This window comes from Paenibacillus turicensis, from assembly GCF_017873435.1.
Taxonomy (GTDB): Bacteria; Bacillota; Bacilli; order Paenibacillales; family Paenibacillaceae; genus Fontibacillus; species Fontibacillus turicensis.
Genome location: NZ_JAGGKG010000001.1, coordinates 346,029 through 403,699, shown reverse-complemented (window position 1 = coordinate 403,699; position 57,671 = coordinate 346,029). Strand labels below are relative to the sequence as shown.

Annotated in this window: 46 protein-coding genes (2 of these 46 cut by a window edge); 35 read left to right on the top strand and 11 right to left on the bottom strand. The window is 39.3% G+C overall.

Annotated features, from left to right (window positions below; genetic code table 11):
• From J2Z32_RS01620 to J2Z32_RS01520, 21 genes are all read left to right on the top strand, one after another.
• Positions 1-943 carry the 3' portion of an ABC transporter permease gene (locus tag J2Z32_RS01620; protein ID WP_210087379.1) on the top strand. 29 nt of this gene lie to the left of the window's left edge, so the window shows 943 of its 972 coding nt (coding positions 30-972); its start codon lies off the left edge, out of view; it ends in the stop codon at positions 941-943.
• Positions 944-1,027: 84 nt separating this feature from the next.
• Positions 1,028-3,652 (top strand): helix-turn-helix transcriptional regulator, encoded by a 2,625-nt coding sequence (locus J2Z32_RS22475; protein ID WP_210087378.1) that lies wholly within the window; start codon positions 1,028-1,030, stop codon positions 3,650-3,652.
• Positions 3,653-3,847: 195 nt separating this feature from the next.
• Positions 3,848-5,590, top strand: a complete 1,743-nt coding sequence (locus J2Z32_RS01610; RefSeq protein ID WP_210087377.1) for an ABC transporter substrate-binding protein — start codon at positions 3,848-3,850, stop codon at positions 5,588-5,590.
• A gap of 21 nt (positions 5,591-5,611) precedes the next feature.
• Positions 5,612-6,565, top strand: a complete 954-nt coding sequence (locus J2Z32_RS01605; RefSeq protein WP_210087376.1) for an ABC transporter permease — start codon at positions 5,612-5,614, stop codon at positions 6,563-6,565.
• 42 nt (positions 6,566-6,607) lie between these two features.
• Positions 6,608-7,537, top strand: coding sequence for an oligopeptide ABC transporter permease (gene opp4C / locus J2Z32_RS01600; protein ID WP_210087554.1), 930 nt, complete (start codon positions 6,608-6,610; stop codon positions 7,535-7,537).
• 11 nt (positions 7,538-7,548) lie between these two features.
• Positions 7,549-8,556, top strand: a complete 1,008-nt coding sequence (locus tag J2Z32_RS01595) for an ABC transporter ATP-binding protein (protein WP_210087375.1) — start codon at positions 7,549-7,551, stop codon at positions 8,554-8,556.
• A 121-nt stretch (positions 8,557-8,677) separates the two neighbouring features.
• On the top strand, positions 8,678-9,658 hold the full coding sequence (locus J2Z32_RS01590) for an ABC transporter ATP-binding protein (protein WP_210087553.1): 981 nt from the start codon (positions 8,678-8,680) through the stop codon (positions 9,656-9,658).
• 568 nt (positions 9,659-10,226) lie between these two features.
• Complete coding sequence (locus tag J2Z32_RS01585; RefSeq protein WP_210087374.1) at positions 10,227-11,675, top strand: S-layer homology domain-containing protein; 1,449 nt, start codon at positions 10,227-10,229, stop codon at positions 11,673-11,675.
• 33 nt (positions 11,676-11,708) lie between these two features.
• Entirely contained in the window at positions 11,709-15,062 is a 3,354-nt protein-coding gene (locus J2Z32_RS01580) for a DUF5704 domain-containing protein (RefSeq protein ID WP_210087373.1), read from the top strand.
• A 314-nt stretch (positions 15,063-15,376) separates the two neighbouring features.
• Positions 15,377-20,437, top strand: a complete 5,061-nt coding sequence (locus tag J2Z32_RS01575; protein ID WP_210087372.1) for a pre-toxin TG domain-containing protein — start codon at positions 15,377-15,379, stop codon at positions 20,435-20,437.
• Between the two features lie 14 nt (positions 20,438-20,451).
• A complete protein-coding gene (locus J2Z32_RS01570; RefSeq protein ID WP_210087371.1) occupies positions 20,452-21,000 on the top strand; it encodes a hypothetical protein in 549 nt (182 codons plus the stop codon).
• Positions 21,001-21,339: 339 nt separating this feature from the next.
• A complete protein-coding gene (locus J2Z32_RS01565) occupies positions 21,340-21,795 on the top strand; it encodes a hypothetical protein (protein ID WP_245251039.1) in 456 nt (151 codons plus the stop codon).
• Positions 21,796-21,997: 202 nt separating this feature from the next.
• Positions 21,998-22,384: a hypothetical protein gene (locus J2Z32_RS01560; protein WP_210087370.1), complete on the top strand. Its 387-nt coding sequence runs from the start codon at positions 21,998-22,000 to the stop codon at positions 22,382-22,384.
• Positions 22,385-22,492: 108 nt separating this feature from the next.
• Complete coding sequence (locus J2Z32_RS01555; protein ID WP_210087369.1) at positions 22,493-22,984, top strand: hypothetical protein; 492 nt, start codon at positions 22,493-22,495, stop codon at positions 22,982-22,984.
• Between the two features lie 153 nt (positions 22,985-23,137).
• Complete coding sequence (locus J2Z32_RS01550) at positions 23,138-23,491, top strand: hypothetical protein (protein ID WP_210087368.1); 354 nt, start codon at positions 23,138-23,140, stop codon at positions 23,489-23,491.
• Between the two features lie 69 nt (positions 23,492-23,560).
• Positions 23,561-23,866, top strand: coding sequence for a barstar family protein (locus J2Z32_RS01545; RefSeq protein WP_210087367.1), 306 nt, complete (start codon positions 23,561-23,563; stop codon positions 23,864-23,866).
• A gap of 73 nt (positions 23,867-23,939) precedes the next feature.
• Positions 23,940-24,137 carry a hypothetical protein gene (locus tag J2Z32_RS01540; RefSeq protein ID WP_210087366.1) on the top strand — a complete coding sequence of 66 codons (198 nt, stop codon included), beginning with the start codon at positions 23,940-23,942 and terminating at the stop codon, positions 24,135-24,137.
• 188 nt (positions 24,138-24,325) lie between these two features.
• On the top strand, positions 24,326-24,832 hold the full coding sequence (locus J2Z32_RS01535) for a DUF2247 family protein (protein ID WP_210087365.1): 507 nt from the start codon (positions 24,326-24,328) through the stop codon (positions 24,830-24,832).
• A 171-nt stretch (positions 24,833-25,003) separates the two neighbouring features.
• Complete coding sequence (locus J2Z32_RS01530) at positions 25,004-25,408, top strand: DUF6508 domain-containing protein (protein WP_210087364.1); 405 nt, start codon at positions 25,004-25,006, stop codon at positions 25,406-25,408.
• A 429-nt stretch (positions 25,409-25,837) separates the two neighbouring features.
• Positions 25,838-27,172 (top strand): FxLYD domain-containing protein, encoded by a 1,335-nt coding sequence (locus J2Z32_RS01525; RefSeq protein ID WP_210087363.1) that lies wholly within the window; start codon positions 25,838-25,840, stop codon positions 27,170-27,172.
• Positions 27,173-27,207: 35 nt separating this feature from the next.
• Positions 27,208-28,419 (top strand): S1C family serine protease, encoded by a 1,212-nt coding sequence (locus J2Z32_RS01520; protein WP_210087362.1) that lies wholly within the window; start codon positions 27,208-27,210, stop codon positions 28,417-28,419.
• Between the two features lie 64 nt (positions 28,420-28,483).
• Here J2Z32_RS01520 and J2Z32_RS01515 read toward each other — a convergent pair whose 3' ends face one another.
• Positions 28,484-29,149 carry a GntR family transcriptional regulator gene (locus J2Z32_RS01515; RefSeq protein WP_210087361.1) on the bottom strand — a complete coding sequence of 222 codons (666 nt, stop codon included), beginning with the start codon at positions 29,147-29,149 and terminating at the stop codon, positions 28,484-28,486.
• Between the two features lie 279 nt (positions 29,150-29,428).
• On the opposite strand from J2Z32_RS01515, the gene uxuA reads away from it, so the two are divergent.
• Complete coding sequence (uxuA, locus tag J2Z32_RS01510) at positions 29,429-30,505, top strand: mannonate dehydratase (protein WP_210087360.1); 1,077 nt, start codon at positions 29,429-29,431, stop codon at positions 30,503-30,505.
• Entirely contained in the window at positions 30,506-32,113 is a 1,608-nt protein-coding gene (locus J2Z32_RS01505) for a mannitol dehydrogenase family protein (protein ID WP_210087359.1), read from the top strand.
• 381 nt (positions 32,114-32,494) lie between these two features.
• Here the strand turns inward: J2Z32_RS01505 and J2Z32_RS01500 are convergent, their stop codons facing one another.
• Together J2Z32_RS01500 and J2Z32_RS01495 are read right to left on the bottom strand one after the other, a co-directional pair.
• A complete protein-coding gene (locus tag J2Z32_RS01500; RefSeq protein WP_342453904.1) occupies positions 32,495-33,850 on the bottom strand; it encodes a PFL family protein in 1,356 nt (451 codons plus the stop codon).
• 29 nt (positions 33,851-33,879) lie between these two features.
• On the bottom strand, positions 33,880-34,149 hold the full coding sequence (locus tag J2Z32_RS01495; protein ID WP_210087357.1) for an ACT domain-containing protein: 270 nt from the start codon (positions 34,147-34,149) through the stop codon (positions 33,880-33,882).
• Between the two features lie 171 nt (positions 34,150-34,320).
• On the opposite strand from J2Z32_RS01495, the gene J2Z32_RS01490 reads away from it, so the two are divergent.
• From J2Z32_RS01490 to J2Z32_RS01480, 3 genes are all read left to right on the top strand, one after another.
• The gene (locus tag J2Z32_RS01490) at positions 34,321-34,968 is read left to right on the top strand and encodes an SMI1/KNR4 family protein (protein WP_210087356.1); all 648 of its coding nucleotides are present in this window, start codon (positions 34,321-34,323) and stop codon (positions 34,966-34,968) included.
• Positions 34,969-34,988: 20 nt separating this feature from the next.
• Positions 34,989-35,804, top strand: coding sequence for a MerR family transcriptional regulator (locus tag J2Z32_RS01485; protein ID WP_210087355.1), 816 nt, complete (start codon positions 34,989-34,991; stop codon positions 35,802-35,804).
• A gap of 209 nt (positions 35,805-36,013) precedes the next feature.
• Positions 36,014-37,945, top strand: coding sequence for an FAD-dependent oxidoreductase (locus tag J2Z32_RS01480; RefSeq protein WP_210087354.1), 1,932 nt, complete (start codon positions 36,014-36,016; stop codon positions 37,943-37,945).
• 260 nt (positions 37,946-38,205) lie between these two features.
• On the opposite strand, the gene J2Z32_RS01475 is transcribed toward J2Z32_RS01480, so the two are convergent.
• From J2Z32_RS01475 to J2Z32_RS01465, 3 genes are all read right to left on the bottom strand, one after another.
• On the bottom strand, positions 38,206-39,633 hold the full coding sequence (locus tag J2Z32_RS01475) for an NTTRR-F1 domain (RefSeq protein WP_342453897.1): 1,428 nt from the start codon (positions 39,631-39,633) through the stop codon (positions 38,206-38,208).
• Between the two features lie 358 nt (positions 39,634-39,991).
• Entirely contained in the window at positions 39,992-41,584 is a 1,593-nt protein-coding gene (gene mbcS / locus J2Z32_RS01470; RefSeq protein ID WP_210087352.1) for an acyl-CoA synthetase MbcS, read from the bottom strand.
• 132 nt (positions 41,585-41,716) lie between these two features.
• Positions 41,717-42,604 (bottom strand): LysR family transcriptional regulator, encoded by an 888-nt coding sequence (locus tag J2Z32_RS01465; RefSeq protein ID WP_210087351.1) that lies wholly within the window; start codon positions 42,602-42,604, stop codon positions 41,717-41,719.
• A gap of 221 nt (positions 42,605-42,825) precedes the next feature.
• Between J2Z32_RS01465 and J2Z32_RS01460 the strand changes: the two genes are divergently transcribed.
• The 5 genes from J2Z32_RS01460 (at position 42,826) to J2Z32_RS01440 (ending at position 49,300) form a co-directional block, all read left to right on the top strand.
• On the top strand, positions 42,826-44,574 hold the full coding sequence (locus tag J2Z32_RS01460; RefSeq protein WP_210087350.1) for an ABC transporter ATP-binding protein: 1,749 nt from the start codon (positions 42,826-42,828) through the stop codon (positions 44,572-44,574).
• Positions 44,571-46,316 (top strand): ABC transporter ATP-binding protein, encoded by a 1,746-nt coding sequence (locus J2Z32_RS01455; protein WP_210087349.1) that lies wholly within the window; start codon positions 44,571-44,573, stop codon positions 46,314-46,316. Before J2Z32_RS01460 ends, J2Z32_RS01455 begins: the two co-directional genes overlap by 4 nt.
• Before the next feature lie 84 nt (positions 46,317-46,400).
• The gene (aroD, locus tag J2Z32_RS01450; protein WP_210087348.1) at positions 46,401-47,171 is read left to right on the top strand and encodes a type I 3-dehydroquinate dehydratase; all 771 of its coding nucleotides are present in this window, start codon (positions 46,401-46,403) and stop codon (positions 47,169-47,171) included.
• 106 nt (positions 47,172-47,277) lie between these two features.
• Positions 47,278-48,300: an NADH:flavin oxidoreductase/NADH oxidase gene (locus tag J2Z32_RS01445; RefSeq protein ID WP_210087347.1), complete on the top strand. Its 1,023-nt coding sequence runs from the start codon at positions 47,278-47,280 to the stop codon at positions 48,298-48,300.
• An 85-nt stretch (positions 48,301-48,385) separates the two neighbouring features.
• Positions 48,386-49,300 (top strand): phosphotransferase, encoded by a 915-nt coding sequence (locus tag J2Z32_RS01440; protein ID WP_210087346.1) that lies wholly within the window; start codon positions 48,386-48,388, stop codon positions 49,298-49,300.
• 111 nt (positions 49,301-49,411) lie between these two features.
• Here the strand turns inward: J2Z32_RS01440 and J2Z32_RS01435 are convergent, their stop codons facing one another.
• From J2Z32_RS01435 to J2Z32_RS01425, 3 genes are read right to left on the bottom strand one after another with little or no spacing between them, the layout of a single operon-like run.
• Positions 49,412-49,963, bottom strand: a complete 552-nt coding sequence (locus J2Z32_RS01435; protein WP_210087345.1) for a GNAT family N-acetyltransferase — start codon at positions 49,961-49,963, stop codon at positions 49,412-49,414.
• A gap of 16 nt (positions 49,964-49,979) precedes the next feature.
• Positions 49,980-50,513 (bottom strand): shikimate kinase, encoded by a 534-nt coding sequence (locus J2Z32_RS01430; RefSeq protein WP_210087344.1) that lies wholly within the window; start codon positions 50,511-50,513, stop codon positions 49,980-49,982.
• 11 nt (positions 50,514-50,524) lie between these two features.
• On the bottom strand, positions 50,525-51,292 hold the full coding sequence (locus J2Z32_RS01425; protein WP_210087343.1) for an SGNH/GDSL hydrolase family protein: 768 nt from the start codon (positions 51,290-51,292) through the stop codon (positions 50,525-50,527).
• A gap of 172 nt (positions 51,293-51,464) precedes the next feature.
• Between J2Z32_RS01425 and J2Z32_RS01420 the strand changes: the two genes are divergently transcribed.
• Positions 51,465-52,451, top strand: a complete 987-nt coding sequence (locus J2Z32_RS01420) for a Gfo/Idh/MocA family oxidoreductase (protein ID WP_342453903.1) — start codon at positions 51,465-51,467, stop codon at positions 52,449-52,451.
• Positions 52,451-53,188: an AAA family ATPase gene (locus J2Z32_RS01415; RefSeq protein ID WP_210087341.1), complete on the top strand. Its 738-nt coding sequence runs from the start codon at positions 52,451-52,453 to the stop codon at positions 53,186-53,188. Before J2Z32_RS01420 ends, J2Z32_RS01415 begins: the two co-directional genes overlap by 1 nt.
• Positions 53,189-53,280: 92 nt before the next feature.
• On the opposite strand, the gene J2Z32_RS01410 is transcribed toward J2Z32_RS01415, so the two are convergent.
• Complete coding sequence (locus J2Z32_RS01410; RefSeq protein WP_210087340.1) at positions 53,281-53,607, bottom strand: winged helix-turn-helix transcriptional regulator; 327 nt, start codon at positions 53,605-53,607, stop codon at positions 53,281-53,283.
• Between the two features lie 315 nt (positions 53,608-53,922).
• On the opposite strand from J2Z32_RS01410, the gene J2Z32_RS01405 reads away from it, so the two are divergent.
• Positions 53,923-54,381 (top strand): hypothetical protein, encoded by a 459-nt coding sequence (locus J2Z32_RS01405; protein ID WP_210087339.1) that lies wholly within the window; start codon positions 53,923-53,925, stop codon positions 54,379-54,381.
• A 153-nt stretch (positions 54,382-54,534) separates the two neighbouring features.
• Positions 54,535-55,800, top strand: a complete 1,266-nt coding sequence (locus J2Z32_RS01400) for a DUF445 domain-containing protein (protein ID WP_210087338.1) — start codon at positions 54,535-54,537, stop codon at positions 55,798-55,800.
• 298 nt (positions 55,801-56,098) lie between these two features.
• On the opposite strand, the gene glgP is transcribed toward J2Z32_RS01400, so the two are convergent.
• Positions 56,099-57,671, bottom strand: partial view of an alpha-glucan family phosphorylase gene (gene glgP, locus J2Z32_RS01395; protein WP_210087337.1) — the 3' portion only. The gene runs 47 nt beyond the window's last position; only the last 1,573 of its 1,620 coding nucleotides appear in the window; the start codon falls outside the window, past its right edge — the gene reads right to left on this strand; it ends in the stop codon at positions 56,099-56,101.

Genomic DNA, 57,671 nt, shown 5'->3' with positions numbered 1-57,671 from the left:
TCGTATGCTTGAAAGAAAAGGCAGCATTATAATCATGGCAGTCTTAATGATTTTATCGATTATACTTGCTGTTTATATGACAGGCTTACAGGAAACAAAGGGGCATATCGTATTTGTTACAAGTGAAACAAAAGCACCTGTACAATCCCCGTATTTAAAAATAGACGTAATGAAGGAGAAGCCACCTTATTCAGAACTGATGAAGCATAAGTATGATGCTTATGTGTGGCAGAACCAGGACAAAACCTTTGAGATTGAAAGTATAAAAAACGCCGAATTTAAATCTTTGCTTATACGCTTATTAAGTGAAAAAAATTTAGACCGCTCCTCAGTTTCTGTATCGTCAGATCGCGGAATAGGTGCCAATATTATCGGTTTTTTAATGATGTTTTTGCTTATGGCTTCAAGCTTGTTTTTGTTTACATTTTCAGAAGATAAAGAACAAGGTATGCTGAAACGTATTGCTTGTTCACCAATCTCCGTTATGAAATATGTATTGGCACATATAGTAACCTGCTTAACCATGTATACACCTGCATTTCTTTGCTTAATCATTATGAAGCTGATCGGGTATGATATTGGATTTACTCTTTTGCAATATGCAGGTTTTATTCTTATCATTGGTTTGTTAGGGATCTCGGTAATGTTAGTGATGTTTACGCTATTTCATAAACCCGATAATGCAACGATGCTTGCCAATAGTATCATGATTTTAACCACTATTTTAGCAGGGAGCTTTTATTCCTTTGATCAGCACAATAAAGGCATTGCATGGGTTGTCTCCATTTTGCCTCAAAAGCATCTGTTATCGTTTGCAGGTTATGTTGAGCATGGTACAGCGTTAGCTCATATTGCGTCATTGATCTATGCTATTATTTTAGTAGGTGGACTGCTGTTGTTTGCGACTTGGTATTTAAAACAGCGGTATGTTAAACAAAAATAACATCGAAGATGATCTTGTCAATTGCTACAGATCAACCTACAATCAGAAGTAATAATAAGTAAATCTATAATAAAGAAGGTAACTATGAGCGATCAAAACCATCGTAGTGTTGTGTTGTTGTCTACAAAATTAAAAATTCCTGCACCACGCAAAAACTATATCGTAAGGAAGCATTTGTTCCAGCAATTGCTTGCTTGCTCAGAGATGCGGGTTATATATATTATGGGCGCAGCTGGGATGGGGAAAACCACCTTGCTGTCTTCCTTTATTAAGGAACATGAATTAGGCAATGTCGCGTGGTTATCTTTGGATGAAAGTAATAATCAACTTTTTTCCTTTTGGCATTATTTTATTGCGGCCATTTCTAAGTTTATGGGAGATGAGGAATCGTCACGATTGATCTCTATCTTACATGCTAATTTTGATACAGCAAACGTAGAAAATTTGTTAGCGATGGTCATCAATCAATTGTGTGGTGAACAACATTATTATGTGGTGCTAGATGATGTACATGAGTTAAGCAACCCCCTGCTTATTGCCTCATTAGATTTTTTTATTAAATCAATGCCAGACAATGTGCATCTGTTTATGTTATCTCGACAGCAGCCTGTCGTGTATTTAGGTGAGCTTGCTGCTTCAGGGGAGTTATTGCTTATAAATGGAGATGAGCTACGTTTTTCGGCTGAAGAAGGGCAGGATTTTCTCACAAATACGTTGCAATTAAATGTTAGTGATGATGATATTTCGCAAATGAATCAGTTTGCAGAGGGTTGGATCGGTGGACTTCAGCTTGTAGCTGCTGCAGGGCATGAAAGTAGAAGCCTGCTCTCCATGACTGATCATGGTGTGACAGCAGCTTATTTAACCCGCGAAGTTTTTAGAAAACTGACGGATAAAGAACAACATTTCCTCGTGACCACCTGTATTTTAACTTATTTTGATGAAGAATTGAGTAGGGTACTCACAGGTGAAGAAAATTTTCTGGTTATGGTTAATGGCTTAATTGCTAAAAATTTATTCGTTACGTGTGTCGATGAAGAAGGTGGGATTTATCGCTATCATCACATGTTGCGAGAGTACCTATTGATACAATTTGCTGCCTTGCCAAAGGATGAACAAATTAGACTACATAAGCTAGCATCACATCTACTTGCATCAAGAGGTGATTATGGTGAAGCATTAAAGCATTTATTTGTGATTGAAGATTATAGTACAGCGATGTCTCTACTGGGGCTGATGGACGAAACAGTGGAGACATGGGCTTACATTAACCAAATCCCACTTGAACCTTTGACTGGGAATATTAATCTTTCTTTGCAATGTATTATTTATAATTTAACATGCTTAAATACTGAGCGCTGTATACAGCTTTGTGATGCGCTTGAGGCACGTTATGGAGATGAGGAGGTTTTGTTAGGACTAGAATATTTTCTCCCTTTTTTGGGAAAAAGCAAACCTAACTATCAACCCCCTACCATGTTATCTCTGGCGCAAATCAATCGATTTGAGCTTAGTCCTGTAACTAAATCGTTATTCTTAATCATGAGTGCAAATATTTTATTAAGCAAAAATCAATATAAAATGTGTTTAGAGTTTGTGGATTATGCAGTGAATAATAACAAGGGAGCCAATGTTTTTTTGGACTACTATAGTTTATCTGCAAAAACACAGTTATTAGAGGAAACGGGGCAACTTGAACAAAGCTTAATGATGTATGGACAAATCCAAGAGTTGCTATATTCTGCAGGGATTATGGATACACTTGGCTATAATTATTTTATCGGGTTAATCGGTGTATACTTTAAACGGATGGATAAGGAGCAAGCAACAATTGCACTAGAGGGAATTAAGCAACATATAAGAGGACAGATTATTGTCCCTAGTGTTGTAGAGTTAAGCTATCGGTTCCATTTAGTTGAATATGAGCTGCTTTTTGGAGATGAAGAGAATGGGGGGCGTCTTGCCAATCAAATTATTAATGACGCTGGAATTGGAAATTTCAATCAATTTGATCGATTATTAAATCATCTGTATAGCATTGGAAAGCTTGACTCCAAATATAGTGCGTTGTTTACCGAACAATATAGACAACAGCCTGAGGGAGAAATTTCTTTATCCTCACAGTTATTTTATATTCGATTGCTTCATAACCAAGGGGAACATGATCATGCTTTGCAACGTGTAGATCACATCCTCGCCTTTTCAAGGGAAAATCAAAATTATTTAAGACTTGTGGAGGCAGCAATACTAAAAATCACAATGCTTGTTCGGCAAGGCGAAAATGTAAAAAGGTTAATTCATAACTGCTTGCTGGAAGCCTTACACTATGCAAGGGTAAATAAAATATTACAGCCTTTTTTTACGGATCGAGCCACGCTTTACCCGCTGTTGGTTGCCTATAACGCAGATAGTTCAGTAAATATCACCTTGGAGGAAAGACAGTTCCTTCAGCTTGTGATGGGGATATGCATGACAGAGGATATCGAGCAAAACTCCGATATACAGATGAGTAAAGAGCTTTTAACGAATCGAGAGCTTGAAGTGTTAATCGAGTTAGCTAAAGGAGGTACGAATGCCGAAATTGCTTCACATTTATTTATCTCAGTGGCTACCGTTAAAACACATATGATGAATATTTTTGGGAAGCTAGAGGTATCTACACGTCTGGGTGCGGTTGAAGAAGGACGGCGTAGAGGCTTAATTAAATAGCAAAAAGGTTCAAGGTTTAATACACTCACGCAGTAAGCATGCGAGGGTGTATTTTTATTTATGTGGACTATTAAGGATAATTAATTTCATATTTATTCCTTTACATAACTTTATTTCCTTTCTATAATATTCCTTAACAAAACAATTCTTAGTTATTCTGTCGGAATATTAAGGGTATGGATAGGAGAGGGAGAGATGATTTTGAAAAAAAGAAAGTCGTGGATGATGGCTGTTTTAGTTGTAGGAGCGGTATTAGTAACAGCTTGCTCAAGTAACAATGCAACAGATTCTGGTGCAGGACAAGGCGGTAATCGTGCATCTGGCACAGGGGGAAGCAACGGAGAAAGTACTACAGCAGTAACGATTAATGAGCCGATTCAAGCTTCAGATCTCTCTAAGCTTCCTGCTATCGCTAAAAATCGTACAGATACAATTATTGTTGGGTTGGTTGACCCTAGTGGTGCATTTACGCCTTATTTTCATCAAAGTGGTTATGATGGCAACGTATCAAGTTTGCTGTATACTCCACTTGTTACTGTAGATAAGCAGGGGGTTCCAGTAGGTGCAACTGCTGAAAAGTGGGAAATTAGTGATGACCAATTAACGTATACATTTCATATCCGTCCTGACTCTAAATTTAGTGATGGTTCGCAGCTTACCGCAGAGGATGTGGCCTTTACTTGGACCTTAATTAACGATAAAGCCTATGATGGCGATTCTACTTTAAATACGATTGGGATCAAAGGGGCTAAAGCCTACAAGGAAGGCACAGCCACTTCAATTGAGGGGATTAAAATTGTGGATCCGTTGACGATTTCCGTCACGATTGAAAAACCTAATGCGATTGCCTTATTAACCTTAGGCTCCGAAATTTTATCGAAAGCACATTATGGTGCGGACTATAAACCAGGTCATGTGGAATTCATTAAAAAATTACATGATCAACCACTTGGAAATGGACCTTATAAGCTAGAGAAGTTTATTCCAGGTCAAGAAGTCCGTTTTGTAGCCAATGAAAACTTTTATTTAGGGAAACCAAAAACGGAGAAGTTTATTTATAAAACATCAGAAGGAGACACTTGGCAGTATTTAGAAACCGGTGAAGTGGATTATGCCTCTTTTAGTGCCACGACAGAAAACTTAGAAAAGCTAAAAAGCCTAGGCTATGTCAATATTACGCCGTATACACCAAGTAATTATGGTTACCTTCAAGTCAATCTGGAGCACGAGGCCTTACAAGATAAATTAGTGCGCCAAGCGATTACCTATGGACTAGATCGTCAAAGTATTTACGTCGATGCCAATCAGGGTGCGGGGCAAGTTGCTAATATTCCATCCTCTTTGATTTCTTGGGCATATACGGATGAAGGCATCAATCCTTACAAATATGATCCTAAAAAAGCGAAGGAATTGTTAGACGAAGCGGGCTGGAAGGAAGGCTCAGATGGAATTCGCACAAAGGATGGGAAAAAACTAACGCTTCATTATTTAGGCAGAAAAAGCCCTGATACAGATACCTTTATCGCCTTAGCTGGAGAAAATTATAAAGAGCTTGGGATTGATTTTCAGCCGGAGGTTTTTGCGGATTTTAATGCGTTAATTTCTAAAGTAGAAAGTGGAGACTACGATCTTGCCGCTTTCTCTACGCCTATTTTATCCGATCCAAGTGACGGCGTAACACAGTTTGTGAATGGTGAGGTTAAAGGATACAACAACCCAGAGTTTAAAAAGTTATATGATGAAGCTTTGGCAACAAGCGATATGGAGCAACGCAAAAAAATATATGGAGATTTGTTTAAAATTGCTAATGAGGATTTACCCGTTATTTTTACCAGCTATAGAAAAGCGGTCATTGCCTATAACGGTAGAATTCAAAATGTCGAATACAATCCTGTCGCTGGCTTAGCACAAACGATTCCGAATTGGACGTTAAAATAAGTAGAAAGTAAGGAGTTTGTTATGAGTAGTTATTTAATTAAGCGCATCTCGTATATGCTTCTTATTTTTCTAGCCGCATCTTTGCTGATTTTTAGTCTGTACGCTTTAACTCCAGGGGATTTTGTTAGTGGAAATATGAAGCTTAGTCCTGAGCGTAAAGCAGAGCTAAGAGAGATCTATGGGCTGAATAAGCCCTTGATCGAACGTTATTTTACGTGGATGAAAAGTGCATTTCAAGGTAACTTTGGTTATTCCTTAGCACAGCAAAAGCCAGTGCTACAGCTATTCAACGAATATATTTGGAACTCATTTTTACTTGCCGTAGTTGCCACCTTTTTGACATGGGTGATTGCGGTTGTGGTTGGGGTCATTGTGGCGTATAAGCAATACTCTTGGTTTGACACGTTAGTTATGATTTTAATTTTTGCGGCGATGTCAATTCCTTCATTTTTCATCGGACTTTTTCTCATTAAAATGCTAGCTGTGGATTTAAAGTGGCTACCGCCGGGGGGCATGTTAACAACAGGTAGCAACGCGACTGGCATGTTATATGTAAAGGAAATCATTCAGCATATGACGATCCCAGTGATCGTTATGGTTCTTCTAGGTGTCGGCTCCTTAACGCGTTATTTTCGCAGTAATATGATTGATGTAATGAAGCAGGATTACATTCGGACTGCAAGAGCGAAGGGGTTAAAGGAAAAAAAGGTGCTGTTTACCCATGCCTTGCGTAATGCTTTATTGCCTGCAATTACGTTAGTGGGATTTGAATTGCCTAGCTTGTTTGGGGGCTCCTTAATTATCGAAAAAATTTTTAATTGGCCGGGGATTGGTCAGCTTTATATGTCTTCTTTTTCACTACGAGATTATCCCTTGTTAATGGGCTTTACGATGTTTATTGCGATTTTAACTGTAATTGGTACATTGTTATCAGATGTTTTATATCATATCGCTGATCCACGGGTGAAACTGTAAGGGGGAAGGGAGAACATGTCAAATTTAAATACAAAAGCCACTATGATCCCTTCATATGCTACACCTACTCCAGAAGCTCACGTACCTGAAGGTCATAAGGCGAAATCATCCCTATGGCGTGTTGCTTTTCGTCGCTTATTAAAAAATAAGTTAGCCATGTCTGGGTTAGCAGTTGTGTTATTTATGTTTCTAGCATGCTTTGTTGGACCTTTATTTTCTCCTTATACCAATGGCAAAACAAATCTAGCGATCATGAATCAAGCACCAAGTCTACGTCATTGGTTAGGGACGGATAAGCTTGGTAGGGATGTTCTGACGCGGGTGCTACAAGCAGGCAGGATTTCTCTGACGGTGGGGCTTGCTTCGATGGTGTTAAGTGTATTTATCGGATCAATCTTAGGCGCAATCGCAGGTTATTATCGGGGAATTGTAGATCAAGTCATTATGAGAGTGGCGGATTTACTCATGACGATTCCAAGCTTACCTTTGTTATTTATTATTGGCGCTTTACTGTCCGATTGGAAGGTACCTACAGATTATCGGATGTATATTGTGATGGTGATGCTTAGTATTGTAGGTTGGCCAGCGCTTGCTCGAATGGTAAGAGGTCAAATATTAAGCATACGTGAACAAGAGTTTATGCAAGCAACGGTCGTGTTAGGATTGCGAGATCGAAGAAAGCTATTTCATCATTTATTACCTAATATTGTCCCGTTGTTGATCGTCATTGCCACGTTAAATATTGGCGGTTCTATATTGATGGAATCTGTCCTCAGCTTTTTTGGATTAGGTGTCATTGCGCCTACACCAACCTGGGGGAATATGATTGATACAGCAAACAATCTAATTGACTTTCAGGAGCGTCCTTGGCTATGGATTCCACCTGGCTTATCTATTTTCGCCACTGTTATTGCAATTAATATTTTTGGTGATGGTCTGAGGGATGTTTTAGATCCAAAGCAAAGGAAGTAGGTGAAAGTTACATGGATAATGATCTCAGAAAAGTACAGGATGCTGCTGTGCTTGAAATTCAGCATTTACGCACCTCTTTTGATACAGAGGAAGGAATTATAAAAGCGGTTGATGACGTCAGTTTAACGGTTCCTGAAGGCCGCATCGTATGTATTGTAGGCGAATCTGGTTGCGGAAAAAGCATAACGGCGATGTCTGTAATGGGACTCCTTGATGCCAATGCGGCTAAAGTAGAGGGGCGTATTTTATTTCAGGGCGAAGATTTATTACGTTTAACAAAAAATGATCTTAGAGCGATTCGGGGTAATGAGATCGCGATGATTTTTCAAGAGCCGATGTCTTCACTTAACCCTGTGCTTACAATTGGACAGCAAATTATGGAGCCTTTAATCGTGCACAAAAAACTAAGCAAAAAGGCGGCAAAGCAAAAAGCAGTTGAGCTTATAGAGCAGGTGCAAATTTCTAGACCAGAGCAAATTTTCGATGCTTATCCGCATGAGCTGAGTGGTGGAATGCTACAACGAATTATGATTGCTATCGCGATATCATGTGAGCCAAAGCTACTCATTGCCGATGAACCAACTACCGCCTTAGATGTTACAATTCAAGCACAAATTTTAGATATGTTGTCCCATTTAAAGGAATCGTTAGGCATGTCAATTTTATTGATTACCCATGACTTAGGTGTCGTTGCAGAGATGGCGGATGAGGTTGTTGTGATGTATGCAGGTAAGGTGGTGGAGTATGGAGAGGTGACGGCATTATTTGAAGATCCAAAACATCCTTATACTCAGGGACTTCTAAAATCTAAACCAAGCATGTATGACATGGTTGAGGAGCTATATAGTATTCCGGGGCAGGTTCCTAATCCGTTGTCATTAACAGAATCCTGTTATTTTCACGATCGTTGTGACGCTTGTATGACAATCTGTCGTACTCAGTCTCCAAAGCTACATACGATAAATGAAGACCAACAGGCGGCCTGCTGGTTGTATGAGGAGGTGAAGCTGGGTGTCTAGTCGTTTATCCAATACCTTATCTAGTACATTATCTAATTTGAAATCTATCTCAAAATCTAACACATTATCAAGCTCATTATCGAATTCACTATCTTACTCATTATCTAACCCACAATCTAGTATCTTAACGAGCTCCTATTCTAAACCTTTACTTGAAATTAAGCACCTTAAAAAGTATTTTCCAATCAAAGCAGGTTTGTTAAATCGAACGGTTGGGCATGTAAAGGCAGTGGATGATGTTTCACTATCTATTTATCCTGGAGAGACGTTTGGCTTGGTGGGAGAGTCAGGCAGTGGGAAAAGTACGATTGGTCGAAGTATTGTACGTTTAACAGAGAAAACGAGTGGTGACATTATTTTTGACGGACAAGATCTATATAATATACCACCACAGGATCTGCGAACATTGCGACCACGACTTCAGCTTATTTTTCAAGATCCTTATAGTTCCTTAAATCCAAGAGTACGAATTGGGAATGCCATTGGGGAAGCGTTATTAGATCACGGAATGGTAGAGCCAGTACACGTGAGAGATATTGTAAAAGAATTGCTAGCGGCTTGTGGCTTATCTACGTATCATATTGATCGTTATCCACATGAGTTTTCTGGAGGTCAAAGGCAACGTATTGGGATTGCAAGAGCATTAGCACTTAATCCAGACTTCATAATTGCGGATGAACCAGTATCGGCGTTAGATGTGTCCATTCAGGCACAGATGATTAATTTATTTCGTAAGCTTCAGCACGAACGTGGCTTGGCTTATTTGTTTATTTCCCATGATTTAAGTGTGGTTGCACATTTATGTAACCGAATTGGGGTTATGTATCTTGGTACGATGGTTGAGACAGGGAGTAGAGATGACTTATTCCTTCGCCCTCTCCACCCATATACAAAAGCATTGCTGTCCGCGGTTCCTATGCCCAAGCCTAAAATGAAGCGTGAGCGTATTATTTTAAAAGGGGATATTCCAAGTCCAGCTAACCCACCATCGGGTTGTAGATTTCATACACGGTGTCCCTTTGCGGTTGAACAATGCCAATTTGAGAGACCTGCATTACGTCATGTTAGTGGTGATCATTATGTTGCTTGTCATCTGGCATGAAGGGTATGAAACAAAAAATATAATAAAGCTTGCTTAAAAAGTAAGTTCCTTTTAGAATAGGTGTTATAAATTGGGATTTGGTGAAGCACACCAGAATCATTTGAGGTATCATTTGATGTCATTAAGATGTCACTTAGATATACCTGATGAGAGGTGTGCTTTTTATTTTGCGTATATTCCTGTATTTCTCAGTTTATCCTGATTGAAGGAGGTGAAAAGGGAGATTTTGTCGAAAACATATAGATAGATGGGAATGGTGTCCTAGGAGAAAAGGAGGAAGAGCTTAGAGGTGGTATAGATGAAACCATAGAAGTGGTAATTAAAAGCTATAGAAGTGGCATCAATGAAACTATAGTGGAATCAAACAGCTTTGTGTAACAGCGTACATAGTTTGGGAATTAAAGAGATTTAAGAACTTAAAGAATCTAAAGCATTTAGAGGATTTACATTTAAAGGATTTAAAAGAAAAGAGAATCTCGTTTTAAAGAGCTTTATGAAATCTTTGAGAAGACATTAATCAAAGCTTATGGGCTCTTAATAATAAATTGAATGCTAAAGGAGAAGGGAAATGAATAAAAAGGCGATTAGTATTATTTTAGGGATGGCGTTGGTAGCTGCAAGTGGAGGCGCGCTTTGGGGAAATGGGAATGAAGTGAAGGCGCTAGATAGTGAGAAGGCAGGTACATCCGCGACGTCAACAACAACGGTGGAGAAAAATGAGGCAGCAATTAAAACTAATTTAGATACTTCGGTAGAGAAGAGCAGCACTAATGAAGACATGACAGACAAGGATCGTACTAGTGGAGAAAAGAATGGGGAAAAAGATAACGTCAATCAGGAGAGTAGTAGTCCAGAGTCTAACGTAATGAATCAGCAAGTGACCTCCTTTTCAGATGTAAAGGATACACATTGGGCGAAAAAAAGTATTACCGCTGCGATTGAAAAAGGTTATGTAAGTGGCTATCCAGGAGGTGTTTTTAAGCCTGAGCAAGCGATTAAACGAGATGAGTTTATGAAAATGGTGGTTACGGCTATGAACCTACCTGTTGAAACAGAGGGAGCATCTACGTGGTATGAGCCTTTTGTAAAAGTAGCAAAAGAAAACAAATTATATGAGAGTAGTGACTTTTCCGATAGTGATCTAGGTTGGAATAAAGTGATCACACGTAAGGAAATGGCGCGTATTGCGGTGCGCGCAGGACTTGGAGAAGAAGCAAAAGAGGATAGTAAGTGGATGTATTTAGCGACTAAAGCAGGCTTAGTTACGGGGTTAGGTAAAGGCGAGCTTGGTGAAACAAAGACAACGACTCGTGCGCAATCTGTGACGATTATTGAGCGTATACTGGCTGTGAAAAATGGAGAGAAGTTGCCTGTAGATAAATATGCGGTAGGTAGTGCAGAGTTAGCTTGGCATGGGACAAATATATTTACGGTGATGCCTGAGATTATGGTGACGAAGGAAGAGGATTATAAGGGGAAGACGATTGAAGAGTTGTGGAGACAGGATCAGATGACAGTGGAAACGAAGGACGGAAAATACAAGGGAGTACTGGATGCTTTGATCGCCATTGATCTGGAAGATCCTAATGATCCGAACTTGAAGTTGGTGCCGCCGGTGGAGCAATTGAAATGGTATAACAATAGTGGAGTTATAGGTGGTGTACCTACTAACACAAATTATATTACTAAGTGGAGAAATAGCTATTTGCTCTATTTCAAAGGCAGGGAGATTTATAATAAAGATGAAAAGAGTTATAAAAGTGATCCACTAGGACCAGAGAGCCTTTTATTTGGTGTATCAACACCAGATATGGAGGATTTCTTTAAAGGTAATCTTAACAAACCTGCTATCGTTTATCATAAAAAGTTAAATGATTTGTCTGCTTTTATACTTCCAAAATCAGGTTGGGCTCAGGATGGAAAATTAATAATGAAACTTTTTTCACCAAATCTAAGTGCAAGTGGTTACCAAGCTAACATATTATTTGAAATAGACGGCCCGTATGCTCAAAAATAGTGTCTTATATATCATAATTGGGAGGCTAGATGATTGAGAATAAAGAAAAAAATTAATATATTTTTATCTGCTTTACTACTTTTTAGTTCATGTTCAGGAGTAGGATCACCTAATGTCAATGCTCAAGAAACAGAAGAAAGTGTTATGGCCACCAAAAAAATTGCATCATATTTAACTAGCAATAATCAAGAAGTTAAATCCACAAACATATATCCTTACCAAGATTCTATTTTTACTAAATATCCAAAGCTAAATGCACAAATAAACGAGGATGTAGGAAAAGGTAAAATTATTACAAAAATAGAGTTTTTGAAAGGTGAAGAAGTTGTTCAAACTAAATTTGTAAATTCACAAATGTTTAAGGGGAGTGTTGCGTTAGCTGCTGAAGAAGTACTAGTCGTTTCAAAAGATAATATATCTCCTTCTGGCGCTACTATTGCATTCAAACGAGTAGGGACAAAATGGAAAATGTGGGGTTCCAAAAGTTGGTATCAGCCAGTCCCTTCAAAGGCTGTTAAACCCACAAAAATTAAAGGTACTAATATGGATGCATATCCAGGTACATTCATTAACCACATGGCAGAATTTAATCGTATTGAGTCATATAAAAGCGATAAGTATCCAGGAGCTGGTCGCTTTAAAGAAGACTATTTAGATGACTCTTCTACTACATTATCAAAGTTAAATCAACCGATTTTAAATTTGGATGACCCTAACTGCAATCTACAAGTTGAATGGAATAAAGAAGTAAAATATCCTTTAGGAACTGGTTTTGCTGATACTTCAACAAAAGTATATGATTTAAAGGTTACTTCGTTAGGACATGCTAAAATATATTTCTCACAGTTTTATAATCATACGGGTCTTTATGAACCCGGTAGTTCAATAATGTTCTATCTTTCAGCTTATAAATACACGATTAAAACTAATACGTACCGCTATCCAGATCGTATAAAAGTATACTACAAAAAAGGAAAAGATAAGCCGACACCATCAGATCCTAAATGTACTGATCCTGTCCCTGCTCAAACGGTAGACGGAAAGGATTTAGAACCTGCTGTTCGTGCCGAGATCAAAGCAGATACACGTGGGGGCGAGCAATTTAACGTTCTTCAAGGTATCCCCACATCAGAGTCCTTGTACGGCAATGTATTCGCTAAAAATTACTTATATCAAAATAAATTTGTACAGATGACAGGGAAATGTACGTTTGAGGTCACGGTCAATAAAACATTTACGCTACAATGGGAGGAAACAACAACCGTCACCGATGCTAACGGAAATAGCACTGAAAAAACAGAAACGAAAACGAAACCACAAACGGTAACGAAAACGTATGAAGTTGAACGTCCCTTTTCCTACTGGATCATAGATAATTTAGAAGTCTATCAAATCGATGAAGCTAGACTGAGGAATTACGCCTTTGATGGGGAGGAAATTTCAATCAGTCCTCAAAACTATGATCCACCTCTATACAGTACTGAGGAAACAGGAGGTTATGAAGCCCCTGATCCTCCTAGCAGCATCGATACCACAGGGGGGGTAATCCTTGGTGAGGACGCTTCCGGTGAAGAATTTCCAGAAGATGCAGAGAACGCCGTAGACAAAGTCAAAGTCACCAACGACACCTTCACCTTCGAGGGTACGACGATCATGGACGGTACTCAGACCGAGGAAAGTGGGCCAACGCCAGGTCGTATTCAGCAAGCATCACAAATCGGAAAGGACGTTTTATATAGCCCTTACAATATGATTCCAACCACCAAAACCAACAAAGCGAATCAGCCAAGTATCGGCAAGATTTTCTACGGACTGATGTCAGGCAATATCAATGGGGGCGAAGACAAGGAGTACCCCATCAACGGGATTAACTCCGTCACCGTACATACGCCAGTGGTGTTATATCCTTCGGTGTCCGACGACCAGGCACATAATCAAAAAACGGAGCCTGCACAACATCGCTCCGCCATTATTTTAGAGCGCCCGTTTACCGTTCATTTACCGAACAGTGGGCAACATACGAACTATAAAGGTTATGGCACCCGCGATTATGGCAAATATGTGCGCGATAAGCAAGTAAAGTTCCCATTTGATGTGTATGATGTATTCCGCACCACCTTTTATCCGAAAGGGACTTGGATTGATGTCGCAAGCTATGAAGAGGAAGTGGAGTTTTATTTACCCGTTTGGGTAGACGAAGGCTTTTATGATGTCGAGATGCGCACATTTGCGGAAAATGCACCCGAAAATCCGAGTGAACAAACCAATGCGAACTTAGATTTAGCACACCATGTTGCAAAGGCAATTGTACCTGTGGATGTTGTGGGCAGGTTGTACGATTTTCATGTGACGGACATCGCAGATTTTAACTGGGAATCCGTGTTTCGGATGGAGCAAAGTAGCCGAATGCATACGGGTAACAGCTATTGGGTCGGACAAGGGGACATCGACGGTGACCCAAGATATACTTCCTCTCAATATACTTTGCCCCTACGCCCAGGAAGTCACCCTGTGTTTAAAAACCTGGTGACGAAAACAGGCTATCACTTTAAATTTGAGCTAAAAACAAAAGGAAATATGTTTAGCGCAAAGGATGGGATAGAGATCGTCCCTCGTTTTTACTTTATTCCGCTAGAGAAGGTGGAGGGCAACCCGACGCCACAGATCGGGGAACGGGTGCCTGTTGATTTATATTATCATACGAATGACAAATACTTTATCCAAATCGGCTCCAAGGACGATAAGGAAAAAAGATATGTGATCCTAAACGAACGGTTACGGAATGTACCACAGGTTGAACTCGAGGATACGGCGCGTTATCAGTATGATGTAGAGAAGAGCTTCTCAGAAGTGAACCAAATCAGCCGCGCTCAATATCTCGCGCAATATAAGGACAAAACGACAAAGCAAAAGACAATGGTGGGTGGGTATGGTGGTTTATTTTTAAGTGCACCCATCCGCACCTATATTGGACCAAAGACCGAGCTACCCACAGGGGTAGACCCGTACCGCGCGAATGCAGCGATCCAAAAATGGTATGGTGAATATAGCATCCCTGCTGGGGTGTATGCAGTAGAGAAAGGCACCAATATTGCAGAATATGGACGGACGCACCAAGGTCTTGATGATGCTTCTCCGATCTTTTTAAAGGAAGGCTACATTGTCGTGAACTTTGATCTTCGTAGCGTGCAAAATGGGCAGAGGGATACACCGCACCTGCAATATATTCAGGGCAAGCTCATGAATCAATGGAGCCAGATGGAGGGCTTTAAGAAGGATGTCATCGATCCCTATGGCAGAACCTTACCCATCCAGGATGGCGATGTGATTTATTACGATGGCAAATACTCGAGTCGCAGTGACTTTGTCCCGATGGTGACGCATTAAGCAAAGCAAATAGAATCATAGATGCTAGTTTTACTTAAAATAGGCTTCTCTTTCGTAGTGGTGTAAGGTGACACACCAACTGCGAAAGGGGGGCTTTTTCAATGTAGAAGAGGTCATTGTTGGTGTCGTACCCTAGAGAGTTACATCTATAATTGTGAATTTTTAAAGAATAAAGGATATATTTCCTATTCTTTATGTTATTATTTTCCTATAAATATAAAAATGATAGGACTTTTGGGTCTTTTTAGGAGATTGGTAGGGGACACGGGCGTAGTTAAACAGGAATACATAGTAAGAGAAGAGGGAAATGACAGATGCAGATAGAAGTGAGAGCTTCGGATTTAGAAGAGCTTGGCTCGAAATTAAGAAGATCGGGTCGTGAGATGGGGGATATCCGTGCTGAATTACAGCGAGCGATGCGCTCCCTCACCTTGCGAAGTCAAGGAAGAGCGGAGGTAGATGCGTCCTATCAGATGATTGAGCGGATGCTTCAGCAATTGGAGCAAGACCTTGATCGATTTAGTCGTGGGGTCAGTCAAAAAGGCATAGGCTTTGATGAAGCGGATGGCAAAGCACCTCCGTTTGAATGGGGAAAGGTGTGGGAAGTATTTAAGGTTGTCACCAGCATGGCCTTAGATTTTGTTCCTATCGTAGGCAATATTAAAGGTGTGCTAGAGGCAATAACTGGGCGTGATTTGATTACGGGCGCAGAATTGAACTGGTATGAACGCGCATTAGCCTTAGTGGGTCCATTGGGCAAAGGTCTCAAAGGGGGCGCCAAAATCCTGAAGGCGAGCAATGAGGTGGTCACAGGGATTAACAAAATCGTGAAAGCCACCAATACCGTGGTTTCCGTGGTTGACGATGGCAAAGGGATTGTCGAGGCGATCACGGGCGTGGATATAATGACGGGGGAAAGGTTAGCGCCATGGCAGCGACTGATGGCCATAGGGGGTACGGCAGCGAGTGCGGGGATAAGCAAGGTGAAGAATAAGAAAGATAAGCTGTTCCAAGCGGCAGATGAAGTGACAGAAGGCATGCCGAAGATGAAGAAAGCGGATGCGCCTTTGGATGGAATAAGAGAGGGGAGTATCCACAAGGAAAAAGGAAAGCATCCTGAAATTTCTGAGGGGAACCGAACTGGGGATGGAGGCCATCACGGACTTGAAGCAACTGCGGCAGGGACAACGGTAGCAGCGGCGAGTGCCATGAGAAATCCAAAGGACGGCAAAGCCAGTGTGTCAGATTCCTCACTCAAGTATGAGCAAGGGAATCATGGGAATCAGGTGGAAACGAGTCCACAAGCTAAAGCGGATAAACAGCACTTTGAAAAAGGGCAGGAATATTCAAAAGGAAGTAAACCTGAGCAAGTCCCAGCTCAATGTAAAAACGGTGATCCCGTGCATGTCGGGACAGGTCAACAGTTTATGGTTCATTCGGCGTTAAAGCTGTATGGCGCTGCAACCTGGGATTTTAAGCTTCTATATAACTCTAGCTTACTACAACAAAGTGTACTAGGCTTAGCGTGGAGTCATAATTATGACATGCGGTTAGAGTTTAATCAGGGAAAGCAAGGAGAGCAAGGAAACGAGGCTTCTTTCTCACAAAACGAACGCAAAAATAGTGTACCAAGTGAATGTATCACCGTCTGGTGGACGGCAGGACAACGAAATACATTTACCCGCCAAGCCGATGGGGTTTATCGCGCTACAGATCCCGATGTCCTGTTGGATGAGCTTAGACCCGTAACAGAGGGGTATGAACTACGTGTAGGGTCTTCGCGAGAACGGTTTTACTTTAATGAATCAGGGCTGCTGCAGCGCCATGTTAACCGTGTGGGGATGGTATTGCAAGCTAGTTATGATGAGCAAGGGTTCTTGCAACGCTTGGAGGATAAGTTAAGTGGTCGTGCATTCCATTTTATGTATGAACAAGGGCGGATTGTACAGGTTGCAGATGCACATCGTCAGGTTACCTTTGCCTATAGTGAGGCAGGGTGGTTAGCGGAACTCATCGATGCAGAGAACCTAGTGACCACCTTCACGTGTGATGGAGAAGGACGAATCTTAACGATGTCTACCAATGGCAAACGCAATTTAACCAACATTTTTGACGAATACCACCGGGTTATCAAGCAAATTGATGCGAAGGAAAGTGTGACGACCTTCCAGTATGATGCGTATAGTCAGCCTGGGTACTTTCTAACCACCGTGACCAATCGAGCAGGCGAAGTGGAACATCATGTGTATAATGACCGTCACCAGTTGCTTGAAATTCGTGGAGAAGAAGGTGTCCTTCACCGTTATACGTATAATGAGCAAGGACAAATGGTTACGGAAAGCAATGCACTTGGGGAGACAAACCATCGTACCTATGATAAAAAGGGACAACTCATTGGCTATCAGGATGCACTTGGACAAGAAACAAGCTTTATTTATAATGAAGCAGGTTTACTGATCGAAGAGAAAAATGCACTCGGCGCAGTGACCATGTATACGTACGATGATCAAGAGCGACTCATTACAATCACCCGTCCAGATGGTGCAAGCTGTCACTGGGAATATAACGACATAGGTCAACTATTAGCCTATCACAATTATGCTGGGGAAACGGTACGCTACAACTATAAAGACGGTGGGTATATTGAATCGATGGAGGATGGTGAAGGTCGCCAAACGATTTTCATTATGGATGAAGTGGGACGTATGGCAGGCATGCAAGATGCCCATGGAGGCACCCTCCTACGTACCTATAATAATGATGATCAATTAACCGAAGTAAAGGATGCGTTAGGGCGCACATGGCAGTATCGTTATAACCTGGATGGCGAGATTACAGCGATTACGGATCCAGCAGGGGCAACCACAAGCTATACGTATACGGCTACGAATAAAGTGGCAACGGTCACGAGTGCACTCGGTCATGTCCATCGCTACACGTACGATGGGGAAGATCGCCTGATTGCGGAAGAGGATGCACGTGGTGGAATTACAAAGCTTCACTATGATGATCGTGGACGCGTGTCAGCTGTGACGGATGCCTTAAATCGCAGTATCACCTATAGTTATGATGCGACAGGACGGCTGCACTCAGTAAAGGATGCACTCGGTCAACCCGTCCAGACGTTAACCTATGATGTCAACGGTCAACCGATTGCGATCACGAATGCGCTTGGTCATACGACGCATCGCCGCTTCAATGCCTTGTATCAACCGATGGAGCAAACGGAAGCGGATGGCATCAAAACGGAATATCACTACGACGAACTTGCACGTTTGCAGGAAGTGGTGCAGGACAGCGAGCAGTGGCGGGCACGGTATAGCCAAAGCTATGATGCAGAGCATCGATTGACGAAGTATAAAGATGCTAACGGCAATGAAACCACGCTGACGTATAACCGAAGTGGACAGGTCATCGAGGAAAAAAACAACACTGGACATGGGCTAAGCTATGCCTATGATGAACGTGGTTTGCTCAAAACTCAGCACAATGCACGTGGGCAACAAGGTAGCTACACCTATGATGCCGCAGGACAACTTCTCTGCTTAACAGATGAAGTGGGGCAAATTGAACTCACGTATGATGAAGCAGGTCGCTGGATCGAAGGAAAGGAAACGATCAGGGAAGCTTCAGGTCAGGATGGAGCATGGAAAACCAAGCAGAAGCAAGAGGCATTACTCCAAACTGAGGGTCAAGGCAAAGAAAGTACACAAACCCTCCGTCGTAGCTACGATGCTTTAGGCAGACTGATCGAACAATGGGATGTATGGGGGCAGCGAATTGGCTATGCCTATGATGAAGTCGGCAACCTGACACATCTGACATACCCGGATGGGAAAGTGGTGGAATACCGCTATAACTTAGCAGGTGAATTGACGGAGGTGAAGGATTGGGCAGGCAGATTAACACGGTATCGGTATGATGTAAATGGACGTGTGATCGAGACCCACCGTCCAAATGGGACACGTGAACGCCGAAGCTATGATGTCTTAGGTCAGCTCCTTCGCCAACAGGATGCCACTGCGCAAGGGATTCTACTTCAGGACTTAAAATATGAGTATAATGAAGTCGGTCAAATTGTCCGAGAACAAAACAAGCAATATACGTATGACCAGCTTCGCCGTTTGATCAGTGGAGCAGATCAGGGAAAGATTACGTATTATCGTTATGATCTAGGTGGGAACCTGACCGAGCAGAAGGAAGCAGACAGAGAAACAGGAATAGGGAATGAAGGAACAATATCCGTATTTGGCTACAGTGCAGATAATCGCTTGCGTCGTGTTGGCAACTACCCAACAGAGCATGATGCGGATGGGAACTTGCTATACTTCACAGATGGCGAAAAAATGGCAGCGTATGAATATGATGCGCGTAATCGTCTCATTCAAAGTGGTCGAATGAAATATCGGTATAACTTGCGAAATGAACGTATTGAAAGCGTTTGGCGTGGAAAGGTAACACGCTATGTAGTGGATGATTCAAGTCGATTTAGTCGAGTATTAATGGAATTAGATGGGGAAGGAAATATCCTGACTCGTTATGTATATGGACTTGGATTAATAGGTAGAGAAGATGCAGGGACAGGGTTGTATCAAAGCTATCATAGTGATATTCGAGGAAGCACAACCATCCTAACAAACGAACACGGACTGGTGACTGACCGCTATGCCTATGGAACCTATGGTGAAGTGGAGCATTTCGAAGGAAATACATCACAACCGTTTCAATATAACGGTAGAGATGGTGTCATGCATGATATCAATGGGCTATACTATATGCGAGCGCGGTATTACCATACAGAGCTCAAACGGTTTTTGAATCGGGATGTCATCCGAGGTAACCTAACCGAAGGACAGACGTTTAACCGTTATGTGTATGTGAATGGTGATCCACTGAGGTATGTGGATCCATTGGGGTTAGCAAGGTTAGGGTGTGAGGTTTTTGAAGAGGCAAAGGTACCTAGAACCGGAGAAGAGTGGAATGAGTACTTTAAGGAGCAATATGGCGATGGAAGTGTTGCTTGGGGAACAGACGGTTCGATTAAGTTAATTGATTTAAGTCCAAAGGCATTAAAACATCCTATTAATGATCATATGCCAACGAAATATGCCCAACAATTAAAATATCAGAGTAAAGAGGCAGTTGAGGCTTATTTAAATAAAAAATCATTTTTCAATCCAGATTGGACAGAAGAGCAAGTGAAAAGTGCATTAAATCTAGGGTACAAGGATGCTATATCTAACGGAGTTTCAAATGGGTATCACTCTTATGAAATATATGGAGAGACAGTACAAGTTTATATACGTGAGGGTAAATTTACTACAGGTTTTGGTAGTTATAAACTTAATTATCAAGATCTATTAAATCTAAACTAATAGGGGCGGTTTACGTGTTTAAGATAGACTATCGAATAGTAGATGATTTTAATGAATTAAGAGCTGTTACCTATAAGGAATTTAATGAGGATTTTACAGATATATTTGGTTTTTTTTCAGTTAATTATAATGGTATTATAGAAGGGTATTATCATGATAATAAGTTAAGAAAAGATGAAAACGGTCAAGATATGTTAGTATCTTGGTTTGATTTATTTCTTTCTGTATTAGAAAATTTTAATAATTCGAATTACGTTGCATTTAGGGAAGTTGGGACACTTGATATTTGGTATGAATTTCAATATAAACAAGATGAAATATACATTAGTAGAACTCAGGGGATTGTCGAAAAGGAATACATCATATTTGAAAAACATGAAAACTTCAAAAGTTCTGTATGGAGTGGTGTTAAAATACCATTTAATGATTTTAGAAATGAGATTATGCTTAAAGTAAAAGATTTTATCTTACAGATAGAACTAATTAATAATCAACTAATTAAAGCAGATATACTAAATAATCTTATTTTGAAAATGAAGAGAGTTGAAGAATTAAATTATTAAAGCCTTGTAGAACAAGAAGAAAGCAAGTTATACATTGGACTTGTGTTATTAATGTGACACAAGTCCTTATTTGTTAAAAGAAAACCATATGCTATGCGTATGGCTCAGGAGAGCTTTAAGTGATGTGAAAAAATTCCTCCCGATGTTACAATAAATTTGCTTTGCCAACCGAATTTACTGAACAACAAGAGGAATAAGGGTGCCATCTGATAGCAAAGACTATTTTAATGATATGAGATTCTAATATATCGGTATGGGAACTGGATCGGCTACACTAAGTTGGACAGAAAAAATAAGGGTTTGTAGAATAAACTTATCAAGTTAAGGAGCGGATCTACAATGCCAAGACAACAACGACGTACATTCACAACTATGAAGCTCGAAGAAATTGAGAGATTACCTGATAGGATGTCAGCAGATGAACTAGTATTACTGTTTAAAAAAGTATTAATAGAGATAGAATCAGAAAATAATGATAAACAAGAGTTTTTATTGATTCTTAACCAATTAACAGACAGACAAGTTATGACATATGAATTACTTGAAAATAGTGTTAGAAAACAAGTGGATAAGATTCTTTGTAGATTATGGAATACTGACTCTTATGAAGATGTTGATATTATACTTTCAATTGTTGTAAATCTTGGTTTAGAAGACTGTTTTACTACAATTAAGCAGTCAATAATTCAAAACAAGAAAATTGATGATATGATTTTGAATGAAATAATAGAAACCATTGATGAAGTTGGTAAGAATATTGCAAATCCGTACCATGATTTAGAAAATATGAAATAGAATTATACAATTCACTTTTTACTAGATACTAGTTAAAATTTAAAGAGGCTGGGTTTTGTCCCAGTCTCTTAAAGCAAAACATGTTCGAGACGGATGCATAACTAAAGTAGTAAAAGTATATAGAGAATTAGAGGAAGTATTTGGAAAACTATATCCTAAAAGAAATAATTGCTCAACCTGAAAGCTTCCAAGAGGTGAATAGATGAAAATTATAATCAATAGTTATGAGGAAAATAATGAAAAAATAAAGGTGGTATTCTCCTCCGAATTTGGTGAAGGTATAGCTTTATGGCAGGGCACGCATCCAAAGGAGGGTATGTCCTACGATGTCGAGCTAGAAATTCCAAACGTATTAAAATGGAGTAAGGATATCCATGAGACAAACTCACATTTATATTCAATTAAAACAATAAATAACAGAGTTTGTTTCGAAAGGGAATTTGAATCAGTTAGTGACGAGGATGGTTGTATGGTAGTTCGCTTTGGCAACAGTATTATTCTTCTTGAAACTGAAGGAGTTCCTACAGGGGTGCAAAGTTTTTTAAGATTTGAAACAGATAATTTAATCATCTATGAGAATAATATATAGCTACGTTAGGTCGTGGGATCTTTGAGTAATACTTTTTAAACCTTGATTGTCTTTCTCGTTTCAAGGTTTTTTTGACATACTACTAAAGTTTGATAGGAGTAGAAAACAATGAGAATAACAGAAATAGACTTAGAAATTGAAGATATTGAATGGTATGGTATAGATTCAAATGGTAGAATTGCTCAATTCACATCGGGAGGAAGTAAGATGGTTCCTGAATTTATATGTGAGTCAAGAGAGAGACTTGATTCAGTTTGTGTTTTTTTTGATAATCTGAAGCCTAACAATATACACAAAGTTTCATTTAATGAAAAGGTAACCAAATTCCTTAAAGAGGATTATCTAGAAGAATGTAAAATCATATCTCAAAAAGGTTTATATTGTTATGATATTTCTGATGAGCAAGATAATAAAGGTGAATATATGCTTATATGCAGACCATCCTGTGAATTACTTATTTCAGATTTACCAGAAAATTTACAAAGTGCTTTATTAAACTATAAAATAGCTAATACTAACTTTAATATTAATGAGACTATAATGATAGAAAAAGAACCTATTACCATGTTGGAGTTGTCGACTTCTCAAGAAACGTGGTAGTGCTAACCTTAACTAATGAGAGTCTATGCATGTCGTAGGTTTCTTCATTTTGGTTGATCGGGGTAATTATCTTCAATTTCTACCATGACTAATCTATTTTCTGATCTAAAAGTTGAGATACATCTATCCTTATAAAAAGTGAAGTGAAAACTATTGAAAGCAGAGGAAATCCAGCAGAAGATTGATACCCTTTATTATTGGGATGCAAGTGTATTAAGCTTGTTGTGTGACCATTTTGCTGATGAAGTTACATTGGTTTATGAGGATTCGGAGGGGAATGTGACCTATAAGTTTAATGGTTGCTATAAAACAATATTTGAACACAGTATTGGTTACGAAAAAGAAGTGCCAATCAATAATTTAACACGTGCACAAATGCCTTATTTCTTGCATGACGTGGTAGTTGAGGAAGTTGAATTGGAAGGACGAAAATTCTACTCTTGCAAAATAACTATGTCTCCTATGACTTTAGAAGTATTGTGTAAGGAAATAGAAGTTAATAGGTAGGTTCTTAAAGACACATTATATGAAAAAGTTGATTTTATTGAAACCTATAAGTAAAGGAATGGAAATTAGATGATCTCTCATGAAGGTGATGTAAGAAAAGAAAGGGTATATTTAGATGTTGGAAACATTCAGAACTCAAATGGACTCCATTCACTATTAAAAACTGAACTTGAATTTCCGAATTTTTACGGAATGAATTGGGATGCCTTTTGGGATGCGATTACAGGATTAGTTGAATTACCAGAGACTCTTTATTTTGAAAGATGGGATAAACTAAAAACAGTTTTACCTGAGGACGCACAAATATTATCTCATCTTTTAAGTAAGTTTAACGAGGAATATTCCGCTTGGAAATGTAATGTAAATTATAAATAATATACATAGAATGAGTATACGTTTCTTTACCATAATTAATATTACATAACCTACTAAAGGATCGATACAAAAAATGAATATAACAGAAATGGAGCAAGCTATAATTACAAAGGTTAAACAAATTCATGATTTTTTTCAAATAATCTCAACAAAATTTACAATAAATATTTATAATCCTTTTATTGAAAAGTGTAACAATATAATTTTAGATTATTTAGGACCGGAGGCAGTGCAGATTAAATTCAATACTGGTGAAGTTATTATTATTTAATTTTATAAGATTGTAGCATAATAGATAAGCTAATAGGCCATATTCTAATCCAGAAATTCTAATATTTGAAGATATTCTCAGTCGGTTTTTGAGCTGCGGTGAAGTTTGACAGGCGGTCATGAAAACCAAGTTGCCTAGAGAGCTGAATTGTACCAAAATGGAAGTATGAATGGAGTACCGATTAAACCATGATACCATTACATTTATTTCAGAAAAATAAAGTTCCAATAACATGGACAAGCTTGTTGATAGGAATCGAAGGCCCAGGTAAATTTGAAAAGCTTTTAGAAACACAGGAAGTAATTAATTATGCTATTGAGTATATGGATTTAAATGAGGATTACCCTAACGAGGTACTTGAATTAGCAAGCGCATATAGGAATGAATGTGAATTAGTTGAAAAACTTCTGAGGGATTTATCATCAAGGGAAGGAGTCAATAGGGAAGATGAACTGAAGAAGTGGATTATAATACTATTAATTGAAACTTTGAGTGAACTTCCTGAAAATCCTCTCTATGGTTTAATTGTTTTAACAGAGTTTTGGGAAAAATTTGATTATCCCGATTACAGTCCTCATACTATTCAGGGAAAAGATAACGAGATAAAACCGGAAGAATACTATACACAGGCTTACTATGAGAATTGTGTCAATAAACATAAAGAATGGATAGATAAAATGATAAGAAATATGTAGTATTTAACCTTAATTGAGTACTTCCACTCAATTAAGGTTTTCCTTTTCACAAATACTCTATTATTTTTTAAATTATTTAAAAACAACTGGGCTTGAGCTGTCAACATTAAAGCAATATTCTATGATACTTTAAAATATCTATTAACACATCCCCACCAAGGAGGCCTCACCTTGCCAACCCAAAACCATAACAATTACCACCAACTGCTACAGTTCATTTCCTTTTTCGAGTCCAATGAACCTAAATATATAGTTGAAAATGAGTTAAGCTTTGATCCTTTTCGCTACACAGAAAGGTTTTATGAGTTCATTATGTTGGCTTCAGAAATGTTAGTCATCGTTGGATTTGATTGGCGTACGTTTAGCGAAGAGCAGCCTAGTACAACTAGAGAAAATTTAGCCCAGCAAGTCAAAGAGATGGACTTTGAAACCATTCGCAAATGGATGACAACAATTACTCGTCAGGAGCGTTATTGCTCAGGCACCTATGCGCAAATGATTGATCAGGGTGTGTTTCTGGCAATGCTACAACGTATCAAACAGCTTTTAGATGATGGAAGCATACAAGCTCCTTAATCTAGAAGTGAAGCTAATCCAGATATCTTTGATCCTACGCAAATCTGACTTCTTGTCATTTAATAATAAAATCCTGAATCAACTTCAATAAATTTGTTTAATAAACCTTGCTCCGCATATAATGTAGGGTGGGTTTGTTTTGCGTGTGCTTACTAGCTAACTATTAAGTTTTTAGATATGATAGTGTCAAAATAGATTTACTAATGGCTCTATCAAATTAGTACCTGACAACAATAGAAGGCTGGCAGCTAGGATACAAAGAGTTGTTACGTTTGTTGTTAAAAACAAATTTCTTTTAATTGAAGTACAATGTATTGGTATGATTTTAAGATAGAACCTTATTTATTCCATAAAATATAGTGTTAGAGAATTAGAAAATTACACATGTAGAGAGAAAAGAGAGAAAAGGGAACGTGAGGGGGAGTTTTTTTGTACTGTCACGAGTGTGGAGCTAAAAATGAATCAGGCACTGCGGTATGTATAAAATGTGGAACCAAGTTAATCCAGCATGATGGTGTGGATTTGCTACATCAATTAGGATTTGGCAAAGCTACTTCGCAATTGGCGTCAGCAAAATCGGGGTCAGAAGTTGCATCGGCGTCAGAGTTAAGGAACGACGACTTAGAGTTAAATAAACAAGGTGCTCATCATGGACAAAATTCACAACATTCATATTCACAAATTTCAAGACGATCAACTAATACACAAAATCATAAAACAAAGCCTAAAGCTATAGCGTGGCTGATCCCTCTTTTAGTCCTAGGCGTAACGATCGTATCTTTAATGATGTATTATAAATATGAAATGGGCATTAACGAGAATGTAACAAAGTTACATGTGGAGGCCAATGAAAAAGCGCTAATAGGTGACTATCAGGAGGCAAAGCAGCTCATCGATACTGCACTAACTGAGCGACCACAAAATAAAGCTTTAATTAGTGATAAAAACATTTTAACAGAAGCGATTAACCTGCAAGTTCAGCTTGCAGAAGCAGCCAATGAGTTAAAAACGCAAAAAATCGATTTAGGCGAAAAATTGCTGGATAAAGTCACTGCTGGCTTAAAAGAAAGAACTGAACCTGTTTTTGTACCTTTGCATAAAGAGTTGGCAACGAATCACACAACACTTGCGGTGCTGAAGGTGAAGGCAGAAATCGAAAACTTAGATTCGGTAGAAGCTTTAGTTGAAAAGCTAGATGAGATCAACAAAATAGAAGGAAAAGAAGCGGAGGCTATCGCCAAGCAAATTAAAAATAAATTAGTGGATATAAGCTATAAGGCAGCGGAAGTAAAGCTAAAAAAAGCAGACTTTCCTAAAGCACTACAAATCGTAGATTATGGACTTTATCATGTACCTAATAGCAATAAATTAAGTGATTATCGTAAATACATTGTAGAAAAACGTGAAATGTTTGAACAAGCGGAAGCGAAACGAATAGAGCTAGCTGAACAGAAGGCGGCGGAGGAAGCCTTAAATAATCAAACCTCTGCTGTCCAAGTCATAGGCATTAATGCTGTATTAGACGAATATGGTGATCTGAAGATTACGGGCAAAATAAAAAATGTTGCGACCAGGCCGATTTATGATGTTGAATTAACGATTGATATTTATGATTTAGAGGGGAAATACATGAATCAAGTGAATGCTTATGTAGATCCCTATTATCTAGATACTAATGCCGTAGGTAGCTTTACAGCAACCTATAACAGCGCTTATGCAGAGGCAAGCGTCACTGCCAGTAATGCTACATGGTTTTTAGATTAACTTTGAATCAGGTTAGAAAAAGGAGGTGGATAGCGGTGTCTAAGGGAGCATGGAAAAGTGTTCTGTCCATTGTGGTTATTTTATGTGCAGGTTTTGCGGGAGCTTTATTGATTCATAACTACGCGGAGGATCAGCTTACACAAAAGCCGTTATTAGCCTCGTCAGAGGTAAAGGCCGTAAACAGTACAGATCCATCAAATTTATCGAACACATCAAACTCATCAAACAAATCAAACACATCGAATACATCAGATAAATCAGGTACGTCCAATCCATCAAATAATGAAAAACAACCTAAAACAAAAAAAGAAATCATCGAGGCGAGTCAAAAGCGTGTTGTCACGATTGAAAGTGCAGGAGGGTTAGGAACGGGTTTCTTATATAACAATCAAGGCGATTTGTTAACCAATGCGCATGTAGTCGAAGGTTATTCTGAGGTCACAGTTCGAATGTTAAATCACAAGGAATACAAAGGAACCGTGATTGGCATTGGGGATGACATAGATATTGCTGTTGTGCGTGTGCCAGAGCTAAAAAAGCTTGACCCCTTGCCTATATCCACGAAAAAAGCAGAAACGGGCGATGAGATTCTTGCTCTAGGTAGCCCACTTGGCTTAGAAAATACAGTGACGACTGGAATTATTAGCGGGGTAGGGCGTAACTTTGAAATTGAGCCCTATGTATATACCAATATGTATCAAATCTCTGCATTTATTACCCACGGGAATAGTGGCGGGCCACTTGTAAGTGCAACAACGGGAGAGGTGTTGGGGATCAACTCCGCCTCTGCGTCACAGGAAGCAGGGATTGGCTTTAGCATTCCAATTACACAAATTTTAAAGCAAGCAGAAGCTTGGACCAAAAAACCGATGAATGAAGCAATTTTGCAAAAAAATAGGGAGGGTTCTAACGCAGTTTCCACATCAGAGCAGCTTGTCACTTATTTTTATAATGCGATAAATTCAGGAGATTATGTTTCAGCTTATGCTGTCTTAGGCAGTCAGTGGCAAAGTGGCACCAGCTATGAAAATTTCCGTAAAGGTTACCTCTACACGTCTAGCGTTGTTGTAGAAAAGGTGGCAACAATCGAAGAAAATCTTGAAGGAGCAAAGGTATCTGCAGTCATTGAAGCAACAGAACGTCATCAGGATGGAACAGCTACACAGCGGTATGAAGTGAACTATACGTTGAGCTATGAAAATGGTGTCCTAAAGCTGCAAAAGGGTGTAGGTAAAAAGCTAAAATAATAGCAGAGTGTTGAGGTCTTAGAAGCCATCACAATGATGTGCTCTAAGACCTCTCTTTTTCTTTTTACACAGATGAAGCAGGCCCGATATATTTTGAAAACTCCATCTGAAAATCTAGTGAATTAATATCGTCCTTTAAATGCTGCTGAATCAGTGCATCTATTTTATCCACTTGCTGGTGTGCCATATATTCCAAAATAAGCTGATGTTCCTTTAAAATATCACTTAATTTTTCCCTCTTTAGCATGTGTAGTCTACGATACCTTACATAATGAACATTACGTTGTTGAATAATTTCCCACAAGAACTGCCGTCCTGCTAGCTTAAATAAGGTGTGATGGAAGGTGTCATCTAAGGCTAGAAAGGTATCCGTAGGCGCCTCGTTTTCAATCGCTAGAGCTTGTTCCTCCAAAATCCCCTTTAAAGTGTGTATGTTGGTGATCGATAGACGAGTGGTTAATTCTTTAATGATTTCCTTCTCCAAAATACTTCTTAAGTAAATGATTTGCTCCACCGATTCTAAATCAATGTAGGAGACGAAATTCCCTCTTTTTGGGTAAATATCTATATAAGCTTCTGCTGCTAGCTGCTTCAATACATCGCGTAATGGCGTTCTGGATAATTGAAAGCGTTCAGATAGGGCTGTTTCACTGATCATTGTGCCTGGTGTAAGTGCCATTGTCACAATTTCATGTTTGAGTATCGTAATAATTTGCTCCTTGGTAAACATTACATTCCAACTTTCAATTGAATATATTTGTTACTAGTATACATGTTATTGATGGTATGAAAAAGATAATTGATAAAACTTCAAACTTTTTTCATAAAATTAATTGTTATTTATTAGTTGACAACGCTTTATTCCTATATTATTATCAAGGAAAATCTTGTATACAAGATGAATGGAATGCTAGATTGTTAAAGTTGGTTTTAAAGGTTAAAGGCTGGAATAAGACGCTGTAAATCATTTGCTTACTATTATTTCGATGAATACAAGGAGGGCTTGGCAATGAATATGACATGGAGATGGTATGGTGAAGGTAATGACAATATTACACTTGACCATGTGAGACAAATTCCTGGAGTAATGGGGATCGTTTGGTCATTGCATCATAAGGTTGCAGGTGAAGTATGGGAAATGGAAGAGATCCAAAAGGTAGCGGATCAAATTACTGCAAAAGGCTTTAGCCCAGCCGTTGTTGAAAGTGTGAACGTACATGACGATATTAAAATTGGTTTGCCAACACGTGATAAATATATAGATATTTATATTGATACGATTCGAAAGTTAGCTAAAGTTGGCGTTAAGGTAATTTGCTATAACTTTATGCCCGTATTTGATTGGACACGCACTGAGTTGTATAAAGAGCTTCCAGATGGTTCTAATGCACTTTTTTATGAAAAAGCAGCAATTACAGATAATCCTCGTGAAATGGTAGATCGCATTCTTCAAGGTGCAGGCGAATTTACGATGCCTGGTTGGGAGCCGGAACGACTTGCCAAGCTAGATGAGTTATTTGCTGCCTATGCAAATGTGGACGAAGAAAAATTGTTTGAAAACTTAAAATATTTCTTAGAGCGAATCATTCCTGTATGTGAAGAGGTTGACATTAAGATGGCCATCCATCCTGACGATCCAGCTTGGCCGATTTTTGGCTTGCCTCGTATTATTCGGAGTCGGGATTCCATTCGTCGTTTCCTTGATATGGTGGATAGCCCTTATAACGGTTTAACCTTCTGTACAGGTTCACTTGGTACTAATCCAGAAAATGATCTGCCAGCGATGATTCGTGAATTCCATGACCGTATTTATTTCGCGCATATTCGTAATGTGAAGGTGTTTGACAATGGGGATTTCATTGAGGTCTCTCATCGGGGTAGAGATGGCAGTGTAGACGTAGCAGAGGTAGTAAAGGCTTACCATGAAAATGGTTATACCGGTTATGTTCGTCCTGACCATGGCAGACATTTATGGGGCGAAGAAAAAAATTGCCGTCCAGGATATGGCCTATATGATAGAGCATTAGGTATCATGTATATGCTTGGGGTATGGGATAGCTTGGAGAAAGCTAAGGGGGAAAAATAAATGCTACAGCTAAACCGCAAAAGCTTGGAAAATAAGACAGCTTGGGCAGCGGCAGGGATTGAATTACCTCAGTTTGACTATGAGCAAGTAGCAAAAAATACCGCAACTAACCCACAATGGGTGCATTTTGGAGCAGGTAATATTTTTAGAGGATTTGTTGCCCATGCGCATCAAAAGCTATTAGATAGTGGGAAAGCAAATACGGGAATTGTAACCGTAGATACTTTTGATTATGAATTGATCGATTCTGTATATAAAGCTTACGATAACTTGACTTTATTAGTATTGATGAGTGCAAATGGCACTTTCCATAAAAAGGTCATTAGTAGCATTGTTGAGGCGCTAGCGATTGAAAAGCAACGGAAGGAAGAATATGATCGTTTGTTTGCTTGTTTTGAAAACCCAAGCTTACAGTTAGCTAGCTTTACGATAACAGAAAAGGGGTATGCTCTGCATGATGCCCAAGGCAAATACCTTGATATCGTAGCTAAGGATATTGAAAATGGTCCTGAATATCCAATTCATTTGATGAGTATCGTGACCTCATTAGCTTATCGTCGTTTCCTAAAGGGACGGCTCCCAATGACATTCTTGAGCTTGGATAATTGCTCACATAATGGAGATAAGCTAAGAGCTAGTGTGCTAGCCATTGCAAATGAATGGGTACAAAGAGGACATGTTGAAGCTTCATTTATTCAATATCTAGAGGATGAGCAAAAAATAACATTCCCATTGTCCATGATTGACAAAATTACACCACGTCCGTCTTCCATTGTACAGCAGTCGCTTCAAGAGCAAGGTGTGGAGGGCATGGAGATTATCATAACCTCTAAAAATACGTATACTGCACCATTTGTAAATGCTGAAATTTCTGAATATTTAGTGATTGAAGATAAGTTTACAAATGGACGCCCAGCACTTGAGGAAGCGGGAGTCATTTTCACTGATCGTGATACTGTAAACAAGGTAGAGACGATGAAGGTCACAACTTGCCTAAATCCTTTGCATACCGCACTTGCAGTTTCAGGCTGTTTATTAGGCTACACTCTGATTGCAGATGAAATGAAGGACCCTAGCTTGCGTAAGCTGGTTGAAAATATTGGGTATGAAGAAGGGCTTCCTGTTGTGGTGGACCCAGGTATTTTGAATGCGAAGCAGTTTTTAGATGAAGTGATTCATGAGCGTTTTGCGAATCCATTTATTCCAGATACACCGCAGCGGATTGCAACAGATACCTCTCAAAAGGTAGGTATTCGTTTTGGAGAAACGATTAAATCCTATGTGGCTAGAGAAGATTTGGATGTTACAAGCCTAACTAGCATTCCGTTAGCCATTGCGATGTGGTGCAGATATTTATTAGGAATCAATGATGCTGGTGAGCCATTTGAATTAAGTCCTGATCCATTAATGGAGGTCTTGCAGCAACGCTTGCAAGGCGCTTCTCTCGGAGATACAAGCTCTAATGTTAAAGCGATTATTGAAGATGAGCAATTGTTTGGCGTAAATCTATATGAAATTGGGTTAGGTACAAAAATTGAAGACATGTTCCATGAGATGCTTGCAGGCGCAGGCGCGGTTCGTGAGGCATTGTTGAAATATGTGGGATAAATAAGGCTCTATTTATAAATCAGTACTTGACAGCGACTAAGAGGGTGGTAGCTACGCTTCAGAGCGTTCTTGCGATTGTGTTAAAATCATATTCCTTTTAATTGAAGTAGATGTATTGGTGAAATTTGATTTTAAAAGACAATCTTCAGAATCCCTCTGTCTCTTTGCTAGTTTGGGTTAGCGGTCAAGCACTGATTTCAAGATTGAGCCTAAAATAAACAGGGAAACCTAAAAGGAAAAAGAGTAATAAACTCTCTTCTGATTCCTAAGCGGTGTCCCTGTTTTTTATTGCATTATTAACTAGATTTAAGTTACCTAAATTAGTTAATTTACAATTAAAGTGCAATTATCTTTATAGTTTAGACTCTATTTTACATGTGATTAGTTTTTGAAGCTGTGAATTGGCGCAGGAATCCGTCCACCACGCTCAATGAAGCTTGCGCAGCTAAACGAGTTAACAGGCATAACTGGGGCATACCCCAATAGGCCACCAAATTCTACAATTTCACCAACATCCTTGCCGATCACAGGAATAATACGTACCGCAGTCGTTTTGTTATTTACCATACCAATCGCGGCTTCATCCGCAATAATTCCGGCGATTGTGGCAGGGGAGGTATGTCCAGGAATAGCGATCATATCAAGCCCTACGGAGCATACACACGTCATCGCTTCAAGCTTTTCTAATGTTAATGCACCTTTTTGAACCGCCTCAATCATACCATGATCTTCACTGACAGGAATAAAGGCACCACTTAGTCCACCAACATAGGAGGAAGCCATTACGCCACCTTTTTTCACGTTATCATTTAAAATGGCTAATGCCGCTGTTGTGCCTGGTGCACCTGCCTCTTCTAAGCCCATCACTTGGAAGATCTCAGCGATAGAATCACCGATTTCAGGAGTAGGAGCTAAGGATAAATCAATAATCCCAAAAGGAACACCTAGACGCTTAGACGTTTCCTGTGCCACAAGTTGTCCAACACGAGTAATTTTAAAAGCAGTTCGTTTAATTGTTTCACACAATGTTTCAAAATCCTTGTCTTTTACTTCTTCTAGTGCACGTTTGACAACACCAGGGCCACTTACGCCTACATTAATACAACATTCAGGTTCACCAGGACCATGAAAGGCACCTGCCATAAAGGGATTGTCCTCAACTGCATTACAGAACACAACGAGCTTAGAACAACCTGCTGAGTTATTGTCCGCAGTTAACTCCGCAGATTCCTTAATAATATTGCCCATCAGCTTGACTGCATCCATATTAATCCCGCTTCGAGAAGAGCCGATATTAACTGATGCGCACACTCTTTCGGTTACGGCTAAGCTTTCAGGGATACTACGAATCAAAATTTCATCACTTTTAGTCATTCCCTTTTGCACTAGCGCAGAGAAACCACCCAAAAAGTTGACGCCAACCTCCTTAGCCGCTTTATTTAATTGTTCAGCGATAGGGACATACGTATCTGTCTGAACACCACCTGCAGCAATTGCAATCGGCGTAACGGAAATCCGTTTATTAATAATGGGGATTCCAAATTGCTTTTCTAAATCCTCACCTGTTTTAACTAAATTTTCTGCAAGTCGGGTAATTTTATCATATATTTTTTGATTAAATACTTTTAAATCCGGATGACCGCAATCCATCAAACTGATTCCCATCGTGATGGTACGTACATCTAAATTCATTTCGCGAATCATCTTATTTGTTTCTTGAACCTCAACCAGTGAAATCATACGTAATCCCTCCAAAGGTAAGCAAATTATATACGGTGCATTGTGTTAAAGATATCCTCGTGCTGTAGCTTAATTTCGACACCAATTTCAACGCCGAGTTGTTGTAAATCCTCAACTAAAAGATCAAAGTTTTTAGTAGAAGCAGAGGCATCTACAATCATCATCATGTTGAAATACCCTTGGATAATCGTTTGTGAAATATCAAGAATGTTAACCTGTTGCTCAGCAAGATACGTACAGACTTTAGCGATGATCCCTACTCTATCCTTCCCTAATACCGTAATAATCCCCTTCAATATAACTGCCTCCCTTAATTGTACGGTTCCTTTACAGGCTTCCGAATGTGATTTTCAGATTATTATGTCAGAAAAAAGGTTAATGGGCAATGTGAGATGTCTTATTATGTGTAATGTTTTATAATTTAAGGAGAAATTAAGGCTCAACACTTTTACAAAGGGGGAGTAGTAGTGTCCAAGTTTGATATCAAAGAAAGCTTAACTGCATATTTTAATTCAGTCCCAGACTTTCTTATGAGACATGTTGAGGAAATGGTTCCGATGGATATGAGAAATGGTGAGGTAGATGAAGAAGGATGGACAGACTGGAAGATTGTAAACTCTACGATTACGATGGAAGAGATTGAGGTCATAGAGCAACAATATGAGATTAAATATCCTGAGCTGTATAAGCAATTTTTGAGGGCTTATCACTATGTTGAGTTACAGTTTAAGAATATTAAGGAAGGGTCTAGCTATAAGGGGGATTGCGCCTTTATTGAAATGCCAAGATTGCTTACAGGTGAGGGGTTGAGTGAAGTCATCAATCTAATGGAGAACTGGCATCCAATGTTATTAGCAGGTTATTTGCCCTTTGCAGTCGGAGAAGATGGACAAGGACCAATTTGCTTTGATTTACTGAACCCTAACGAACAAGGAGACTATCCTGTAATCTGGGTGCTCCATGATTATTTACATCAATTGGATGATACTCAACAAAATGGTGAGGCTATTCGTGCATTCCTCCATCCCTACATAAGAGAAATATTTCCTTCTTTTGAAGAAATGGCAAGGCTATTAATCGTACCTATGAGACCTAATAGGGATAACGATGAGTGAGGGAAATGGGGGACAAAAACTTGAAATATACGATTGGTCATTTTGCTTCAATTCTAGGTTTAACAACAGATACACTACGATTATACGAAAAGCATGATATTGTATGTCCACAAAAAGATGATCACAACCACTATCGTTATTTTAGCGATTTAGATGCGAGAAACTTATTGATGAGTCGCTGGTTTAGAAGTGCAGAGCTTTCTCTACAGGAAACCGCCGTTCTAGTAAATGAGAGCTCTTCGGCGTGCATCTTGCGTAGCTTTGAAGAGAGCAGGCGTAATATTCAGTTAGAAATAGATCGCAAGCAACGGTTATTAAATCGTATTACTGAAATAATGAATGAAATTAGTGAAGCGGAGCATACCCTTTATCAGTGTAACATTAAGGAACAGCGAGGTTTTTATCGCATTAAGCAAACAGATAAAAATGAATTGCTGCCTCCTGAAGATGGACTGCAAGAAACTGTTAGCCAATGGATGGAGTGCCTACCTTTTTTGTTTTACTCTTTTCGTATTGAAAATGCACAAGCTTTAGTAGAAGGCGGTCAAAATTTTGAGTATAACTGGGGAATTTCTTTGCCAGAAGATGAAGTTAAATTGATCAAAGAGGAGTGGCATACACTCATAGAATATATTCCTCCAGCGATTTGTCTTTCTTCCTACGTCACTCTAAATCAAGATGAAGATATTGCACCACAGCATTTCAAGCACATGGCAGACCAACTTCTTCAAGAAGGGTACACTTTGGTTAGGGATATTGTTGGGAAAATTATTTTTGTTGAAAAGACAAAACAACATTCGAAAACGTTTATGGAGGTAAATATACCGATTAGCTGAACTACATTGAATTGAAAAAAAATTATTGCATTTAAACTTACTCTCTTCCTTTTTCTGTTATTGACCTTGGTGTAGCTCCAATGTTTATAATCCAAACTGCATACAAGGCCATCTTATCGAATGTATTTAAGTGAAAAAAATCACAATTGGCGGTGGGTGCAATGAAAGGAAAAATTTGAAGCAGTAACATGAAAAGGGGAGAGCTAAAAATGGGGAGTAAAAAAGTAGCTAGTAAATTTTTGAATGTAATGTTGTGTTTGTTACTTGCGGTAGGAGTGCTTAGTGCCTGTACAGAAGCTCAGGAAACAAAGCAACAAGATGCCAGCTTTAAGGCAGGGACATACACAGGCGAGGCAGAAGGAAAGGACGGGAAAATTAAGGTTGAGGTGACAGTAACCGAGGATAGCCGTATCTCGGATATTAAAATTGTGAGTCAATCTGAAACAGGTGGATTAGGTGATGCTGCACTAGAAAAGGTTAAGGAGCAAATTATTGCAGATCAGACGTTAGCTGTAGATGCTATAAGCGGTGCAAGCCTATCCAGTAAAGCGATGATAGATGCTGTTGAAAATGCAATGCGGCAGGCAGGTGGAGATATAAAAGTATTAAAAACAGCACTTAAAAAGTCTGGTGAGGGTAAAACAGAACATTTAACGACAGACGTTATTGTAGTAGGAGCAGGTGCTTCTGGAGTGTCAGCAGCGGTATCCGCGGCAGATCATGGGGCAAAGGTAATTATCATTGAAAAGACAGCCAATATTGGTGGGGCAAGTAATTTGTCCTGGGCAGGGAAATTTTATAACTCAACTGAGGCAGTAAGCCAAGGGTTAAAGGTTGAGGTAGAGAAGGAAATTGCGGATTGGATTGTTAACAACCATTGGCGGGTAGATGCGTCTGCCATTCGTCAATATGTAACGAAGTCCGGTCAAACCTATGATTGGCTTAATGAAAAAGGATATGTAACAAAGTTTTTGAACTTTGGCGGTGAGCAGCTTCATGTATTACCACCGTATGAGTCGCGTCAAGCTACTTTAAGAAAAATGCTTGCGGCTTCTGTTGAAAAAAATGGAGGACAAGTGCTAACAGAAACAACAGCTAACAAGCTAATTACTAATGCTGAAGGTACTGTAACTGGTGTTCAAGCAGTGAGATCAGATGGTGCTACAATAGAAATTACAGCCAAAAGCGTCATTATGGCAACTGGTGGTTATGCTGCAAATAAGGAAATGGTCAAGAAAAGCTTTGGTTTTGAAGGAGTAAATGGTGGTTTAGGACAAAATGTGGGTGAAGGCTTAGAAATGGCTTGGGCGGCAGGCGCAAAGGTTCCAGACAATTTTGGTGGACAAATGCTGCACCAGACATTAGCTAGAGCTACAGAGAAATTAAAAAAACAATACACTCCTTTTGAGGCAAGTTATCCATTAATGTTGACTTATTTGCCTAACTTTATGAATGTAGGAAGTGCTGGAGCGCGCTTTAGAGATGAAGCGACAACACTTACTCCCGTTGCGGCGGCAAATACAAGTGCTTTTAATGGGGCTTATCACCTCGTAATTGTATCTAAAGCCCAGCTTGATGCGCTTACAGCGAAAGGGATGGATGGAATTCAGGCACCTAAGCTACCTGGGATGCCCCCTGAATTTTATGGGAACTTTAAGGATCAATTCAAACTAGATACGCCTTGGAACAACGCAGAAAAAGTATTTGAGAGTATGGTTGCCAATGGAGATGGCTTTAAAGGAAACACGGTTGAGGAATTAGCTAAAAATGCTGGAATGGATGAAGATACCTTCAAGGAAGCGTATGAACAATATCAAGAAGCGATTCAAGCAGGTTTGGATACTGCATTTGGCAAAAATAAAGCCTATCTTACAGAGATGGGTTCAGAAGGGCCGTATTATGCTATTATCGCAGAAATTAATAACCTTGGTTCAGTAGGAGGCTTGTTAGTGAACACGAAGTTTCAAGTGTTAAATGACCAACGTGTGCCTGTGAAGGGTTTGTATGCAGTGGGTCTTGAATCTGAAGGTGTGCTTTACAATGATACTTATGTAGGTAATGGGGTTGGTATTGGATATGCCTTTACCTCTGGACGATTAGGTGGGGAGAGTGCCGCAACAGGCTTTATGGAAGTAAAGTAACTAAAACAAAGGGGCGAGGATATAACACATTTATTAGTTGTTGGAGCTGAATAATATATATACTTTATTGTCCTATTAATAAAGATTAAAACGGATGAAGTGCTCCCATCAAAGTAGTAGTAGATGTTTTGTTTTTTCTACTGTCTACTTACAGGGAGCACTTCAAATTAAATCTGGTAACATAGTTCGTTTTTTTCTTGTGTTCCAGTCTCTTAATTATTAAAGCGAATGAGATAATTCATTTTTATTTGATCTAGATGTTAAACCGTAAAATCAGTTATATTCAAGTATCGATTAATGGCTGAGGCAGAAGTTAAGTTCGTAGCGGCTGTAGTAATAACACGTACCTCATAGGTGCTAGAAACAGTGGCAGGTGCTGTATCAACAAAGGTATTAGCAATTGGGAAGTCAGTAGTTTCCGCTTGAGCTCCGGATTGAATAAGTGTTCTTGTAGCAATCAAGGTTCCATCTCTATACAATCTAAACTCGGCAGTAACGCTCCACGCTGCACTAAATACACCTTCATATCCAAGTGCATAGTCAACCTTAATATTATCTCCTGCAGTAACATTTGCAGTTACAGATGCAACTGAAACTTCAGTATCTAATGGTGGAGCAACAGCTATAGTGCCAGCAGTATTTGAGAACGCTAACGCAGCTCCGGGTCCAGTTGCACCAGTTGCTCCCGTAGCGCCAGTGGCTCCAGTAGCGCCAGTGGCTCCAGTAGCGCCAGTTGCACCAGTGGCTCCCGTAGCGCCAGTGGCTCCAGTAATGCCAGTGGCTCCCGTAGCGCCAGTGGCTCCAGTAACGCCAGTGGCTCCAGTAGCGCCAGTGGCTCCAGTAGCGCCGGTGTCACCCGTAACGCCAGTGACCCCAGTGGCTCCAGTAGCGCCGGTGTCACCCGTAACGCCAGTGACCCCAGTGGCTCCAGTTGCCCCAGTGGTTCCAGTGACCCCAGTGGGTCCCGTAGCGCCAGTGGCTCCCGTAGCGCCAGTGGTTCCAGTAATGCCAGTGGCTCCCGTAGCGCCGGTGTCACCCGTAACGCCAGTGACCCCAGTGTCACCCGTAGTGCCAGTGGCTCCAGTAGCGCCAGTGACCCCAGTGGCTCCAGTAGCGCCGGTATCACCCGTAACGCCAGTGACCCCAGTGTCACCCGTAGCGCCAGTGGCTCCAGTAGCGCCAGTAGCTCCTGTAGCACCACCGCCACCGTTCACTAACGTGGCATCCATAAAGATGGCATCATCAACAACGATATTACTTGCAGTTGGTGAAGGCAAGAACGTAAATGAGAGCTGAGCATAAAGTGCTGTTAATGGAGCTGGAGTAGTCAAACCTTCGAATACACTCCACTCTTCAGTTGTAAAATGCCCTTCCTGTATAACAAGCTGAAGTCCAGTCCCTAAAAAATTGATACCTGAATCAAAATAATTCACAGAAATAACTACACCAGGACTTACACCACTGCCATTTCTTGTTAGTGATGCAGATACGTAATACCCTGCTCCTGGCTCAACGGTTACTGCTTGCTGAACGGATGGAGCAGACGCTCCATTTACTAACGTTGCACTTAAACTTCCAGTTTTAGCCGAAGCATTAAGTACAGCATTTACAGGAAACCATGAATCAAATCCATTTTCAAAACTACCATTAATTATTCTATTTCCTAAACGAATAGTCAGTTCAATCACCCCGTATAAATTGTTGTATAAACAAAAAAGCTTCATACTTAAATACATTCTATGTAAAAAAACTCCAAGCTTTACTAAAATGGGCGTTCATACTTTTAATTCCTACTTTGATTAAACTAGTATTTTGTTGCTAGTAAAAGATTAAGAATAATTTAATGGTTACAATGTGTATTGTAATTAAATAGAAATTAAAAAGGCTGGCGAGAAATTCTCAGCAGCCTTAATTTATAAGAAGATTTGATCAGATTTGCCCATATAGATGACGTAAAAAAATTCCTTATATCACTCTATGATTTAAAAAAAGGTGTTATTCCGCCCAACCATCATGCTTGTTAAACCTTACTAATCTTTAATCCTCTTAAAGCAACAAGTTTTTTCGTTCCATTTCTCTAAGCTCTACGCGACGAATTTTACCCGATGTTGTTTTAGGTAGTTCAGCAATGAATTCAATTTTTCTTGGATATTTATAAGGTGCTGTTAACGATTTAACGTGACTTTGTAGCTCACGTGCCAAATCATGTGATTCGCTAACACCATCGACCAGTACAACAAACGCTTTTACAACGGAGCCTCTAATTTCATCAGGACTAGCAACAACTGCACATTCTTTAACAGCAGTATGCTTCATCAAAGCCTCTTCAACCTCAAAGGGGCCAATCGTATAACCAGAGCTAATTATAATATCATCGTTGCGACCCTCATACCAGAAGTACCCATCCTCATCTACTCTTGCGCGATCGCCTGTAACAAAATACTGACCACGTTGACTGCTTTTTTTACGCTCAGGATCATTATAATAACCCTTAAATAGGGCTGGCATATCTAAATGAACAGCGATGTCACCAATTTCATTTGGCGCAACAGGTGTGCCATCCTCGTCAACAATTTCAATTAATTTTGGAGAAATAGCTTTTCCCATCGAACCCAACCGAATAGGTGTATCCATTAAAGTTCCGATTAACAAGGTGCTTTCGGTTTGTCCGTAGCCATCACGAATCGTAATGTTACATTCCCGTTTAAACGTATTAATGACCTCTTGATTTAGGGGTTCACCCGCAGAGACCACACTTCGTAATGAAGCTAAGTCATGTTCTCCTAAATGGCCGCTTTTAGCCATCAATCTAAACTCTGTTGGTGTGCAGCATAATACCTGAACTCTATGCTTTTCAATTAAGCTAAGATATTGCTTTGGCTGAAAAGAACCATTGTAAACAATGCCTGTAGCTCCTTTTCCCAAAACGGATAAAAATGGACTCCAAATCCACTTTTGCCAGCCAGGTGCTGCCGTTGCCCACACGGTATCCTGTGGTTGAATATCTAGCCATAGGGTAGAGGCAATTTTTAAATGTGCGTATGCCCAGCCATGACTATGGATAACCCCTTTTGGATTCCCTGTTGTACCTGAAGTATAAGCTAAAATTGCCATGTCATCACGATGAGTAGCAACGGTCTCAAACTCAGTACTTTGCTCATGCATAAGCTGATCAAGATTGTACCAGCCTGACGCTGGTTTTTCATTATGTTGAGAAACTGAAATACGATAAGCTAAAGAAGGCGTGTCCTCTTCAATTTTGTCAACCTCAGTGGTTAGAGAGGACCAAGCAATCACGGCTTTCGCTCCAGAATGGTTAAATCGATATTCCAAGTCTTTGGCACGTAGCATTTCTGAGGATGGAATTACAGCAACCCCTAGCTTTAGACAAGCTAAATAAATCACATAGGCAATAATTTGGCGTGGAACCATCACGAGGACGCGATCCCCTTTACTTAAGCCTAGCTTTTCTAATCCATTTGCAAGCTGGTTTGCCTTTTTCATTAAATTACCATACGTTATTTCTTCATAGTCGCCTTGCTCATTTAACCATTTAAGGGCAATTTTATTCTCAGGATGATGATCCATCTCGGAAGTTAAATTGTACTGTTCAGGTGCATTCCATTGCTCAAAATTCATTAGGATAATCTCCTTTATACGTTCAAATTAGTAGTGTTTCTTCATTATAACACTTAATACTAGTACCAGGTACTAGTATCAGAAAATTTTCTTTCCAAATGGTTGAATTACGCAATATTCTTAGAGTCTTAGTCATTCAATGCCTGATTTTATCCCGTTAAAGCATTCAATAAATTTCCTCGCAGCAGAAGAGAGATAACGATCCTTGTTCCAAATGGCAGCAATCCGAGTATGAAGAGCTTCATTTTGGATCACCTTGATTCGTAAATCGTTATGATCTGTTAAAGCATATACAGCCGACTTAGGCAAAATACCGATACCTAGCCCTGCATTAGCCCATAACAGAGTGGTACGAGCATCATCATTTTTACATAAAATAGAAGGCTCAAAATGACTTTGATAACAGGTGTTTATAATAAGCTGTTCAAAACGTCGATAAATAATTAGAGGCCGTCCTTTTAAATCATCCATCTGAATTTCTGTATTCGACACATCCCAATCGTGTTCTGTTGTCATCACTGCTACCATTGGCTCTGTTTCAGCATAGGTGCAATTTAAGTTGGTTACATTAAAAGGAGTTCTTACGATTCCGATTTCAATAATTCCTTTATTAAGTAAATCAATCATACTAAATGTGTTGCCTTCATGAATTTCAAACGTAACGTCTGGGTATTGTCCATGAAAATAGGTTAAGCGTTGCTTTAGCAAAGTGGAGGCTGAGGAAGAAACGGTACCAATGGCTAGCGTTCCACTTAGACCACTACTTATATCTCTTACTTCTCTTGCTGCTGAGTCGTTTAGAGCGATAATTTGCTTAGCTCTGTTTTGAAGGATGAGACCAGCATCAGTAAGCGTAATATTGCGAGCTCCACGCTCCATAAGCTGGACACCGAGCTCCTCCTCCAATTGCTTTAATTGTTGACTTAAAGGAGGTTGTGCCATAGCTAACTTTTTAGCTGCCGCTGTAATGCTACCTTCTTCAGCAATGGTCAAAAAATATTTTAATTGTCTTATGTCCATGTCGAATTTTCCTTTCAAAAATCTTATTAAAGAAGCTGGATGGAGAAAATAAATTAACAAAGGTTCGTATGAAGCAAAAGTTTATCTATCCATACTTATATCATATATCAAAGATATAAACTAAATATTTTCAATATAGTTTATCATATGCCATAATCATAAATGGATTAGAAAAGGAAGGAATCGTAATCATATATTACATAGGTTAGGTGTGGTGGTTTATGTTCAAATTAAAATCTTATTTAAGGCCATATTTAAAGGAAAGTATATTAGGGCCTTTCTTTAAGTTATTGGAGGCAATTTTAGAGCTATTGTTGCCTACGATCGTTGCACTTATTATCAATCATGGAATTGGTGAGAAAGATACCAATTATGTGCTAAAAATGGGTAGCTTAATGTTGATTATGACAGTACTGGGCTTTGGTTGTGCCATGATTTGTCAATATTATGCAGCACGTGCTTCCCAAGGCTTTGGTACTTCCTTAAGGGATACATTGTTCAAGCATATTTTTACTTTTTCACATAAGGAAATGGATCGCTTTGGCACTTCATCGTTAGTAAATAGAATTACAAATGATGTAAATCAACTGCAGGTTGCTGTTGCGATGCTGATTCGTTTAGTTATTAGAGCACCGTTTATTTGTATCGGGGCCATCATTATGTCGATGATTTTAGATTTTAGACTTGCTTTAATTGTGTTAGCATCAACGCCGATCTTTGCCATAGTGTTGTATTTGGTCATTACCAAATCTTCACCTTTATATCGTAGCTATCAAAAAAAATTAGACCAAGTTGCTTTAGTTCTAAGCGAAAACTTGAATGGTGTTCGAGTTATCCGTGCTTTTGCTAAACGACGTGCAGAGCGTCAACGTTTCCATGCTTCATCAGATGATGTTACGCAAACTGCACTTAGAGTAGGTAAAATTTCTTCTTTGCTAAGTCCTGCAACTAGCTTTGTGGTGAATGGGACGATTATTATCATTTTATGGGTGAGTGGATTTCATATTGAGTCGGGAACATTATCCCAAGGTGAAGTGATTGCGTTTATTAACTATGTTACGCAAATTTTGTTAGCACTTATTGTAGTGTCTAATCTTGTCATTTTATTTACAAAGGCATCTTCGTCTGCTGCCAGAATTAATGAGGTGCTTGCTGTTCAGGGTACGATTGCAGATGGTGAGAGCTATACTCAAAGTAAGGAACAAGATGCTACATCAGCAATAACACCAAAAATTGAATTTAAACAGGTTTCCTTTGGTTATAACTCAACAGGGGATCTTGCTTTACAGGATGTGTCTGTTGCAATATATCCAGGTCAAACGGTGGGTATTATTGGGGGAACTGGAATGGGGAAATCCACCTTCGTGAATTTAATTCCTCGTTTTTACGACGTAAGTCAAGGTGAAGTGCTTGTAGATGGGGTAAATGTTAAAGATTATCCACTTATAGAGCTACGTAATAAGATGGGTATTGTACCGCAAAAGGCTTTGCTATTTTATGGGACTATTGCAGAAAACATTAGATGGGGAAAAGATACAGCTACGGATGAGCAAATCAAGCTTGCAGCGCAAATCGCTCAAGCAGATGAGTTTATTAGTAAGTTGCCTGATGGATATGAAACGATGATTGAAAGAGGCGGTAAAAACTTGTCTGGTGGTCAAAAGCAACGTCTTACGATTGCTCGAGCAGTTGTAGCTAATCCTGAAATACTAATTCTTGACGATTCAGCAAGTGCACTTGATTTTGCAACCGATGCGGCATTACGTCAAGCCATTTCAAAATATAGTGCACAATCAACCGTTTTACTTGTTTCTCAACGAGTGAGTACGGTGCAACATGCTGATCAAATTATTGTATTTGATGAAGGACGTATTGTTGGCATAGGTCGTCACGAGGAGTTAGTTGATACTTGTGAAGTATATAGAGAGGTTTATGTTACACAGCAAGCCAGTCAGGGGGTTACAGGATGAGTACAAAAGACACCTGGTCACGCGTTTTGCAATACACAAAAAAATATAAGATGTCTGTAATATGGGCAATAATTAGTGCGATTGTGAGTGTTGTTGCAAGTTTAATTGGCCCTTACTTAATTGGACGTGCGATTGACCAAATGGTAGGTCCAAATGAAGTTTATTTTGGGGGAATTAGTTCGATCCTTATTAGCTTAGCTTTTATTTATACGATTGGAAGTGTTTTTACTTGGGTTTTGACCTACTTAAGTAATCAAATTGCGTATTGCACGATTAACGATATGCGTGCGGATTTATTTGATCATATTGATGAATTACCACTTAAATTCCATGATCGTCATCCACATGGTGATGCCATTAGCCGCTTTGTTAATGATATGGATGCCATTTCAGATGGGTTACTACAAGGGATTTCCACTTTACTAACTGGAATTGTAACAATCGTTGGTGCGGTGGGCTTTATGCTTTATGTTAATCCTCTTATGACGCTGGTTGTCGTGTTATCTGCACCCGTAACTTTTTTTGTAGCTCGCTACATTACTAGACGATCTCAACGTTTATTTAAGGAGCAAGCAAAAATTGTAGGACAGCTAAATGGGTATATCGAGGAAATGATTGGTGGAGCAAAGGTGGTTAAGGCGTTCCATTATGAACAACGTGCTGAACAAGATTTTAAAGCACTGAATCAAACCTTATACGATACTGGGGTGAAATCGCAATTTGCCAGTTCCTTATCTAACCCTACAACACGTTTAGTGAACAATATTACATTTTCTGCGATTGCAATCATTGGTAGTATTGCTGTAATTATGGCACGCATTTCTGTAGGGGATTTATCTAGCTTTCTAATTTATGCGAACTTGTTTGCAAAGCCATTTAATGAAATTACAGGTGTACTAACACAGCTTCAGTCTGCGACGGCTTCTGCTGAACGTATTTTTACAATAATGGACCTTGAGGTTGAAGAAACTGACTCGCCACGGCAATATCAGGTAGGCCAAAACAAAGGCAAAGGAGTCATCGAATTTAATCATGTTAAATTTGCTTATGTTCCAGAGCGTCCGCTCATTACCGATTTTAGTTTAACCGTACAGCCAGGAACTCGGATTGCCATTGTTGGGCAGACTGGAGCAGGGAAAACGACATTGGTTAACTTATTAATGCGTTTTTATGATGTGGATGCAGGGACAATTACGATTGATGGTGTGAACATTAAGGATATTAATCGGGATAGCTTACGTCGTAATTTCGGGATGGTTCTACAAGAAACATGGCTGTTTGATGGTACGATTCGGGATAATATTGCCTACGGAAAATCAGACGCAAGTGATGAAGAAGTCATTGCAGCAGCTAAGGCGGCGAATGCACATAGCTTTATTAAGCGATTGCCAGAAGGCTATAATACACGTATTAGTGGAACGGGAGATAGCTTGTCACAAGGTCAAAAGCAATTGCTAACGATTGCGCGTGTCATGCTTGTGGACCCACCGATGTTAATTTTAGATGAGGCGACAAGTAGTATTGATACATTAACAGAAGTTCGGATTCAAAAGGCATTTCTGAAAATGATTGAAGGGCGTACTAGCTTTGTTATTGCCCACCGTTTATCAACAATTCGTGAAGCTGACTTAATTTTATTTATGAAAAATGGAGATGTGGTGGAAAGCGGTAGTCATGATGAATTGCTCCAACGTGGTGGTTATTATGCTTCACTTTATAACAGCCAATTTGCCGCGGTTTAATGTTATGATACAATGGTTCACAATAAGTGTATGCTTCATTTAAGTGACCATAAGAGCTAGTGAGAGTAGAGGTGTAGCTATTTCATGAATCATAAAATCCTAAACATTAGACAAGTAAAATTAGGTGAAGGGCCAGCAAAGGTTTGTGTACCTATGGTGGGGACAACATCTGCACAACTAGAGGAAGAAGCAAAGTATTTAACAACGTTGAACTTGGATTTTGTAGAATGGCGTGTGGATTGCTTTGAGCGGGTAGAGCATATAGATGAAGTGAAGCAGAATCTGGCGTTGATTCGCTCCATTTTAGGAGAAATCCCATTAATTTTTACATTTCGTAGTTTACAAGAGGGAGGGCAAAGGGCCATTACGCCTGCTTCCTATATACAATTAAATCAAGAAATTGTGACTACAGGGTTGGTGGATATTATAGATGTAGAGCTACACAATAGTGAACAGGCTATTACCTCGTTAATTGAGCTTGCTCATAAGCATGGTGTATATGTCATTGCTTCTAAGCACGATTTTGTCAAAACGCCTTCAAAGGATGAGATCATCTCGGTGCTTCAACATGCTCAGCGCTTAGGTGCTGACTTGCCTAAATATGCAGTGATGCCTTTAAATCCACAGGATGTGATTACATTGCTGGATGCGACGTATACGATGTATAGTCAATACGCAACGACACCGATTATTACGATGTCCATGGCAGGACAAGGTGTCATTACACGCCTAGCTGGAGAAGTGTTTGGCTCCGCATTGACCTTTGGTATTGGGAAACAGGCATCTGCACCCGGACAAGTTGATGTCAATTCACTCCGATCAATATTGGACTTATTGCATACTAATCTGAGTTAGACAACACATTAAATATTTTCATAATATTACTGTGATATTGTCTTTTAATCCAAGCTTGTGAGTTAGTTTTTCTAAATGATTTCTAAACTCGAAAGGAGCTTTTAACATGCCAGATTTGTTTACGCCTTATAAGCTAAAAGGGTTAGAGCTTAAAAACCGTATTGTTATGCCACCAATGTGTCAATATTCAGTTGAAAAGAAGGACGGAATCGCAACGGATTGGCATTATATTCATTATGTTAGCCGTGCTATTGGTGGTACTGGGTTAATTATTATTGAGATGACGGATGTAGAGCCAGATGGCCGTATTTCTGATTATGATTTAGGTCTATGGAATGATGAGCAAATGCCTGCGTTAAAAAGAATCGTAGATGCTTGTCATTCCTATGGTGCTAAGGTTGGCATTCAAATTGGACATGCAGGACGTAAGGCAGAGCATGCGGCTGTTCCTGTGGCTCCATCTTCAATTGCTTTTGATGAAAAGTACAAGCAACCTCGAGAGCTTACAACTGAGGAAGTCAAAGAAATGGTACAGAAATTCCGCCAAGCTGTGGCGCGTGCTGTTGAAATCGGAGTAGATACGGTTGAAATCCATGGTGCACACGGTTATTTAATTCACCAATTTCACTCTCCATTAACGAATCAAAGAAAAGATGAGTATGGTAAAGACTTAACGAAATTTGGACGAGAAGTGATCCAAGCGGCGAAACAAGAAATGCCACAGGATATGCCGTTAATTTTTAGAATTTCTGCACAGGAGTTTGTGGAAAATGGTTATGGCATCGAGGAAAGCATAGAGATGTCTAAACAATATCAAGAGGCAGGTGTTGATCTTTTCCATGTCTCCGCTGGGGGGGAAGGAGCGATCTCACCGTTAAGAAGGCCTGGGAATCACGCTGGATATCAGTTGCCGCTTGCTGAGGCAATTAAAAAAGCGTTAGATGTCCCTATGATCGCGGTTGGGAAGCTTGATGACCCTATTTTGGCAAATGCTGTTATCGGAAATGAAACGGTTGAGCTTGTAGCTGTAGGTAGAGGAATGTTGAGAAATGCGTATTGGGCATTAGAAGCTGCACAGCAGTTAAATAAAACGATAGAAATTCCAAAGCAATACGAGCGGGGTTTTTAAAATATAGGCTAAGCGGGCAGTTATGCGTAACTTCCAGGGAATGTAAATGTCTAAAAAACGTAAGGAACTAGGAGGCAGACAATTCATGGGAGGAACAAATGTATGGGATGCGGAGTGGGAGGTTAACGAAGAGCAGGCGCGGAACCTGATCGGCAGACAATTCCCTCAGCTATCATCGAAGCAAGTGAAGCGATTAGGCTGGGGCTGGGACAATACGGTTTTTCTCATCGGTGACGAGTACGTATTCCGGTTTCCAAGAAGAACGTTTGCAGTTGGCGCGATTCGTATGGAAGGGGAGTTGCTGCCGAAGCTGGAGGCATATTTGACTATCCCTTATCCGAAACCGTTGTTTTATGGCGAAGCAAGTGATGAATACCCGGCACCATTCCTTGGTTATGCCCACGTGCCAGGAGATTTCCCAATCGGTTTGACGGAAGAACGCAGGGCTTTATCGGCAGTGACGCTGGCGAAATTTTTGCGGAGATTGCATGAGTTTCCAGTGCAGGTGGCGCTGAAGTGCGGAGTTCAGCAAGATCATCGAAACTTGACGGACATAGCATCGCGCAAAGTGAAAATGCAGGGCTTTCTATCGAAGGTGGTTGGAGACTTGTCGCCGGAGGAGTTCGGTGTGATCGAAGTGTATATTAACAGCCTGCAAAAGGATCGTGTTGAGGCGGTAAATGCACTGCTACATGGCGATCTTCATTTCAAAAATATGCTTGTGAATGAGAACGGGATCCTTTCCGGCATCATTGATTGGGGCGATCTAAGCGTAGGCCATCCGGCTTGCGATTTGAGCGTCGCTTATAGCTTTTTACCACCTTCCGCTCGCGGCGTGTTTTTTGAAACGTATGGAGGAGCTGATGAGGAAACGAAGCTGCTGGCGCGGCTGATCGCGGTATACATCCCCATGCTGATCTTGATGCAAGCGATCGATGACGGGAATGAAGACATTGCGGCAGAGGCGAAATCAAATATCATGCGGGCACTGTCGGATTAGGCCCATTGTTTCGTTACGGCTATGGGGCCCCCCTAATTGACCATGGTGATCTAAAAACTGGTCTTTAGGGGGGGATTTATGTTTTAATAGATGAATTTGTTTTACTCTTTTTTATTTTGTAGCAATCAGTTTCTCATATTTACTCCAGCCATCTTTGATGCCCTTATATTCATAACCTGATTTTAGATAAAACTGATTTAAATGCTCATTATGCGCGACGCAGTCAAGACGGATACGGTCTTTATTAGCAAAGCTTATCCCTCGCTCAGACCAGCCTAAAATTAGCCCACCTAATCCTTTGCCACCATAAGAACGACTTACAGCTAGTCGATGAAGATAAATCGAAGAATCGTGAAAATGATCCCCTTCACCCCACAAATTAAAATCCCAAGCACTTGGATTCAACTGTAAAATAACAGTACCAATAAGTTCATTTAATTGACGTGATTTAAAAGCAAAAACTTCTCCACGTAAAATCGCACCTGCTATATTATGACTGTCTTCACCCTCAAGTAAAGCATCCCATTGAGATAGCCCTTTGCTATGTAGCCAAGCCGCTGTATCCAATATCAGGCCTTTAATGTGGGTTTCATCCTCTGCAGTAGCTTGGTAAGCAAATACATCTTCGTTTAGGTCTGGATTCAACTTTGTTATGTTGTTCATAGGCACCTCAATATGTTTATAAATTTAGAGAAGAAATAATTTGTTTGGCTGCTTCCTCAAATCCAATCTCATCCATCTGGATACAGAGATGATGGTCCTGATATAAGCTTCGACGCGTAGTAAACAATTGTTCAACCTCTTCTAACGATTTCTGCTGTAAAATGGGTCTACTATCTTGAATGTAAGGTAAACGGATTTTCCATGATTCCCAGCTAATATCAAGATAAATAACAAGACCATGTTCAAGACAAGCCTGTCTAATTTCCTCCTGTAAAAAGGCACCACCACCTAATGAAATGACTTGTTGGGTTGAATCCTTACATAATGTAGTAATAAACTGCTTTTCCATTTCACGGAAGGCAGGCTCCCCAAGCTCTTTAAAAATTTGCGTAACCGCTTTGCCATGCTGTAATTCGATTTCATGATCAACATCAACAAATGGCCAATTCAGTTGACTCGCAAGCAGTTTTCCAACTGTTGTTTTGCCTACGCCCATAAAGCCAGTCATAATTAAATTTGTATAGGTTTCAGGCATGTTATGAATAGTCATATATCATTCTCCTAGTCAGTAGCGGTTACACCTTTTAAATCGTTATGATCTCTTAATAAAAATTGATAGTTAGTCTGAATGAAATCAAGCACCTTGTTACATATAATTTGATGGCCTGCTTCATTTGGGTGAATGCCATCTACACAAATAAACTTTGTATAATCAGGATGCTCTAAAAAGGCACCACGAATATCAATAATTTTGGTTTTAGTTAGCTCAGACACTTTTAAAATTGTAGAGTTATAACGTTCCTGCCACCAATAAATTTTAGTCACACTACCCAACCACTGCATAATGTTATGTTCAGCAATTGGATTGTTACGGCTAACCCATTTAAAATACTTATCGGCATTGAGTGGAGGAAGACTCATCAATACTGGAATAATATTTTGTTTTCGTAAATACTCAACCGTTTCAATCAGCATTTTTTCAAACACATTAAAATCAGTTTTGGGATTATGCTCGGCATGTGGATTATCAGCAATCTCGTTCCAATTAAAATCACAATCGTTACCGCCATATTCAATTAAGACGATGTTTGGTTTTTCCTTAAGGATATCCCTCTTCAGATTGGTAATCCCTTTGACTAATGTATTTCCAAAGCGTGCTGTATTGCGAACAGCGCCTTTTAATTTAGATTGCAGCAATGACACGTAATTATTTTCTAGTACTACGTACTTTTTTCGTTGCTCATCATAAATAACGCCCTTGGAAATGGAATCCCCACTAATAATATATTTTGCTTCCTGAAGCCAATTGTGTTTCTCCTGATTTTCCATGTAACCACCTCGCTTCTCCTTATTAATACCTACCTATAAATATTGTAAATCAGTTCATACTTCGAGGCAAGGTAATGCAGAATGAATAACTAAACTAGAGGAGTGGACAAAGCATAACAAGGATGAGAAAATAGACATACTATTTTACAAAAAAGGGGATAAAGAAACTGTGATACGATATGGTGTTATTGGAACTAACTGGATAACAGAGCGCTTTATTGCTGCGGCTATGGAGACAGACCATCTTGTTTTGACTGCGGTATATTCCCGTTCGGAGGAAAAGGCAAAAGACTTCGCTGGGAAATATAATCAGGATATTGAAATATTTACGGATTTGAACAAGATGGCACAAAGTGATTTATTAGATGCTGTTTATATTGCGAGTCCTAACTCTCTTCATGCTGAGCAATCGATTTTATGTCTGGAGCATGGAAAACATGTGTTGTGTGAAAAGCCAATGGCTTCCAATACAAAGGAACTAAACGCGATGATTGAAGTGGCGAAGGAAAATGGCGTTGTGCTTATGGAAGCGCTAAAATCAACGCTAATGCCTAACTTTAGAGTGATCCGCGACAATTTGTATAAACTTGGTGAGGTTCGCCGTTTTTTTGCTAGCTATTGTCAATACTCTTCTCGTTATGATGCCTTTAAGCAAGGAAAAGTGTTAAATGCATTTAATCCTGAATTTTCTAATGGTGCATTGATGGATATTGGCGTGTATTGCATTTATCCATTAGTTACGTTGTTTGGCAAGCCAGATGAAATAAAAGCTTCAGGGATGTTGTTATCGTCGGGTGTAGACGGTGAAGGCAGCATATTATTGAAATATAAGGAGATGGATGCTGTTATTATGTATTCAAAAATTACAGACTCCTATCTACCTGCTGAAATCCAAGGTGAAAATGGCACGATGGTCATTGATAAAATTAATGGGCCTTATCAAGTAAAAATTTACTATCGTGATGGAACGATTGAAGATTTAACTCAATCACAGACACAGGAATCTATGTATTATGAGGCAGTCGAATTTGCGGATCTAATTAAGAGTGGTAGAGCGGAAAGTGATATAAATTCACTTAGTAACTCATTAACTGTCGCTGAAATTATGGAAGAGACTCGAAAGCAAATTGGATTAGTATTTCCAGCGGATCATAAATAATGAGTATAAGTAAGTTATATGTGCGGGGGATCCGATTGGAGCTGGCAGACGTTGACTTACATTCATATCCTTTCAATTTGCCCTTCATTCAAGCATTAAAAATGTTAAATTTTAATAAAGCAGTAAGCTTTATTGTTGGGGAAAATGGAAGTGGAAAATCGACTTTGTTAGAGGCGATAGCTGTAGGTTATGGATTTAACCCTGAGGGGGGTTCTAGGGATTTTAACTTTTCAACGAATAACACTCACTCTCCTTTAGATGAGTATATTACGTTAATTAAAGGAGTAAAACGCCCAACAGATGGCTATTTTCTAAGAGCAGAAAGCTTCTATAACGTAGCTTCAGAAATTGAAAAGCTAGATCAGGAAAGACCAGGTTTATATGAGAGTTACGGAGGAAGATCACTTCACCACCAGTCTCATGGTGAAAGCTTTATGGCACTAATTTTGCACAGGTTTCGTGGATCTGGATTATACATTTTAGATGAGCCAGAAGCCGCATTATCGCCTGCAAGACAGTTTGCACTAATATCAAGAATGCATGATTTGGTTCAGCAGGGGAGTCAGTTTATAATTGCAACCCATTCACCAATTTTAATGGCATTTCCAAATGCAGATGTTTTTGTAATTCGTGATGAGGTTATTGAGCCTACAACCTATGATCAGACAGATCATTATATATTAACGAAATCGTTTCTAAATCATCCTGAACGCATTTTAAAGGAGCTTATGGATTGATTATGAAATAATCAAGGCTAGCTACATCAAACATTATGTATGTTTGGTATAGCTAGCCTTGATTGGTTTTTTTGATAATTTTGAGTAGAGAGTTAGCCTTCAATCTTTATCCAACTTTGTGACCAAGTTTGAAGCGATTTGAGTACTTCCTCGAAGGCTTTTCCCTTCTCAGTTAACACATATTCAATTCGTACAGGTGTCTCGTCATAGACGTTCCGCTGAATAATCCCTTCCTGCTCCAGTTCCTTTAGTCGTTCAGATAACAATCTACCACTAATACCTAATGATGTTTCAATTGCACAAAATCGTTTAGGACCTTCAAGTAGTTGATGGATAATGAGACAAGCCCATCGTTTAGTGGCAAGTTGGATTCCTCTTTCAAATTTTGGACATAATTTGGTTTCATTAGTTTGTGCCATATTATCACCTCGAATACAACTTTAGTATAACATTCAAAGTAAAAAATGTAATTAAGTCATTAATTTATATTAAGTTACGAGATGCTATTATTTTTATTAATTAAACTTGCTATATAAAAGTTATTGAATATTATTAAAGCTGAATATGTATTAACTATAAGAGATATTGAAGGTCAAATTTGCTAAAATTGAGTCCTAATTACTATATATTAGGGTTAAAAATGGAATATTTTTCATGTGAAATGAAAATAAAATAATGTATCCTAGCTAAGACATAAAATATTCATAATTATGATTAGGGTTGGAGGGAATTTAATGAATGAAGAAAAAAATTATGTTATTCCATTAGTAGGGGCATTCCTTGGTATTTTGCTAAGTGGCGCTATTTGGGGAGGTATCGCCATTGCAACAGATTATGAGGTTGGTTACGTAGCGTTAGCTACCGGGGCACTGACTGGATTTTTAGTTGCTATTTTTGCTAAAAGAAATATTAACTTTATTCATCAGTTGTATGCGGTTGTGGGCAGCATATTTGGCATCTTTTTAGGGAAGTATATTGCAATTAGTTATTTTGCAAATCAGCTGTATGATACTGGTTATTTCAATAGTGAAATTTGGGCTGCTTATAAAGAATCGATCATCAGCACACTTGAGCCAATGGACTATCTTTTCTTTGTACTGGCGATTGTAACGGCTTGGCAATTCACGAAATCAACCTCAAAAAAAGCAAAAAAAGAAGAGAATTCAGCTTCTGAACCTTCTATACCACAATAATTCTAAATAAAATAGTAATTCTAAAAAGGTGGGCGCAATATAGCGCTTGCCTTTTTTATTTCAGTAATGTACACCACCATGAAGTTTGGATTGTGACCTCCTTCTATGGTATAACATGATTAGTGTAACAATTCGAAGAAGTGGTGAGAACATATGAGAAAACAGAGAAAACATAAAAAGAAAACCTATCGTATGGCAAATATATCACTAGGTGTAATGGGCGCCGGTTTTGCTGCGACGCTTCCTTTTTCAGGTACAGGTATGGCCTTGCTGCAAGGTGGTTTTGAGGCAGGATTAGTGGGGGGCTTGGCAGACTGGTTTGCAGTTACCGCTTTATTCCGTCATCCACTTGGCATTAAAATTCCCCATACTGCATTGCTTCCTAAAAACAGGGAGAAAATGGTGAATGCCATTAAAACGATGGTTGAAACAGAGCTTTTGAATCGGGAAAGTGTTACAAATAAAATAAAAAGTGTGAATATTTCTGGGATCGTTCTTAATAAGCTTAAAGCCTCGGTTTCTGATGTTGCTGTACAGGATAGCATTATACGGACATTACAGATCGCATTGGATCAGCTTTCCCCAGAAGCAATAACGAAGTATGCTGGAAATTGGCTTGATAAAATAGCGAGCAATATTCATGAAGAGGACGTATTAGAGTCCTTATTTAAACGACTTATTCGTGAGCAGGCGGATGAGCAAACGCTAAATTATGTATTAGAACGTGCTGAGCAATGGCTGTCCCAAGACGAAGCTAAAGATTTAATGGGGCGTTTAGCGATGCAACGTGTTAATTCTATTCAGCTTAATGGACTCATGAAGTTTGCCTTGGGTGCATTTACAAGCTATCTAGATGAAGATAAATTAGGTAGCATGCTACAAACGTTCCTGTTAGATAAAGTACGGGAATGGAAAATACCTGATCATCAAGAGCGTTACAAAATGCTCTATTTTATTCAAAATGAGCTTTTAAATATATCTAAATCAACTAAGCTAATGAATCAGCTCAGAGAATTAAAAGTAAATGTAATTGAGAATTGGAAAGAAAGTGGAAAGCTTCAAAAATGGATTGAGCAAAGCTTGCAACAACTTTCTATTTATATTCAAACAGAGGAGTTTCGGGCTGAAATATTAGTGCCTATGTTACAAAAAATTGTGGATAAATTAGATAATAATCCTCTACTTTTGGAGCAAATGGAGGAATGGGTGCAGGAGCAAGCAGCTGCATTATTCGATAAGCATCACTCTAAAATTGGAGATCTAGTTGAAGAAAATTTGAACAAGCTGGATAACGATGCTTTAATTGAACTTATTGAGGATAAGGTTGGGCATGACTTGCAGTGGATTCGTCTAAACGGGGCCGTATGTGGTTTTATAGTGGGGATTATCCTAACCACTCTGAAGTTAATATTAGTTTAAAAAATTTGATTTCAAAAATTACTGGTTGCCAATATTGGAGATGAAGGGCTACAGGACAGAGAGTTCTTACGATCATTGTTAAAACCAGATTCCTTATTATTTATAGCAACTTGATGATTGAAATCTGATTAAGAGATGAACGTTCCACTTCTCCAGAATCTCTCTGCTCCTTTCGCTAGCTTGGGATGTGGTCAACCACTAATTAATATGAATCACAAATTTTAAGATATAAGTGGGTATTCCGAAAGACGAGTTTTCGTCGCTGGAGGAATACCCACTTTATTTACACTATGTGCGACTACTTAGAGCCGTTATATAATTTATCATAATACTCGAGGATCATTCTAGGCATTGCAAAGGCAGCATAGGTTGTTTCAATGCTTTTATGCATCATTTCCTTCCAGCGAGGCTGATTATCATAATAAGTAGGATACACCTTGTTTAATAACACATCGTACAAAGCATTACTATCATGTTCATCCAAATAATCAAAGTCTGTCGTTTCAAGCCCATCACCGATCGCCCATCCATTTTCACCATCTAGGCACGCCTCAGGCCACCAGCCATCTAAAATAGAGCAGTTTAGTACACCATTCATCGCAGCCTTCATGCCAGACGTCCCACTAGCTTCTAATGGTCTTCTTGGATTGTTCAGCCAAATGTCAGCGCCACGCGTTAGCTTTGCCCCAATTTCCATATCGTAATTTTCAAGGAAGACTACACTTTTTGGATATCGATTCATCATGTCAACAAGGTTACTTACAATTTTTTTACCAACATCATCAAGTGGGTGTGCCTTACCCGAAAAGACAATTTGAATTTTACCAGATTGCAAATAAGGTTCAATTTTTTCGGGCTTGGAGAAAATTAGATCACTTCGCTTATAAGGTGCAGCACGTCTTGAGAAACCAATTAATAAATTGTTTTGCTCTAAATGTATGCCCGTACGTTCAGCAATAAATTGGATAAGCTCAGATTTTAACTGTTGATGAACAACCCATAGGTCTCCATTTTGCTCAAAGGCTGATAGAATACGGGGGTCCACCCATGTCTGAGTATGGATTGCATTAGTAATGCCGATAATTTCAGACCTACCTTGTACATGTTCCCACATTTTGTTGGCGGTTACTGCATGTAGTTGAGCAACTGCATTAGATTTACGGGATAATCTTAAGCCTGCAACGGTCATATTAAAGGGGTCATTGCCAATTAAAATCATTTGTTCACGTGTTAATCCGTTAAATGCACCCATATAATCTAAACGATCAAGTGGATGGGTTTCATTTCCTTCAACGATAGGGGTATGTGTAGTGAACACAACCTCTTGACGTGTCTTCTCCCATGCCTCTTGGAACGGTAATCCATTGTGTTGTTTCTCATTTATTAGTTCAACTGCAGCTAAAATGGCGTGACCTTCATTAAAGTGATACACATCAATTGGAATATTAAGAGCCCGTAATGCACGAATACCACCAATACCTAAAACGATTTCTTGTGCCACTCTTTCCTCGCCAAACCAACCATATAATTGACCCGTAATCCATGTATCCCCATTTTCAGGAATATCCGTATCAAGCAGATATAACGGGTTATTGCCAAAATGCTCTGTTTTCCACACTTTGCATTGGATAGGGATTTTTCTAATTTCAACAGTCACCTTAACACCTGTATCTTCAAGAAAATCATAGGTGTAATTATGATAAGAATCGTAAGGCTGTCCTTGATCATTTATAAACTGATCCGTATAACCTTGTTTCCATTTTAGGCCTATACCTACAATTGGTACATCAATATCTCTGGCGCCCTTAATGTAATCACCAGCTAAAATGCCAAGTCCGCCAGCATACATTTTAAAATCAGAATGAAGTCCA

What these genes read in the sequence shown, in the direction of transcription:
- J2Z32_RS22475 (WP_210087378.1), top strand. Translation starts at nt 1,028, where the DNA reads ATGAGCGATCAAAACCATCGTAGTGTTGTGTTGTTGTCTACAAAATTA.
- J2Z32_RS01610 (WP_210087377.1), top strand. Translation starts at nt 3,848, where the DNA reads ATGATTTTGAAAAAAAGAAAGTCGTGGATGATGGCTGTTTTAGTTGTA.
- J2Z32_RS01605 (WP_210087376.1), top strand. Translation starts at nt 5,612, where the DNA reads ATGAGTAGTTATTTAATTAAGCGCATCTCGTATATGCTTCTTATTTTT.
- opp4C (WP_210087554.1), top strand. Translation starts at nt 6,608, where the DNA reads ATGATCCCTTCATATGCTACACCTACTCCAGAAGCTCACGTACCTGAA.
- J2Z32_RS01595 (WP_210087375.1), top strand. Translation starts at nt 7,549, where the DNA reads ATGGATAATGATCTCAGAAAAGTACAGGATGCTGCTGTGCTTGAAATT.
- J2Z32_RS01585 (WP_210087374.1), top strand. Translation starts at nt 10,227, where the DNA reads ATGAATAAAAAGGCGATTAGTATTATTTTAGGGATGGCGTTGGTAGCT.
- J2Z32_RS01575 (WP_210087372.1), top strand. Translation starts at nt 15,377, where the DNA reads ATGCAGATAGAAGTGAGAGCTTCGGATTTAGAAGAGCTTGGCTCGAAA.
- J2Z32_RS01565 (WP_245251039.1), top strand. Translation starts at nt 21,340, where the DNA reads ATGCCAAGACAACAACGACGTACATTCACAACTATGAAGCTCGAAGAA.
- J2Z32_RS01560 (WP_210087370.1), top strand. Translation starts at nt 21,998, where the DNA reads ATGAAAATTATAATCAATAGTTATGAGGAAAATAATGAAAAAATAAAG.
- J2Z32_RS01555 (WP_210087369.1), top strand. Translation starts at nt 22,493, where the DNA reads ATGAGAATAACAGAAATAGACTTAGAAATTGAAGATATTGAATGGTAT.
- J2Z32_RS01545 (WP_210087367.1), top strand. Translation starts at nt 23,561, where the DNA reads ATGATCTCTCATGAAGGTGATGTAAGAAAAGAAAGGGTATATTTAGAT.
- J2Z32_RS01540 (WP_210087366.1), top strand. Translation starts at nt 23,940, where the DNA reads ATGAATATAACAGAAATGGAGCAAGCTATAATTACAAAGGTTAAACAA.
- J2Z32_RS01535 (WP_210087365.1), top strand. Translation starts at nt 24,326, where the DNA reads ATGATACCATTACATTTATTTCAGAAAAATAAAGTTCCAATAACATGG.
- J2Z32_RS01515 (WP_210087361.1), bottom strand. Translation starts at nt 29,149, where the DNA reads ATGTTTACCAAGGAGCAAATTATTACGATACTCAAACATGAAATTGTG.
- uxuA (WP_210087360.1), top strand. Translation starts at nt 29,429, where the DNA reads ATGAATATGACATGGAGATGGTATGGTGAAGGTAATGACAATATTACA.
- J2Z32_RS01505 (WP_210087359.1), top strand. Translation starts at nt 30,506, where the DNA reads ATGCTACAGCTAAACCGCAAAAGCTTGGAAAATAAGACAGCTTGGGCA.
- J2Z32_RS01480 (WP_210087354.1), top strand. Translation starts at nt 36,014, where the DNA reads ATGGGGAGTAAAAAAGTAGCTAGTAAATTTTTGAATGTAATGTTGTGT.
- mbcS (WP_210087352.1), bottom strand. Translation starts at nt 41,584, where the DNA reads ATGAATTTTGAGCAATGGAATGCACCTGAACAGTACAATTTAACTTCC.
- J2Z32_RS01465 (WP_210087351.1), bottom strand. Translation starts at nt 42,604, where the DNA reads ATGGACATAAGACAATTAAAATATTTTTTGACCATTGCTGAAGAAGGT.
- J2Z32_RS01460 (WP_210087350.1), top strand. Translation starts at nt 42,826, where the DNA reads ATGTTCAAATTAAAATCTTATTTAAGGCCATATTTAAAGGAAAGTATA.
- J2Z32_RS01455 (WP_210087349.1), top strand. Translation starts at nt 44,571, where the DNA reads ATGAGTACAAAAGACACCTGGTCACGCGTTTTGCAATACACAAAAAAA.
- aroD (WP_210087348.1), top strand. Translation starts at nt 46,401, where the DNA reads ATGAATCATAAAATCCTAAACATTAGACAAGTAAAATTAGGTGAAGGG.
- J2Z32_RS01445 (WP_210087347.1), top strand. Translation starts at nt 47,278, where the DNA reads ATGCCAGATTTGTTTACGCCTTATAAGCTAAAAGGGTTAGAGCTTAAA.
- J2Z32_RS01440 (WP_210087346.1), top strand. Translation starts at nt 48,386, where the DNA reads ATGGGAGGAACAAATGTATGGGATGCGGAGTGGGAGGTTAACGAAGAG.
- J2Z32_RS01435 (WP_210087345.1), bottom strand. Translation starts at nt 49,963, where the DNA reads ATGAACAACATAACAAAGTTGAATCCAGACCTAAACGAAGATGTATTT.
- J2Z32_RS01430 (WP_210087344.1), bottom strand. Translation starts at nt 50,513, where the DNA reads ATGACTATTCATAACATGCCTGAAACCTATACAAATTTAATTATGACT.
- J2Z32_RS01425 (WP_210087343.1), bottom strand. Translation starts at nt 51,292, where the DNA reads ATGGAAAATCAGGAGAAACACAATTGGCTTCAGGAAGCAAAATATATT.
- J2Z32_RS01415 (WP_210087341.1), top strand. Translation starts at nt 52,451, where the DNA reads ATGAGTATAAGTAAGTTATATGTGCGGGGGATCCGATTGGAGCTGGCA.
- J2Z32_RS01410 (WP_210087340.1), bottom strand. Translation starts at nt 53,607, where the DNA reads ATGGCACAAACTAATGAAACCAAATTATGTCCAAAATTTGAAAGAGGA.
- J2Z32_RS01405 (WP_210087339.1), top strand. Translation starts at nt 53,923, where the DNA reads ATGAATGAAGAAAAAAATTATGTTATTCCATTAGTAGGGGCATTCCTT.
- J2Z32_RS01400 (WP_210087338.1), top strand. Translation starts at nt 54,535, where the DNA reads ATGAGAAAACAGAGAAAACATAAAAAGAAAACCTATCGTATGGCAAAT.